The 57,671-nt window shown below is 56.5% G+C and carries 46 protein-coding genes (2 of these 46 only partly in view); 17 read left to right on the forward strand and 29 right to left on the reverse strand.

What is annotated here, in order from left to right; genetic code table 11:
• The 9 genes from ACOTYH_RS02865 to lrp all read right to left on the reverse strand — a co-directional run.
• Positions 1 to 835 carry the 5' portion of an MFS transporter gene (locus tag ACOTYH_RS02865; RefSeq protein WP_003858254.1) on the reverse strand. The gene continues 314 nt to the left of window position 1, outside the view, so the window shows 835 of its 1,149 coding nt (coding positions 1-835); it begins with the start codon at positions 833 to 835; the stop codon falls past the left edge of the window.
• Positions 836 to 1,110: 275 nt separating this feature from the next.
• Positions 1,111 to 1,974 (reverse strand): dimethyl sulfoxide reductase anchor subunit family protein, encoded by an 864-nt coding sequence (locus ACOTYH_RS02870; protein ID WP_017693703.1) that lies wholly within the window; start codon positions 1,972 to 1,974, stop codon positions 1,111 to 1,113.
• Position 1,975: 1 nt separating this feature from the next.
• Positions 1,976 to 2,593: a DMSO/selenate family reductase complex B subunit gene (locus tag ACOTYH_RS02875; RefSeq protein ID WP_421637545.1), complete on the reverse strand. Its 618-nt coding sequence runs from the start codon at positions 2,591 to 2,593 to the stop codon at positions 1,976 to 1,978.
• Between the two features lie 10 nt (positions 2,594 to 2,603).
• On the reverse strand, positions 2,604 to 5,048 hold the full coding sequence (gene dmsA, locus ACOTYH_RS02880) for a dimethylsulfoxide reductase subunit A (RefSeq protein WP_421637546.1): 2,445 nt from the start codon (positions 5,046 to 5,048) through the stop codon (positions 2,604 to 2,606).
• A 211-nt stretch (positions 5,049 to 5,259) separates the two neighbouring features.
• A complete protein-coding gene (gene serS, locus ACOTYH_RS02885; protein ID WP_003858266.1) occupies positions 5,260 to 6,552 on the reverse strand; it encodes a serine--tRNA ligase in 1,293 nt (430 codons plus the stop codon).
• Between the two features lie 92 nt (positions 6,553 to 6,644).
• Positions 6,645 to 7,988, reverse strand: coding sequence for a replication-associated recombination protein RarA (gene rarA, locus ACOTYH_RS02890; protein WP_069595734.1), 1,344 nt, complete (start codon positions 7,986 to 7,988; stop codon positions 6,645 to 6,647).
• A 9-nt stretch (positions 7,989 to 7,997) separates the two neighbouring features.
• Positions 7,998 to 8,612, reverse strand: a complete 615-nt coding sequence (gene lolA / locus ACOTYH_RS02895) for an outer membrane lipoprotein chaperone LolA (RefSeq protein ID WP_086625912.1) — start codon at positions 8,610 to 8,612, stop codon at positions 7,998 to 8,000.
• A 127-nt stretch (positions 8,613 to 8,739) separates the two neighbouring features.
• Positions 8,740 to 12,408 carry a DNA translocase FtsK 4TM domain-containing protein gene (locus ACOTYH_RS02900; protein ID WP_421637547.1) on the reverse strand — a complete coding sequence of 1,223 codons (3,669 nt, stop codon included), beginning with the start codon at positions 12,406 to 12,408 and terminating at the stop codon, positions 8,740 to 8,742.
• A gap of 135 nt (positions 12,409 to 12,543) precedes the next feature.
• Entirely contained in the window at positions 12,544 to 13,038 is a 495-nt protein-coding gene (gene lrp, locus ACOTYH_RS02905) for a leucine-responsive transcriptional regulator Lrp (protein WP_000228469.1), read from the reverse strand.
• Positions 13,039 to 13,581: 543 nt separating this feature from the next.
• On the opposite strand from lrp, the gene trxB reads away from it, so the two are divergent.
• From trxB to infA, 5 genes are all read left to right on the forward strand, one after another.
• The gene (gene trxB, locus ACOTYH_RS02910; protein ID WP_003858303.1) at positions 13,582 to 14,550 is read left to right on the forward strand and encodes a thioredoxin-disulfide reductase; all 969 of its coding nucleotides are present in this window, start codon (positions 13,582 to 13,584) and stop codon (positions 14,548 to 14,550) included.
• Between the two features lie 114 nt (positions 14,551 to 14,664).
• The gene (gene cydD / locus ACOTYH_RS02915) at positions 14,665 to 16,431 is read left to right on the forward strand and encodes a heme ABC transporter permease/ATP-binding protein CydD (RefSeq protein WP_015570980.1); all 1,767 of its coding nucleotides are present in this window, start codon (positions 14,665 to 14,667) and stop codon (positions 16,429 to 16,431) included.
• Entirely contained in the window at positions 16,431 to 18,152 is a 1,722-nt protein-coding gene (gene cydC / locus ACOTYH_RS02920; protein ID WP_003858307.1) for a heme ABC transporter ATP-binding protein/permease CydC, read from the forward strand. Before cydD ends, cydC begins: the two co-directional genes overlap by 1 nt.
• A 45-nt stretch (positions 18,153 to 18,197) precedes the next feature.
• Positions 18,198 to 18,902 (forward strand): leucyl/phenylalanyl-tRNA--protein transferase, encoded by a 705-nt coding sequence (gene aat, locus ACOTYH_RS02925; protein WP_023296218.1) that lies wholly within the window; start codon positions 18,198 to 18,200, stop codon positions 18,900 to 18,902.
• Positions 18,903 to 19,186: 284 nt separating this feature from the next.
• Entirely contained in the window at positions 19,187 to 19,405 is a 219-nt protein-coding gene (gene infA / locus ACOTYH_RS02930) for a translation initiation factor IF-1 (protein ID WP_002211347.1), read from the forward strand.
• 204 nt (positions 19,406 to 19,609) lie between these two features.
• Here the strand turns inward: infA and clpA are convergent, their stop codons facing one another.
• Complete coding sequence (gene clpA, locus ACOTYH_RS02935) at positions 19,610 to 21,889, reverse strand: ATP-dependent Clp protease ATP-binding subunit ClpA (protein ID WP_006809407.1); 2,280 nt, start codon at positions 21,887 to 21,889, stop codon at positions 19,610 to 19,612.
• A 27-nt stretch (positions 21,890 to 21,916) separates the two neighbouring features.
• A complete protein-coding gene (gene clpS / locus ACOTYH_RS02940; protein WP_006174393.1) occupies positions 21,917 to 22,237 on the reverse strand; it encodes an ATP-dependent Clp protease adapter ClpS in 321 nt (106 codons plus the stop codon).
• Positions 22,238 to 22,504: 267 nt separating this feature from the next.
• Between clpS and cspD the strand changes: the two genes are divergently transcribed.
• On the forward strand, positions 22,505 to 22,726 hold the full coding sequence (gene cspD / locus ACOTYH_RS02945; protein ID WP_006809408.1) for a cold shock-like protein CspD: 222 nt from the start codon (positions 22,505 to 22,507) through the stop codon (positions 22,724 to 22,726).
• A gap of 70 nt (positions 22,727 to 22,796) precedes the next feature.
• Here the strand turns inward: cspD and macB are convergent, their stop codons facing one another.
• Both macB and macA read right to left on the reverse strand, forming a co-directional pair.
• Positions 22,797 to 24,737 (reverse strand): macrolide ABC transporter ATP-binding protein/permease MacB, encoded by a 1,941-nt coding sequence (gene macB / locus ACOTYH_RS02950; protein WP_015570984.1) that lies wholly within the window; start codon positions 24,735 to 24,737, stop codon positions 22,797 to 22,799.
• On the reverse strand, positions 24,734 to 25,849 hold the full coding sequence (gene macA, locus ACOTYH_RS02955; RefSeq protein WP_017384842.1) for a macrolide transporter subunit MacA: 1,116 nt from the start codon (positions 25,847 to 25,849) through the stop codon (positions 24,734 to 24,736). The genes macB and macA overlap by 4 nt, the downstream gene beginning before the upstream one ends.
• Before the next feature lie 159 nt (positions 25,850 to 26,008).
• Here macA and ACOTYH_RS02960 point away from each other — a divergent pair, with 159 nt between their 5' ends.
• On the forward strand, positions 26,009 to 26,965 hold the full coding sequence (locus ACOTYH_RS02960) for a VirK/YbjX family protein (RefSeq protein WP_086625914.1): 957 nt from the start codon (positions 26,009 to 26,011) through the stop codon (positions 26,963 to 26,965).
• Here ACOTYH_RS02960 and ACOTYH_RS02965 read toward each other — a convergent pair.
• Complete coding sequence (locus ACOTYH_RS02965) at positions 26,962 to 28,620, reverse strand: ATP-dependent endonuclease (protein ID WP_017693708.1); 1,659 nt, start codon at positions 28,618 to 28,620, stop codon at positions 26,962 to 26,964. The genes ACOTYH_RS02960 and ACOTYH_RS02965 overlap by 4 nt on opposite strands.
• A gap of 291 nt (positions 28,621 to 28,911) precedes the next feature.
• On the opposite strand from ACOTYH_RS02965, the gene aqpZ reads away from it, so the two are divergent.
• From aqpZ to ACOTYH_RS03010, 9 genes are all read left to right on the forward strand, one after another.
• On the forward strand, positions 28,912 to 29,607 hold the full coding sequence (aqpZ, locus tag ACOTYH_RS02970) for an aquaporin Z (protein WP_047746895.1): 696 nt from the start codon (positions 28,912 to 28,914) through the stop codon (positions 29,605 to 29,607).
• A 180-nt stretch (positions 29,608 to 29,787) separates the two neighbouring features.
• The gene (locus ACOTYH_RS02975) at positions 29,788 to 30,687 is read left to right on the forward strand and encodes a lysine exporter LysO family protein (protein ID WP_015570988.1); all 900 of its coding nucleotides are present in this window, start codon (positions 29,788 to 29,790) and stop codon (positions 30,685 to 30,687) included.
• Positions 30,688 to 30,831: 144 nt separating this feature from the next.
• Complete coding sequence (gene hcp / locus ACOTYH_RS02980) at positions 30,832 to 32,484, forward strand: hydroxylamine reductase (RefSeq protein ID WP_017384847.1); 1,653 nt, start codon at positions 30,832 to 30,834, stop codon at positions 32,482 to 32,484.
• 10 nt (positions 32,485 to 32,494) lie between these two features.
• Positions 32,495 to 33,463 (forward strand): NADH oxidoreductase, encoded by a 969-nt coding sequence (hcr, locus tag ACOTYH_RS02985; RefSeq protein WP_017384848.1) that lies wholly within the window; start codon positions 32,495 to 32,497, stop codon positions 33,461 to 33,463.
• Positions 33,464 to 33,739: 276 nt separating this feature from the next.
• A complete protein-coding gene (locus ACOTYH_RS02990) occupies positions 33,740 to 33,877 on the forward strand; it encodes a hypothetical protein (protein WP_154232877.1) in 138 nt (45 codons plus the stop codon).
• A 451-nt stretch (positions 33,878 to 34,328) separates the two neighbouring features.
• On the forward strand, positions 34,329 to 36,047 hold the full coding sequence (gene poxB, locus ACOTYH_RS02995; protein ID WP_017693711.1) for a ubiquinone-dependent pyruvate dehydrogenase: 1,719 nt from the start codon (positions 34,329 to 34,331) through the stop codon (positions 36,045 to 36,047).
• A gap of 38 nt (positions 36,048 to 36,085) precedes the next feature.
• Positions 36,086 to 37,087 carry a low-specificity L-threonine aldolase gene (ltaE, locus tag ACOTYH_RS03000; protein ID WP_421637548.1) on the forward strand — a complete coding sequence of 334 codons (1,002 nt, stop codon included), beginning with the start codon at positions 36,086 to 36,088 and terminating at the stop codon, positions 37,085 to 37,087.
• Positions 37,088 to 37,097: 10 nt separating this feature from the next.
• Positions 37,098 to 38,534 (forward strand): SDR family oxidoreductase, encoded by a 1,437-nt coding sequence (locus tag ACOTYH_RS03005; RefSeq protein ID WP_023296207.1) that lies wholly within the window; start codon positions 37,098 to 37,100, stop codon positions 38,532 to 38,534.
• A gap of 92 nt (positions 38,535 to 38,626) precedes the next feature.
• Positions 38,627 to 39,640 (forward strand): NAD-dependent epimerase/dehydratase family protein, encoded by a 1,014-nt coding sequence (locus tag ACOTYH_RS03010; RefSeq protein ID WP_017384852.1) that lies wholly within the window; start codon positions 38,627 to 38,629, stop codon positions 39,638 to 39,640.
• A 146-nt stretch (positions 39,641 to 39,786) separates the two neighbouring features.
• On the opposite strand, the gene ACOTYH_RS03015 is transcribed toward ACOTYH_RS03010, so the two are convergent.
• The 15 genes from ACOTYH_RS03015 to gspC form a co-directional block, all read right to left on the reverse strand.
• The gene (locus ACOTYH_RS03015; protein WP_421637549.1) at positions 39,787 to 41,604 is read right to left on the reverse strand and encodes a glycoside hydrolase family 19 protein; all 1,818 of its coding nucleotides are present in this window, start codon (positions 41,602 to 41,604) and stop codon (positions 39,787 to 39,789) included.
• Positions 41,605 to 41,738: 134 nt separating this feature from the next.
• The gene (gene iagB, locus ACOTYH_RS03020) at positions 41,739 to 42,179 is read right to left on the reverse strand and encodes a type III secretion system invasion protein IagB (RefSeq protein ID WP_017384854.1); all 441 of its coding nucleotides are present in this window, start codon (positions 42,177 to 42,179) and stop codon (positions 41,739 to 41,741) included.
• 102 nt (positions 42,180 to 42,281) lie between these two features.
• Positions 42,282 to 44,984 carry a glycosyl hydrolase family 18 protein gene (locus ACOTYH_RS03025; RefSeq protein ID WP_048973285.1) on the reverse strand — a complete coding sequence of 901 codons (2,703 nt, stop codon included), beginning with the start codon at positions 44,982 to 44,984 and terminating at the stop codon, positions 42,282 to 42,284.
• 255 nt (positions 44,985 to 45,239) lie between these two features.
• Positions 45,240 to 46,037, reverse strand: a complete 798-nt coding sequence (locus tag ACOTYH_RS03030) for a prepilin peptidase (protein ID WP_047063423.1) — start codon at positions 46,035 to 46,037, stop codon at positions 45,240 to 45,242.
• Positions 46,034 to 46,519: a type II secretion system protein GspM gene (gspM, locus tag ACOTYH_RS03035; protein WP_045341351.1), complete on the reverse strand. Its 486-nt coding sequence runs from the start codon at positions 46,517 to 46,519 to the stop codon at positions 46,034 to 46,036. The genes ACOTYH_RS03030 and gspM overlap by 4 nt, the downstream gene beginning before the upstream one ends.
• Entirely contained in the window at positions 46,516 to 47,649 is a 1,134-nt protein-coding gene (gene gspL, locus ACOTYH_RS03040; protein ID WP_421637550.1) for a type II secretion system protein GspL, read from the reverse strand. The genes gspM and gspL overlap by 4 nt, the downstream gene beginning before the upstream one ends.
• Positions 47,650 to 47,664: 15 nt before the next feature.
• Complete coding sequence (gene gspK / locus ACOTYH_RS03045) at positions 47,665 to 48,675, reverse strand: type II secretion system minor pseudopilin GspK (RefSeq protein WP_421637551.1); 1,011 nt, start codon at positions 48,673 to 48,675, stop codon at positions 47,665 to 47,667.
• Positions 48,672 to 49,331 (reverse strand): type II secretion system minor pseudopilin GspJ, encoded by a 660-nt coding sequence (gspJ, locus tag ACOTYH_RS03050; protein ID WP_062938114.1) that lies wholly within the window; start codon positions 49,329 to 49,331, stop codon positions 48,672 to 48,674. Before gspJ ends, gspK begins: the two co-directional genes overlap by 4 nt.
• The gene (gene gspI, locus ACOTYH_RS03055; protein ID WP_062938115.1) at positions 49,328 to 49,708 is read right to left on the reverse strand and encodes a type II secretion system minor pseudopilin GspI; all 381 of its coding nucleotides are present in this window, start codon (positions 49,706 to 49,708) and stop codon (positions 49,328 to 49,330) included. Before gspI ends, gspJ begins: the two co-directional genes overlap by 4 nt.
• A complete protein-coding gene (gspH, locus tag ACOTYH_RS03060; RefSeq protein WP_023303377.1) occupies positions 49,701 to 50,186 on the reverse strand; it encodes a type II secretion system minor pseudopilin GspH in 486 nt (161 codons plus the stop codon). Before gspH ends, gspI begins: the two co-directional genes overlap by 8 nt.
• Entirely contained in the window at positions 50,186 to 50,635 is a 450-nt protein-coding gene (gene gspG / locus ACOTYH_RS03065; protein ID WP_421637552.1) for a type II secretion system major pseudopilin GspG, read from the reverse strand. Before gspG ends, gspH begins: the two co-directional genes overlap by 1 nt.
• 3 nt (positions 50,636 to 50,638) lie before the next feature.
• The gene (gene gspF, locus ACOTYH_RS03070; protein ID WP_033486326.1) at positions 50,639 to 51,847 is read right to left on the reverse strand and encodes a type II secretion system inner membrane protein GspF; all 1,209 of its coding nucleotides are present in this window, start codon (positions 51,845 to 51,847) and stop codon (positions 50,639 to 50,641) included.
• Complete coding sequence (gene gspE / locus ACOTYH_RS03075) at positions 51,847 to 53,325, reverse strand: type II secretion system ATPase GspE (protein WP_045906658.1); 1,479 nt, start codon at positions 53,323 to 53,325, stop codon at positions 51,847 to 51,849. Before gspE ends, gspF begins: the two co-directional genes overlap by 1 nt.
• Before the next feature lie 13 nt (positions 53,326 to 53,338).
• Positions 53,339 to 55,255 (reverse strand): type II secretion system secretin GspD, encoded by a 1,917-nt coding sequence (gene gspD / locus ACOTYH_RS03080; RefSeq protein ID WP_045341365.1) that lies wholly within the window; start codon positions 55,253 to 55,255, stop codon positions 53,339 to 53,341.
• A gap of 13 nt (positions 55,256 to 55,268) precedes the next feature.
• Positions 55,269 to 56,000, reverse strand: coding sequence for a type II secretion system protein GspC (gspC, locus tag ACOTYH_RS03085; RefSeq protein ID WP_414105583.1), 732 nt, complete (start codon positions 55,998 to 56,000; stop codon positions 55,269 to 55,271).
• 300 nt (positions 56,001 to 56,300) lie between these two features.
• Between gspC and ACOTYH_RS03090 the strand changes: the two genes are divergently transcribed.
• Positions 56,301 to 57,671, forward strand: partial view of an ExeA family protein gene (locus ACOTYH_RS03090; protein ID WP_045341369.1) — the 5' portion only. Its footprint extends 192 nt past the window's final position; only the first 1,371 of its 1,563 coding nucleotides appear in the window; it begins with the start codon at positions 56,301 to 56,303; its stop codon lies off the right edge, out of view.

Here is a 57,671-nt window from a genome sequence, read left to right on the forward strand (position 1 = left end):
AGCCCATGATGACCACGAAAACCTGGACGCGCAGCACCAGCAGACGACCAAAGCGGTCCGCCAGACGGCCAATCGGCCACTGCCCGACAATCCCCGCGCTGACCATCACCGCCATCCAGAAACCGATCCCGGAATCACTGACGCCCTGATGGTTAAGATAAAGCGGCATCAGACCATAGAGCGAGCCCAGCACAATCCCGGAAATAATGCAGCCGTTAACCCCCAGACGCGCCTGGCGCAGTCTCAGCATCGGCCAGACGTGGGTAGCTTCCTGATGCTCGCTGTTTTGATTCACAATGCGGGTAAAGAGCAGCGGTAGGATCGCCGCCAGAACCATGCCCGTCACCCACGGCAGCACGCTCATCAGGTCGGTTGGCAGTTTGCTGACCATCAGCTGTCCCAGAACGGTACCGACGTAGTAAACCATCATATAGGCCGCCAGCAGACGCCCGCGATTACGGGACGTTCCGCTGCACATTAGCGCACTTTCAACCACCACCCAGATCATGGCGCAGCCGACGCCCGCAATAAAGCGCCAGACCATCCAGCTCCAGAAGCCGACCATGAGGCCTAAACCGGCGCAGCCGACGGCAAAGATCAGCGACGCCAGATAATAACTGCGGTTAAAACCAAAGCGCTTAATAAGGCTGCCCGTTAATAAGGTGCCCAGCAGATTGCCCGTAAAAAAGGACGAGCTAACCATACCCACCTGCCAGGTCGGTAAGTTTTCATGGGCGAGCCATAGCGGGACGAGTGTGTTTAACACCGCGATCGCCAGGGTCAGCAAAAGCAGGCCACAGAGCAACAAAAGCACCGGGCGGGTATAGGTGGTCATGGATTAAAAACCGTGAGGAAGTTCAGATTTCGTGCGCATCATGCCACTGGCAAAAACAAAGTCAATCCACCGGTTCAGGCGTCACGCACGTTATGCGCCTTGTCGATTTAAAAAACTCATCCTGCTAATGCAAAGCCTGCTACTGATATTAATTATCTATTTGTTTTTATTTATTTCCGGGAATTTTTACAACGAAACATCAGTCGAAAAATTTCATGAATGAAAAAAGAAAAGCCGGGCGCTATGTCCCGGCTTTTTATAACAAAATCTAAAAATTAGCTGGCGATAGCCATACCGACCGTCATATGCAGACCGTAAAATACGCCGCGACCAATTAACTCCCCTGCCAGCACCAGCACAAAGGCCAGGGACAGTAACGGCAGCGCAGGCGAGTAACCTTTAAGCTGAGGGGCAATCCAGCACACCAGCGCCGCCGTCAGCAGCACCACACGCCAGGCCATCAGCGAACCGTAATCCGGCACCAACGCCGAAGCCTGCTGGATAGAGCTGTGAATGGTCGCCAGCTCCGCTCCCTGCATGAGCGCGACAACGGTACTGATTACCAGCGCCAGCAGCGAGACCGCGGGCAGCAGGCGCATCGCCCAACCATTAATGCCAGCCACACGCAGCAGCAGATAACCCAGCAGCGGCCCGCCAATAAACATGGTCAGGAAGAAGCTCATCGGCGTCCAGACGCTGTACCAGGTCGGAACGGTATCGATGGTGTTGTACACCCGGACCATCATCCAGACGAAGACAACGCCCAGTACCATGGTGACGATGAGCCACAACGCGCGTAACCCTGACGGCAGCTTTTTCACCGCTGCCAGTAACCACCCCAGCCCGCCAACGGCAAAGAAGATTGCCCCGCTGGCAATCTCGTTACTCAGCGAAGAGGCACCTACGCGGTTCAGGGAGTTGAACGCGCGCATCGGTGAGCCCAGGTGCAGCGTAGAGGCGATAAACCCAATGCCCATCAACACCCACAGGCCAAACATGCTTAACACCAAACGCTGCTGCTGTTCAGCATTGAGGTTCCCTTTTAACAGCGCCAGCGCAAGGACGATAAACCCGCCCGCCACGCACTGCCCAAAGACCGTGAAGATCATTAGCGGCCATTCATGCCATCCACTTCCCATCTCACACCTCCTTCGGGTTTGCCAGGTAGCCGGTGGTGTCACCCGTCGGACGGCTGTTGGCGTTAGGTTTAATCACAATACTCGGCTTCGTGAAGTGCGCAGACGGCAGCGGCGCGACGGCAGCAAGCTGACCGTGTTTTTTGCGCAGCTCTTCAATCGGGCCAAAGTCCAGCGCGCGCAGCGGGCAGGATTCGACGCAGATGGGCTTTTTGCCGTCCGCCACGCGGCTGTGGCAGCCGTCGCACTTGGTCATGTGGCCTTTGGCGGCATTGTACTGCGGCGCGCCGTACGGGCAGGCCATGTGGCAGTAGCGACAGCCGATGCAGACATCCTCGTCCACCACCACAAAACCGTCGTCGCTCTTGTGCATTGCCCCGCTCGGGCAGACCTTGGTGCAGGCCGGATCTTCGCAGTGGTTGCAGGCAATCGACAGGTAATAGGCGAAGACATTCTGATGCCAGACGCCGTTGTCCTCCTGCCAGTCGCCGCCCGCGTATTCATAGATACGCCGGAAGCTGACGTCCGGGGTCAGATCTTTGTAATCCTTACAGGCCAGCTCGCAGGTTTTGCACCCGGTGCAGCGGCTGGAATCAATAAAAAATCCATACTGGGTTGTCATCGGTTACTCCTTACGCCTTTTCAACCTGAACGAGGTTTGTGTGGGATGGGTTGCCCTTCGCCAGCGGCGACGGACGCTGCGTAGTGAGAACGTTGATGCAGCCCGCCTGATCGATATGGTTCGCATCCGGGTTATACCAGGCCCCTTCCCCCAGCGCGACAACGCCAGGCATCATACGCGGAGTCACTTTAGCTTCGATATGCACTTCGCCACGTCCGTTGAAGATACGTACGCGATCGCCATTACTGATGCCGCGCGCTTTCGCATCCATCGGGTTGATCCACATCTCCTGTCGGCAGGCCGCTTTCAGTACGTCAACGTTGCCGTAGGTGGAGTGAACACGCGCTTTGTAGTGGAAACCGGTCAACTGAAGCGGGAATTTCGCCGTCAGCGGATCGTTGTAGTTTTCGAAGCCTGGCGTATAAATCGGCAGCGGATCGATAACGTCCCCTTCCGGCAATTCCCACGTTGCGGCAATTTTTGCCAGCTCTTCGGAGTAGATCTCGATTTTGCCCGACGGCGTGGTCAGCGGATTGGCCTGCGGATCGTCGCGGAAGGCTTTATACGCCACGTGATGCCCTTCGGGATCGCGCTGCTTGTACATGCCCTGCTTGCGGAAGATATCGAAGTCCGGCAGGTCAGGAATGGCTTTGCGTGAGAGCTCATGCAGATGGCGCATCCACCCTTCCTGAGTACGTCCTTCAGTGAACTGCTGCTCAACGCCAAGACGTTTCGCCAGCTCGGAAGTCATCTCATAGATGGTTTTGCACTCGAAGCGCGGTTTGATGGCCTGGTCAGTGAAGATCACATAGGACATGTTGCCGCAGGAGGCGTCCAGCGCGAAATCCATCTGCTCAGACGCAGTGCAGTCTGGGAGCAGAATATCGGCATACTTCGCCGATGAGGTCATGTGGCAGTCGATCACCACAATCATTTCGCACTTCTTGTCGTCCTGCAAAATTTCATGGGTGCGGTTGATTTCAGAGTGCTGGTTGATCAGGCAGTTACCGGCGTAGTTCCAGATCATTTTGATCGGCACGTCCAGCTTATCTTTGCCTCGAACACCGTCACGCAGCGCGGTCATTTCCGGACCGCGCTCGATCGCGTCCGTCCACATAAACATGGAGATGCTGGTCTGAACCGGGTTATCCAGCGTTGGCATACGTTCAAACGGGACTTCATACGAGCCTTCACGCGCCCCGCTATTACCGCCGTGAATACCAACGTTGCCAGTCAGAATCGAGAGCATAGAAATAGCGCGGGTGGCAATTTCGCCGTTCGCGTGACGCTGTGGTCCCCATCCCTGGCTGATATAAGCCGGTTTTGCTGAACCAATTTCACGGGCCAGCTGAACAATACGCTCGACTGGAATGCCGGTAATGGTGGATGCCCACTCAGGGGTTTTCGCTACCCCGTCGCTGCCCTGACCAAGAATGTACGCTTTGTAATGCCCGTTAGCCGGTGCGCTGGCTGGCAGGGTCTTCTCGTCATAACCCACGCAGTATTTATCAAGGAACGGCTGATCGACGAGGTTTTCAGTGATCATCACATACGCCAGCGCATTGACCAGCGCCGCATCGGTACCAGGGCGAATAGGGATCCACTCGTCTTCACGTCCCGCGCCGGTATCGGTATAGCGCGGATCGACGATGATCATACGTGCGTTGGATTTGGCGCGCGCCTGCTCAAGATAATAGGTTACCCCACCGCCGCTCATCCGGGTTTCGCCTGGGTTGTTACCGAACAACACCACCAGTTTACTGTTTTCGATATCCGACGGGCTGTTACCGTCTGCCCAGCCGCCGTAGGTGTAGTTCAGCCCCGCAGCAATCTGTGCGGAAGAGTAGTCGCCGTAATGATTGAGATAGCCGCCGCAGCAGTTCATCAGGCGCGCCACCAGCGTTTTACCCGGCGGCCAGGAGCGGGTCATGGTACCGCCCAGCGTGCCGGTGCCGTAGTTGAGGTAGATGGATTCGTTGCCATACTCTTTGATCAGGCGCTGCATGTTAGTCGCGATAATATCGTAGGCTTCGTCCCAGCTAATACGCTCGAACTTCCCTTCCCCACGCTTACCGACGCGCTTCATTGGGTATTTCAGACGATCCGGGTTATAAACGCGACGGCGCATTGAACGGCCACGCAGACAGGCACGAACCTGATGTAACCCTTCGTAGTTATCATCGCCGGTATTGTCTGTTTCGACATATTTGATTTCACCGTCCACAACATGCATACGCAGAGGACAACGGCTACCACAGTTAACGGTACAGGCACTCCACACCACTTTTTCCGGGGCTGAAGCGGGAGACAGAGCCTCCGCCGCCGACGCCAGACGGGTAAAAGGGAGCGTAAAGGCGCTGCTGGCAACCGCCAGACCGCCTATTGCCGTGGTTTTCATCAACCCACGGCGAGTGACCTCGGCAGCCATTAACGCTTCAGGCGCTTTGATTTTCATAAAGACTCACTTTGGTTGCTCACAAAGAAATAAAGGGCGGCACACACCGCTATATAGTTTTATGTATAACGATATTTTTGGTTATCAGTGTTTTATGCTGACTTTCGTTCGGAGGAGTATTACTACTTTAGAGGGAGGGGTTATTGCTTCGTATCAAATCAGAGGCATAAAAAAAGCGCCCTGAGGCGCTTTTTTGTCTTAGAGCAAATAATTAGCCGATGAACTGCTGGCCTTTCATGTAAGGGCGCAGCACTTCAGGGATCTCAATGCGTCCGTCAGCCTGCTGGTAGTTTTCCAGCACAGCAACCAGCGTACGGCCTACTGCCAGACCGGAACCGTTCAGGGTATGAACCAGACGGGTTTTCTTGTCAGATTTGCTGCGGCAACGCGCCTGCATACGACGCGCCTGGAAATCCCAGACGTTGGAGCAGGAGGAGATTTCACGGTAGGTGTTCTGCGCAGGCACCCAGACTTCAAGGTCGAAGGTTTTGCAGGCACCGAAGCCCATGTCGCCGGTGCACAGCGCCATACGGCGGTACGGCAGGCCCAGCAGCTCCAGCACTTTCTCAGCATGACCGGTCATCTCTTCCAGCGCGTCCATAGACTCTTCCGGACGAACGATCTGCACCATCTCAACTTTATCGAACTGGTGCATACGGATCAGACCGCGCGTATCGCGACCGTAAGAACCGGCTTCAGAACGGAAACATGGAGAGTGCGCGGTCAGTTTGATTGGCAGATCGTCTTCGTCGATGATCTCATCACGCACGAGGTTGGTCAGCGGCACTTCCGCGGTTGGGATCAGCGCGTAGTTGCTGCTGTCTGCTTCCTCGTCCAGCGGACGGGTGTGGAACAGATCGCCGGCAAATTTCGGCAACTGGCCGGTACCGTACAGCGTATCGTGGTTAACCAGATACGGAACGTAGGTTTCGCTGTAGCCGTGCTGCTCGGTGTGCAGATCCAGCATGAACTGCGCCAGAGCGCGATGCAGATGGGCAATTTGACCTTTCATGACCACAAAGCGAGAACCCGTCAGCTTAACCGCAGCCGCAAAGTCCAGGCCCGCGTGCATTTCGCCCAGCGTGACGTGATCGCGCACCTCAAAGTCAAACTCGCGAGGCGTACCCCAGCGTTTCACTTCAACGTTGTCGTTTTCGTCTTTGCCGACAGGCACGCTGTCGTCAGGAATGTTCGGGATCGCCAGAGCGATATCACGAATTTCAGCCTGAAGAACATCCAGTTCAGCTTTCGCCTGATCCAGCTCTTCACCCAGTTTGTTCACTTCCAGGCGTAATGGCTCAATATCTTCCCCGCGCGCTTTCGCCTGGCCAATGGATTTCGATCGAGAATTACGCTCTGCTTGCAGATTTTCAGTTTGTACCTGCAAAACTTTACGACGCTCTTCAAGAGCGCGCAGCTTATCTACATCCAGCTTAAAGCCTCGGCGTGCCAGTTTTTCAGCGACTGCGTCTGGCTCATTACGCAGCAGATTGGGATCGAGCATGCTTATCCTGTGCTTATCGAATTAAAAAAGGAAAAAGTGACCACAGCCTGCGGCCACAGAGATATATTGCCAACATTACCGCAACGATTGAACTAACGGTAGCGTTTTATAGGGCTATTTTGATCCTGTCCGGCAAGCCAGGCGAGCTTTTCGCCAATCTTACCCTCAAGACCTCTGTTTGTGGGTTGATAATAGCGGGTTTGTGCCATCTCCTGCGGGAAATACTCCTCGCCGGCGGCGTAGGCATTGGGTTCATCATGGGCGTAGCGATACTCCTGCCCGTAACCCATCTCTTTCATCAATTTGGTTGGCGCATTGCGCAGATGAACCGGCACATCGTAGTCCGGACGTTCACGTGCATCTGACATCGCCGCTTTGAAGGCGGTATACACCGCGTTACTTTTCGGCGCGCAGGCCAGATAGACAATTGCCTGCGCAATGGCACGCTCACCTTCCGCGGGTCCGACGCGGGTAAAGCAGTCCCAGGCGGAAATAGCGACCTGCATGGCGCGTGGATCGGCATTACCGACATCTTCTGACGCGATGGCCAGGCAGCGACGCGCGACATATAACGGATCGCCACCGGCGGTAATGATACGCGCGTACCAGTAGAGCGCCGCATCCGGGGCGCTGCCGCGCACGGACTTATGTAATGCAGAGATCAGGTCGTAAAAACGATCGCCTTTATTATCGAAGCGTGCGCTGCGCTCACCGGCTATTTCGGTCAGCAGCTCCTGCTTTAGCACCCGCTTTCCGGCATCATCCACTTCGGCCATATCGGCCATCATTTCCAGTGTATTCAGCGCCCGACGCGCATCGCCGTTGACCAGTTCAGCGATCGCACGACGCGTGTCGTCCGGCAGAACGATATCCTGTCCGCCGTAACCCCGCGCTTTGTCCTCCATCGCCTGGGTCAGAACCTTTTCGATATCCTCTGTGGTCAGGGATTTAAGCAGGTAAACGCGGGCGCGGGAAAGGAGCGCAGAGTTCAGCTCAAACGACGGGTTTTCCGTGGTTGCGCCGATGAAGAAAATCGTGCCGTCTTCAATGTGCGGCAGAAACGCATCCTGTTGGCTCTTGTTGAAGCGGTGGACTTCATCAACAAAAAGAATGGTGCGGCGCCCGGCATTACGGTTTTGCCGCGCGCGCTCGATCGCCTCACGAATCTCCTTCACGCCGGAGGTAACCGCCGAGATGCGCTCAACGTCCGCGTTAGCATAGCGGGCGATCACTTCAGCGAGGGTTGTTTTGCCGGTGCCGGGTGGCCCCCAGAGGATCATGGAGTGCAGATGCCCCGCCTCAATAGCGCGCGGCAAGGGTTTCCCCGCAGCCAGCAGGTGTTGCTGGCCGATGTACTGCGCTAAATTTTCTGGCCGCATACGGGCGGCCAGAGGTTGAAACGCATTATCTGAAAAATCGAGCGACAGGTTGCTCACTCATGCCTCTTACTTATTACGTTGGTCGTCCACCGTTACGCCCTGCGGCGGGGTAAAGGTGAATTTCGAAGCATCTACAGCGCCGTTTTGCTGAGACTTAAGCTGATAGCTGCTGCGCTGATCGTCCTGCTCAACCGCACCGAACTGATTAATGGTACCGTTGCTGCTCACGTTAATGGTGAACTGCTTCAGGTTACCGTTGCTGCCTTTTGGCGTCAGGACGAACTCATCACCATTTTGTTTAATGTTGTACTGCTGCCAGTCGCTGGACTGGTTACGAGCAATGAGCATAAACGGCGTATTACTGGTCGCATCTTTCAGCCAGGTGGCGGTCGCCTGCTCAACAAACGGGTTGTAGAACCATAAGGTTTTCCCGTCAGACACCAGCACGCTTTCATCCGGCTGGGTCATGTGCCAGTTGAAGAGATTCGGGCGTTTCACCCACAAATTCCCCTGACCTTCCTGCACCGCGTTGCCACTGCCGTCAGTCACTTTTTGCGTGAAGCTGGCGTGGAAGCTGCTCACTTTATCCAGTCGGCTTTTAAGGTCGCTGGCTGCATCAGCCCAGACGCTGCTGGCAACAAAACTGGAGAGTAATGCACAGGCGATGGCGATTTTTTTCATTGTTATTCCTTAAAATACGTCTTCCCGATATGGGGGTTCCGTTTCTATTCTGGACCTGCCCGAAGGCAGGCGACAGAAGAATATGCTTAATTTTTGCTGATTTACCCTTCTTTGCAATCGCTGAAGGTTAATCAAACGGCGGTGGCGCCAGCACCTCACGGTTACCGTTATGCCCCTGTTCGCTCACGATGCCCTGGGCTTCCATCTGCTCGATGATACGTGCCGCGCGGTTGTAGCCAATACGGAACTGGCGCTGGACGCCGGAGATGGACGCCTTACGTTTTTCGGTGACGAAATTAACCGCCTGGTCAAATAACGGATCCAGCTCTTCGCCGCCGTCAAAACCACCGCCGCCACCTTCGCTTTCACTGTCGGAGGTGATGCCGTCAACGTATTGCGGCCGACCGCGCGCTTTCCAGTCCTGCACCACCGCATGCACTTCCTGGTCGCGAACAAATGCACCGTGGACACGCACCGGCGAGGTGGAGTTCGGGCCGGAATAGAGCATATCACCCATCCCCAGCAGCGACTCTGCACCGCCCTGGTCAAGGATAGTACGCGAGTCAATTTTACTCGACACGGTAAACGCGATACGGGTCGGGATGTTTGCCTTAATAAGACCGGTGATAACGTCTACGGACGGACGCTGCGTTGCCAGCACCAGGTGGATGCCCGCCGCACGCGCTTTCTGTGCCAGACGCGCAATCAGCTCTTCCACTTTCTTGCCAACGGTCATCATCAGGTCGGCGAACTCATCCACCAGCACCACGATGTAAGGCAGTTTTTCCAGCACCGGATGCTGGGCATCCATGCTGTCACCCGGCTTCCAGTATGGGTCCGGAATCGGACGGCCCATACGTGCCGCCTCAGCGATTTTCTCGTTATAACCGGCCAGGTTACGCACGCCCAGCGCAGACATCAGCTTGTAGCGACGCTCCATTTCATTGACGCTCCAGCGCAATGCGTTGGCGGCGTCCTTCATGTCGGTCACTACTTCCGTTAACAGGTGCGGAATGCCTTCGTAGACGGACAGTTCAAGCATTTTCGGGTCGATCATGATGAAACGCACATCTTCAGGCTGCGCTTTGTAGAGCATACTGAGGATCATGGCGTTCACCCCGACCGATTTACCGGAGCCGGTGGTACCCGCAACCAGCAGGTGCGGCATCTTCGCGAGATCGGCAACCACCGGATCGCCAGCGATATCTTTACCCAACACCACGGTCAGAGGGGACGGGTTGTCGCGGAATTTGGTGTTATCCAGAACTTCACGCAGATAAACGGTCTGGCGTTTCTTGTTTGGCAGCTCAAGGCCAACGTAAGGCTTACCAGGGATCACTTCCACCACGCGTACCGCCACGGTCGACAGAGAACGCGCCAGGTCACGGGACAGGTTAGAAATACGCGCCGCTTTTACGCCTGGCGCCAGGTTCAGTTCGAAACGGGTGATCACCGGGCCAGGGGAGTAGTTCACCACGTCCGCTTTAATACGGAAGTCAGCCAGACGCGCTTCCACCAGACGGGCCATCTGCTCAAGAGCAAAAGTATCCACCGGTTCGACTTCCGCTGGCGGCGGCGTTAACAGATCCAGCGACGGCAACGGCGTACTTGGTCGTTGCAGCGGACGGCTGTCTCCGTTACGCATCAGCAGCGGGTGAATCAGGCTTTCCTGCGGCTGTGGTGCTGGCTGCTGGAACTGCGGCTGCGGCGGTTGGGCCGGCGGTGTATGCGGCTGCGCATAAGCCTGCGGCGCTGGCTGTTGTGGCTGCGCATTAACCTGCGGCGCTGGCGCCTGACGCACCGGTTCCGCTTCTGGCATCACGCTCGGCGTGAACAGCGGTTCGCTCGGACCGTCATCCACCAGATCTTTCATCGGTGAAAATTCAAAATCCGAGAGCGAGAACGGGTTTGCCCCCGAAGGCTGCTCACCGGAATAACGTTGCTGTTGCGTGGCCGCAAACTGACGCGCTAATTCCGCTTCGGCAGCATCATCTTCATCCTGCTGAGAATGAACATCGTGTTGGTACTCATTCCCGTAGCGTTGAGTCTGCTGGGCGGCAAACTGACGCGCCAGCTCATCCTGATGCAGTTCGTCGGCATCATCTTCGTAGTCGGACTCACGGGCTTTTTCTTCCGCCATACGCTGGGAAGGCAGTTTAATGCCATAAGAGGCCAGCTCCCGGCGCGTCGGTACGCGCACGCGATTAGGGCGCGGCAATTGTGGACCAATGCCCTCTTTTACCTGAGGACGCGGCGCACCGTCGGTTGCCGGGCTGAATAGCGGAGCGGACGCGGCAGCGGCTGCCGTTGCCTGCTTCACGGTTTCCGCTCCTGACGCAACGGCTGGCGCTGGATCTACAGGTGCAACGCTCGCAGAAGGCGCTTTTACAACAGGCTCCTGCACCGGCTCAGGCACGGGCTGATACCAGGCGGCAAGCTGCTCGCGCTCTCGGGCACGGCGCTCTTCCACCTCTTCAAAATAGTACAATGGCGGACGGGATGGCTTCGCTTCCTCCACCACTTCGGGTTCAGACACCGGCGCAACGTATGGCTGTTCAGGTTCAGCAGGTTCGGGCGTATAAGCCTGATACGGCTGTTGCGGCTCGCTGGCAGGCTCAGGCGGCTGATACGGTTGCTGCCACTGTTCCTGCTGCACAGGAATATAGCTTTCAGGCACCGGCGCAATGGTCGGTTCAGGCGTATGGACGCCTGGCGCAGTCTGCCAGTCCACCTGCGGTTGCTGGATCGCGGACTCCGGTGCCGGAACAGGCGAGGACGGCATCACGGCTTCAACAGGCGCAACATGGGCCTGCGCAGCCGTCGTTGCGGCAGCAGCAGCGGCTACCGGTTCAGTCACGGAATGACCATGCAACAGCGGATCGTATTCATCATACTCACCCGGCGTAGCTCGATGACCAGAGAACAACACATCATCAGGATCGACGGCCGCGCCGCGATACTCAATCTGCTCCTCTTCATCCATACGTTTGCCGGAGAAAAGCGCGGCATCCGTTTTACGGCCTAACGGGTTAGCGAATTTTTCAGCAACGCGCTGGCGGCGCGCCAGAGCACCGCGCAGAATACGGGCACGGCGGGATTCACGACGCTGCACGGGTGCCTCGTCTTCCTCTTCGTACTCATCTTCATATTCGTCTTCATCGACCCACGTATCGTCACGACGGGTGCGATTGCTGGCAAACGTCAGCAGAGTCAGAATAAAGCTGCCGATTTTTTCGGCAATGCTCACCCAGGACCAGCCGGTAAACAGCGTCAGGCCCGCTGCCCAGATACAAAGCAGCGCCAGCGTGCCGCCGCTGCTGTGAAGCATCGGTTGCAGCGCGGAGCTCAACAGGCTGCCAATCACCCCGCCGGAGGCGAAGTACCAGATGTCATCGGCGTTGATCGCCGCCAGTCCGCAGGAGGTGAGGATCAGCGCCAGGGCGCCAATCAGGCGCAGCGAAACGGCAAAATAATCGATGTAGTCGTCGTTCTGTCGATGACGCCAGGCAAACCAGCATCCGCCAATAATGATGACGGGAAGGGTATAGGCCATCACACCGAAAATGAAGAAGAGCGTGTCCGCAAGCCAGGCACCGGGAACACCACCTAAATTATGGATAGGCTCATGCCATGCGGTTTGCGACCAGCTGGGGTCTGAGGGGTTGAAACTGAGTAAGGCAGCCATCAGCCAGACGGCAAAAAGGGCAATAACAATCAGTAACGCCTCAAGGAGACGACGTCCGCTGCTTAGCTTAGATAATGTGACTTCTTTGTCTTCAGTGTATTCCTGGCTCAAGAAAGGCTCTCCAGGTATCAGGCATGTCCTGCCTGTGTGCTAAAACGGACAACAGCGCCGGGACTTCCCGGCACTGTTGCTGTATGGATTAACAGGAGTGTAATCAAACTACACTGATTTTGCACCTGTTCCGTGTTAGCGCGTCTTAATAACCAGACGATTGCTCTGTTTGACCTCTTCCATCACCACATAAGTACGGGTGTCGTTCACGCCTGGCAGACGCAGCAGGGTTTCACCCAGCAGCTTACGGTAGGCGGACATATCAGGCACACGGGTTTTCAACAGGTAGTCAAAATCACCGGAAACCAGATGACACTCTTGAATTTCTTCAAGTTTTTGTACAGCGGCGTTAAATTGCTCAAACACATCTGGTGCACCACGATTCAGAGTAATCTCAACAAATACCAGAAGTGAGGCATCCAGATAATGCGGGTTCAGCAGAGCCGTATAGCCCTGAATAAAACCCTGTCTTTCCAGTCGACGCACACGCTCAAGGCACGGCGTCGGGGAAAGTCCCACACGTTTTGAAAGCTCGACGTTGGAAATACGCCCATCCTTTTGCAATTCATTAAGAATGTTACGATCGATACGGTCGAGATCTTTGCCAGGGCGCTTCTTGCTATCTACCATTATTATTGTCTCTCTGTATTCCTTCCCTACTCCTGCCTGGACCCTGTGCACATCACTGTTCAGAGCCTGGACCCGTTATTCATCACATCGCCTGGTTATGTATTAGACGCGATGTAGATTCGGGTTCTGCGGTAAGAAGACCGTTGCCCGAAAGCAGTCACAGACATCACGTATGGCGTCTGTCCACACCATGCGTAGATTTCACTGACCCGGTAAAAATGGCATTTCCGTGCATGTCTATGCGGCATGCAGTTCGTGCGTCTTTTTTTCTTCCTTGAATGTTTTCGCAAAAGCGCAGGGGATTGTCAAAGCAAAACATCGATTTTTAGTACAACATGCCGGATATTCATTACGGAGGGGTATTAATCCTCATTTTATTGCCTTATAAACGCGCGGTTTTCAGTAGCAGAAGTGATGTGACCGCCTCTGACCCATAGGGCGCGTCTATTGCATATATCGGAAGCAAAACTCTCCTGCTCTTTTTTTACGGCAACAAATTCCCTACAATCCAGCCCATTGCCTGCCAACAACAATGGGGATCTCATGGGCACGACCAAACACAGTAAGCTGCTAATCCTTGGTTCTGGACCTGCGGGATATACCGCAGCGGTCTATGCTGCACGCGCTAACCTGCAACCGGTACTGATCACCGGGATGGAAAAAGGCGGTCAGCTGACCACCACCACGGAAGTGGAAAACTGGCCTGGCGACCCGAACGACCTGACCGGGCCGCTGCTGATGGAGCGCATGCACGAGCATGCCGCCAAATTCGAAACCGAAATCCTGTTCGACCACATCAATAAAGTGGATTTGCAGAACCGTCCGTTCCGCCTGACGGGTGACAGCGGCGAATACACCTGCGATGCGCTGATCATCGCCACCGGCGCCTCTGCCCGCTATCTCGGCCTGCCGTCTGAAGAAGCGTTCAAAGGCCGCGGCGTGTCAGCCTGCGCGACCTGCGACGGTTTCTTCTATCGCAACCAGAAAGTTGCGGTTATCGGCGGCGGCAACACCGCTGTGGAAGAAGCGCTGTATCTGGCAAATATTGCCTCAGAAGTACACCTGATTCACCGTCGCGACACCTTCCGCGCGGAGAAGATCCTGATTAAACGCCTGATGGACAAAGTGGCGAGCGGCAACATTGTGCTGCATACCAACCGTACGCTGGAAGAAGTGACTGGCGATCAGATGGGCGTGGCGGGACTGCGTATCCGTGATACCCAGAACACCGATAACGTCGAAACGCTGGAAGTGGCAGGCCTGTTTGTGGCAATCGGTCACAGCCCGAACACGGCTATCTTTGAAGGCCAGCTGGAGCTGGAGAACGGCTACATCAAAGTGCAGTCTGGCATTCACGGCAATGCCACCCAGACCAGCGTTCCGGGTGTCTTCGCAGCTGGCGACGTGATGGACCATATTTATCGTCAGGCGATCACCTCTGCGGGCACCGGTTGTATGGCCGCGCTGGACGCAGAACGCTACCTGGACGGGCTGGCTGAACAAGGCAAATAATCTTTACAAGTCAGTAACAAACGTAAATAAAGGCGGCCACTGGTCGCCTTTATTTTTGCTCGCGTGTAACATGCAGAGGTCTAATTTCTTATAACGTCACCTGCAAAGTACGCAATGGAAAAAACCCGTCAACAAGAGTTAACCCGCTGGCTGAAACAGCAAAGCGTTCTGTCCCGCCGCTGGCTTATGATTTCCCGCGTTCTGGGATTCATCAGCGGTCTGTTGATTGTTGCCCAGGCATGGCTGCTGGCCCGCATTCTCAACCATATGATCATGGAGAACATCCCGCGCGAAGCGCTGCTGTTGCCGTTTATCGTTCTGGTGCTGGTTTTCGTTCTGCGTGCGTGGGTGGTCTGGCTGCGCGAGCGGGTTGGGTTCCACGCCGGGCAGCACATCCGCTATGAGATTCGCCGCAAGGTGCTCGATCGGCTTTCGGAAGCCGGGCCTGCGTGGATCCAGGGTAAGCCAGCCGGCAGCTGGGCGACGCTGATCCTTGAGCAAATCGACGATATGCACGATTACTACGCGCGTTATCTTCCCCAGATGGCGCTGGCGGTGTTTGTGCCCCTGATGATTGTTATCGCCATCTTCCCTGTTAACTGGGTGGCGGCGTTGATCCTGCTAGGCACCGCCCCGCTCATCCCGCTGTTTATGGCGATGGTCGGCATGGGCGCGGCAGATGCTAACCGTCGTAACTTCCTGGCGTTGGGTCGGTTGAGCGGTCATTTCCTGGACCGTCTGCGCGGAATGGAAACCCTGCGGATCTTCGGTCGTGGTGAAGCGGAAACCGAAAACATTCGCCTGGCGTCGCAGGATTTCCGTCAGCGCACCATGGAAGTGTTGCGCATGGCCTTTCTCTCTTCTGGCGTGCTCGAATTTTTCACCTCCCTGTCGATTGCGCTGGTGGCGGTTTACTTTGGCTTCTCCTACCTCGGCGCGCTGGACTTTGGCCACTACGGTACGGCGGTCACGCTTTCCGCCGGGTTCCTGGCGCTGATCCTGGCCCCGGAATTTTTCCAGCCGCTTCGCGATCTCGGCACCTTTTACCATGCCAAAGCGCAGGCGGTGGGTGCTGCCGACAGCCTGAAAACCTTCATGGAAACGCCGCTGGCGAATCCAGAGCGTGGTGAGGTAACGCTGAATACGAACGATCCGGTGACCATTGAAGCACAGGATTTTTCTGTTCTGTCGCCTGAAGGCAAAGTGCTGGCCGGTCCGCTGAACTTTACCCTGCCTGCCGGGCAACGTGTGGTGCTGGTGGGTACCAGCGGCTCAGGTAAAAGCTCATTGTTGAATGCGCTGTCAGGTTTTATGGCGTACACCGGATCGCTGCGTATCAATAAAACGGAGCTGCGCGAGCTCGATCCTGATGCCTGGCGTAAACAGCTGAGTTGGGTGGGGCAAAACCCTCAGCTGCCAGCTCCGACGCTGCGCGAGAATGTGCTGCTGGCACGCCCGGATGCGCGTGAAGATGAGCTGCAATCGGTCCTCGACCGCGCCTGGGTCAGCGAGTTTCTGCCGCTGCTTGCGCAGGGTGTCGATACCGTCATTGGCGATCAGTCTGCCGGGCTGTCAGTTGGCCAGGCACAGCGCGTCGCGGTCGCCCGTGCGCTGCTGAATCCCTCTTCGCTAATGCTGCTGGACGAACCTGCGGCCAGCCTGGACGCTCACAGCGAGCAGCGCGTGATGGATGCGCTTAACGCAGCCTCACGCCAGCAAACCACCCTGATGGTTACTCACCAGCTGGAAGGTATTGCCGACTGGGATCAGATCTGGGTGATGGAAAACGGACACATTGTTGAACAAGGCGATTACGCCGCGCTTGTTGCCGCGCAGGGGCCGTTTGCGACCCTGCTGGCGAACCGTCAGGAGGATATCTGATGCGCGCCCTGCTTCCGTATCTTGCACTGTATAAACGCCACAAATGGATGCTGACGCTCGGGATCGTGCTGGCGATCGTCACTCTGCTGGCCAGCATCGGTCTGCTTACGCTTTCCGGCTGGTTCCTCTCCGCATCTGCGGCCGCAGGCTTTGCCGGGCTGTACAGCTTTAACTACATGCTGCCTGCCGCCGGGGTGCGCGGCACGGCAATTACGCGAACTGCCGGACGCTACTTCGAACGTCTGGTCAGCCACGACGCGACCTTCCGCGTGCTGCAACACCTGCGTATTTACACCTTCAGCAAACTGCTGCCCCTCTCCCCTGCCGGGCTGGCACGTTTTCGACAGGGCGAATTACTCAACCGCGTGGTCGCAGATGTGGATACGCTGGATCACCTCTACCTGCGCGTCATTTCACCTATGGTGGGCGCGTTTGTAGTGATTGTCGTGGTCACGCTGGGGTTGAGTTTCCTGGATGTTCCCATCGCACTGACGCTCGGCGGCATCATGCTGATGACGCTGATTATTCTGCCGCCCCTGTTTTATCGTGCAGGTAAAACCACCGGGGAAAACCTGACGCGCCTGCGAGGGGAATATCGCCAGCAGCTCACCGCCTGGTTGCAGGGACAGGCCGAGCTCACCCTTTTTGGTGCCAGCAAACGGTACCGCGCCCGCATGGAAAATACGGAGCTGAACTGGCATGAAGCCCAGCGGCGCCAGTCTGAACTGACCGCGTTCTCCCAGGCGCTGATGATGTTAATTGGTGGGATTGCCGTCATCGCCATGCTCTGGATGGCCTCCGGTGGCGTGGGCGGTAACGCGCAGCCTGGCCCGCTGATTGCGCTGTTTGTTTTCTGTGCCCTGGCAGCCTTTGAAGCCTTAGCCCCGGTCACGGGCGCCTTTCAGCATCTCGGCCAGGTGATTGCCTCTGCGCTGCGCATTACGGATATTGCCGAGCAGGAGCCGGAAGTGAAGTTCAGCGCGGGTCAAACCGCTGTGCCAGAGCAGGTCGCGCTGACGCTCAGCAATGTCACTTTCGCCTACGACAAGCAGGCGCAAAACGCGCTGGAAGACATCACCCTTTCTGTTGATGCCGGGCAGCGCATTGCGATCCTTGGCCGTACGGGATGTGGGAAATCGACACTTCTGCAACTTCTCACGCGCGCGTGGGACCCACAGCAGGGCGAGATTCGGTTTAACGACGTTCCGCTGTCTGGTTTTAGCGAAGCGGCCTTGCGTAAAACGGTCAGCGTCGTGCCCCAGCGGGTGCATCTGTTCAGCGCTACGCTGCGCGATAATCTTCTTCTGGCGGCACCAGACGCCTCCGACGATACGCTGCGGGCAATGCTGGAGCAGGTTGGGCTGCACAAGCTGCTTGAAGACGACGGGTTGAACAGCTGGCTGGGTGAAGGGGGTCGACAGCTTTCCGGCGGCGAACTGCGTCGTCTGGCCATTGCGCGTGCGCTGCTGCACGATGCGCCGCTGATGCTGCTGGATGAACCGACAGAAGGACTGGATGCCACGACAGAGAGCCAAATCCTTGATTTACTGGCGAATGTGATGAAAGGTAAAACCGTGCTGATGGTCACGCACCGTCTGCGAGGGCTGGTGAATTTCGATCAGATAATTGTGATGGACAACGGACACATAATTGAGCAAGGTAGTCACGCAGAGCTGCTGGCAAAACAAGGTCGCTACTACCAGTTTAAACAGCGCCTGTAGACTATATTTGTAGCGTCCTCTCTCGCGTACTGGAGTTCTGTTGTCATGCGCCTGGTGCAGCTTTCTCGCCATAATATTGCGTTCCCTTCTCCGGAGGGGGCGCTGCGTGAACCTAACGGCTTGCTGGCTCTGGGCGGCGATCTCAGCCCGGCACGGCTCTTAATGGCTTACCAGCGCGGCATCTTTCCGTGGTTTTCTCCTGGCGACCCGATCTTATGGTGGTCTCCCGACCCGCGAGCCGTGCTGTGGCCTGGGCAGTTTCACCTGAGCCGCAGCATGAAGCGTTTTCATGCAAAATCACCCTTTCGCGTCACCCTTAATCACGCCTTCGGCCAGGTTATCGAAGGCTGCGCTGAAGATCGTCACGAAGGCACCTGGATAACCCGCGATATCATTATCGCCTATCACCAGCTTCATGAGCTGGGGTACGCGCATTCGATCGAAGTGTGGAGCGGGGACGACCTCGTCGGGGGCATGTACGGCGTGGCGCAGGGTACGCTGTTCTGCGGCGAGTCGATGTTCTCCCGCTCCACGAATGCGTCGAAAACCGCGCTGCTGGTTTTTAGCCAGGAATTTGCCCGACGTGGAGGACAGTTAATGGATTGTCAGGTGCTGAATGAGCATACCGCCTCGCTCGGCGCCGTTGAAATCTCCCGCCGACACTATATCGAACACCTGGAACAGTGCCGAAAGGAGACCCTACCACGCGATTTTTGGGTTCCCAGAACGCTCTTTATACCCAATGCCTAAATGTTTTCCGCATATTTTTTATGAGGGTGTTATAATTACGCCGCAGAGTAGCTTCTGCCTGTTGCCCCGCCGCCGTTTGGGACCCTCGCTTCAGATAACGTCCTTACGTTTATCCTGTCGTCTCCCCTTTACGAATGCGCTTTCCGTTCGGTTGTACCGTGACGCTTGGGCAATACGCTGAGACTGTTTTGCTGCGTTTTAAACGCGCAATTCTTTACTTAATTGAGGAATTTCGGCATTATCTTGCCGGTTCAAAACTTGGTAGTGATACCCCAGAGGATTAGATGGCCAAAGAAGACAATATTGAAATGCAGGGTACCGTACTTGATACGTTGCCTAATACCATGTTTCGCGTAGAACTGGAAAACGGTCACGTGGTAACTGCGCACATCTCCGGTAAAATGCGCAAAAACTATATCCGCATTTTGACGGGCGACAAAGTGACTGTTGAGCTGACCCCGTACGACCTGAGCAAAGGCCGCATTGTCTTCCGTAGTCGCTAATTGTTTTCGCCTGTAATGGCAGATGAATATTTAAAAGGTCGGGACAATCCCGGCCTTTTTTATTTATGGCTTTAGTGTGGCTGTTCAGGAAGAGGTATTTTAGTGCGTTCTGATGCCTTCACCCTGACCCTCTCCCACAGGGAGAGGGAGAAAAGCGGACACAAAAAAGCCGGGTTAAAAACCCGGCTTTTACACTAAAGAAAATCAGTGAGCCGCTTCCGGCTTGTGCTTCGCCGCACTCTGGAAATCGTACGTCAGTTCGTTCTTCGCCTGATCCAGCCCCACCGTTACCTGGCCGCCGTCCACCAGCGAGCCAAACAGCAGCTCGTTCGCCAGCGGTTTCTTCAGGTTGTCCTGAATCACGCGCGCCATCGGACGGGCGCCCATCGCACGGTCGTAGCCTTTCTCAGCCAGCCAGTTGCGGGCCTCCTGGCTCACTTCCAGCGACACGCCTTTCTGATCCAGCTGAACCTGCAACTCGACGATGAACTTGTCCACCACCTGATGAATCACCTCGGTAGACAGATGATCGAACCAGATAATGTTGTCCAGACGGTTACGGAACTCCGGCGTGAAGATCTTCTTGATCTCTTCCATCGCATCGGTGCTGTTATCCTGGTGGATCAGGCCGATGGATTTACGCTCGGTTTCCCGCACGCCCGCGTTGGTGGTCATCACCAGCACCACGTTGCGGAAATCGGCCTTGCGCCCGTTGTTATCGGTCAGCGTCCCGTTGTCCATCACCTGCAACAGGATGTTGAACACGTCCGGGTGCGCTTTCTCGATTTCATCGAGCAGCAGTACTGCGTGCGGATGCTTGATAACCGCGTCCGTAAGCAGGCCGCCCTGGTCAAAGCCCACGTATCCCGGAGGCGCACCAATCAAACGGCTGACGGTATGACGCTCCATATACTCGGACATATCAAAGCGCAGCAGCTCAATGCCCAGCGCTTTGGAGAGCTGAACCGTCACCTCGGTTTTTCCCACCCCGGTCGGGCCGGCGAACAGGAAGGAACCAACCGGCTTGTGGTCATGCCCCAGGCCAGCACGGGCCATCTTGATCGCTTCGGTTAAAGCCTCAATGGCTTTATCCTGACCAAAGACCAGCATTTTCAGGCGATTGCCGAGGGTGCGCAGCGTATCACGGTCGCTCTGAGAGACGCTCTTCTCAGGAATACGCGCAATGCGGGCCACCACGGACTCGATATCCGCCACGTTCACGGTTTTCTTACGCTTGCTGGCTGGCATCAGGCGCGCACGCGCACCCGCCTCATCAATCACGTCGATCGCTTTATCCGGCAGATGACGATCGTTGATGTATTTCACCGCCAGTTCCACCGCCGCACGTACCGCTTTCGCGGTGTAACGCACGTCGTGGTGTGCTTCGTACTTGGTTTTCAGGCCATTGATGATCTGCACCGTTTCGTCAACCGACGGCTCGGTCACGTCGATTTTCTGGAAACGACGCGCCAGCGCACGATCCTTCTCAAAGATGTTGCTGAACTCCTGGTACGTCGTGGAGCCCATCACGCGGATCTTGCCGCTGGAGAGCAGCGGTTTGATCAGGTTAGCGGCATCCACCTGGCCACCGGAGGCCGCACCTGCGCCGATGATGGTGTGGATTTCATCGATAAACAGAATGCTGTTGGTGTCCTGCTCCAGCTGTTTTAACAGCGCTTTGAAACGTTTTTCGAAATCACCGCGGTATTTGGTGCCCGCCAGCAGCGAGCCAATATCCAGCGAGTAGATAGTGCAGTCGGCAATCACTTCCGGCACGTCGCCCTGCACAATGCGCCAGGCCAGCCCTTCGGCAATCGCGGTTTTACCCACGCCAGATTCCCCCACCAGCAGCGGGTTGTTCTTGCGGCGGCGGCACAGCACCTGGATGGCACGCTCCAGCTCTTTGTCGCGGCCAATCAGCGGGTCGATACCGCCAACGCGAGCAAGCTGGTTAAGGTTGGTGGTGAAGTTTTCCATACGATCCTCCCCGCCTGCTTGCTCTTCATTGCTGTTGATCTGTCCGCTGGGATCCGATGCCTGGTTAGGCTCGTCTTTTCGCGTTCCGTGAGAGATGAAGTTGACCACGTCGAGCCGGCTGACTTCGTGTTTACGCAGCAGGTAGGCCGCCTGGGACTCCTGCTCGCTGAAGATGGCGACCAGGACATTGGCGCCAGTCACTTCGCTACGTCCGGAAGACTGGACGTGGAAAACCGCGCGCTGCAACACGCGCTGGAAGCTGAGCGTCGGCTGCGTGTCGCGCTCTTCTTCACTGGCTGGCAGCACCGGTGTAGTTTGTTCGATGAAGGCTTCGAGTTCCTGACGTAGCGCCACCAAGTCCACGGAGCAGGCTTCCAGCGCTTCGCGGGCAGATGGGTTGCTAAGCAATGCGAGCAGCAAATGCTCGACGGTCATAAACTCATGTCGGTGCTCACGCGCTCTGGCGAAAGCCATGTTTAAACTGAGTTCCAGTTCTTGATTGAGCATAGGCACCTCCCCCAATTTTATGCCTTATCAGGCCTTTTCCAGCGTACACAGCAACGGATGCTCGTTCTCCCTTGCATAGTCGTTCACCATCGCTACTTTGGTTTCCGCAACCTCGGCAGTAAAGATGCCGCAGATCGCTTTGCCACGATAATGAACGGTAAGCATCAGTTGCGTTGCACGTTCAACATCATAAGAAAAGAACTTTTGTAGCACGTCAATAACAAATTCCATCGGCGTGTAATCATCGTTCATTAACATAACTTTATACATAGATGGCGGTTTTAGCGCGTCGCGCACTTTATCTTCCGCCAGCTGGTCAAAATCCAGCCAATCGTTGGTCTTACCCATTATGCATAACCACTTTGAATCTACCTCAGATGTTAGATAACAATCATCTATTACTGTCATCCGCGATGTCTGTCACAAACTGTTGCAATAGCGTTAACTGCCTCAAATTTTGGTTGATTATTGTCCCAACTCCAGCGCCAAACGCTTGACGGCTTCTTCCGTTTCTCTAAATTGTACAAGCGTGAGTTGGCGAGGTTTTGAACAGCCCCCACTCCACCACCGGTTCATTCCATCTTAATTTATAAGATTTACGAAGGATGTCGAAGCATGGAAATGGGTACTGTTAAGTGGTTCAACAACGCCAAGGGGTTTGGCTTCATTTGCCCCGAAGGCGGCGGCGAGGATATCTTCGCTCACTATTCCACCATTCAGATGGATGGTTACAGGACGCTCAAAGCCGGGCAGTCCGTCCGGTTCGATGTACACCAGGGGCCAAAAGGCAATCACGCCAGTCTTATCGTGCCCGTTGAAGCAGAAACGGTTGCATAGCTCTCTGATTCATTGTGTACACCCCGCAGGCAAAATGCCAGCCCGATCGGCTGGCATTTTTATTTTCGGGTTATTCCCGCGCCAGCGCATCCACCGGATCCAGCCGCGCCGCGTTTCGTGCCGGCAGCCAGCCAAACAAAATGCCGGTAAAGGTGGAGCACAAAAACGCGGTGAGGATCGCCATCGGTGAGAAGCCAATCTCCCACCCCGGTAAAAAGAGCTGGAGCGCGAAGGCGATCATCATCGAGAGCGCAATCCCCATCGCGCCTCCCACCAGACACACCAGCACCGCTTCAATCAAAAATTGCTGGAGCACATCGCTGGCTCTGGCCCCGACCGCCATGCGAATGCCGATCTCCCGCGTACGTTCGGTCACCGACACCAGCATAATGTTCATCACCCCTATCCCGCCGACGACCAGCGAAATCACCGCCACCAGCGTCAGGAACAGCTGAAGAGTACGTGTGGTCTTTTCGGCCGTTTTCAAGAGGCCGTCCATGTTCCAGGTGAAGAAATCCTTTTTCCCGTGGCGCAACGTTAACAGCCGCTCGAGCTGCTGTTCCGCCAGCGCGCTGTCGTAGCCCTCTTTCACTCGCACGGTAATGGAGTTGAGCCAGGACTGTCCCATAATGCGCCCGGAAATGGTGCTGTACGGCAGCCAGACGCGCAGGATCTTGCTGCTGCCAAACATGGACTGTTTCTCTTCCGCCACACCAATCACCGTGGCGGGCATGTTACCCACCAGGATCACTTCCCCCACCACACGGGTTTTATTGGGGAAAAGCTGTCTGCGCGAGTTAGCGTCTAACACCACCACCTGCGCCCTGCCCGCCAGCTGTTCCGCGTTGAAGGTCGCCCCTTCGCTAAAGGTCATGCCGTAAACGTTGAAGTAATCTCCGCTGACGCCGTTAGCGCTGGCCGCCACGTCGATGTTGCCGTAGCGCAGACGCAGGTTTTGCGACACGGCAGGCGTGGCGGAGTTCACCCACGGCTGCTTCTGAATAGCCGCCAGATCGTCGTATTTCAGCGCCTGCTGATACTGCGGCTCGTCGTCGCCAAAATCTTTGCCGGGGTAAACGTCGATGGTGTTAGTCCCGATGGCGCGAATATCCGCCAGCACCAGCTGTTTCGCCGCATCGCCCACCACCACAATCGACACCACCGAGGCAATACCGATAATGATGCCGAGCATGGTCAGCAGGGTGCGCATTTTGTTGGCCGCCATCGCCAGCCAGGCCATGGTCAGCGCTTCACGAAAGCCGCTGGAGAACTGTCCCCAGCCGGTGGACGCAGGTAAGGCTTCTTTCGGCGCCGCCGCTCTGGACTGACGTGGCGGCGGGTTGCTGACCAGCTCGCCGTCGTGGATCTCAATGATGCGTTCCGCCTGCGCTGCCACCTGCGGATCGTGGGTGACAATAATCACCGTATGCCCCTGATCGCGCAGCTGATGCAGGATCGCCATCACCTCTTCACCGGAATGGCTGTCGAGCGCACCGGTTGGCTCATCGGCGAGGATCACCTGTCCGCCGTTCATCAGCGCACGGGCAATACTCACGCGCTGCTGCTGACCGCCGGAAAGCTGCGAAGGCTGATAATCAACACGCTCCGCCAGCCCAAGACGCGTTAACAGCGCCTTCGCGCGTTCAAGGCGTTTTTTGCGCTCGACGCCCGCATACACCGCCGGCACCTCCACATTCTGCGCCGCGCTCAGGTGTGAAAGCAGATGGTAACGCTGAAAAATAAAGCCAAAATGCTCGCGACGCAGCTTCGCCAGCGCGTCGCCGTCCAGGGTGGAAACATCCGTCCCGGCCACGCGATAGGTGCCGCTGGTGGGCTTATCCAGACAGCCAAGAATGTTCATCAGCGTTGATTTACCCGAGCCCGACGCCCCGACAATCGCCACCATTTCACCGGCTTCAACGCGCAGGGAGATGCCCTTCAGCACCTCCACCGGCCCGTCGCCGGACGGATAGCTGCGACGAATGTCATTCAGCTCAAGCAGCGCCGTCATTGCGCGGCTCCGGGCAGGGTTTCGCTGGTGACCACTTCCTCACCCTCTTCCAGCCCTTTTACCACCACCACATCGGTGTCGTTACGTGCGCCAATCACCACTTCCCGCTCGCGGGTTTCGCCGTTGCGCAGCACTTTCACCTTGTAGCGATTGTCCCCGGCGGATTCACCCAGCGCGGAGAGCGGAACCGTCAGCACGTTTTTCACGCCGGTCAGCTGGATATGCACCTGGGCGGTCATGTCCAGACGCAGCACGCCCTGCGGGTTTGGCACCTCAAAACGCGCATAGTAGAAGATGGCGTCGTTGACCTTCTCCGGCGTCGGCAGGATATCTTTCAGCACCCCTTCATAGCGGGTTTGCGGATCGCCCAGCACCGTAAACCAGGCTTTCTGCCCCGGCTTAAGGTGAATGACGTCCGCTTCGGATACCTGGGCTTTCACCAGCATGGTGCTCATATCCGCCAGGGTCAGGATGTTCGGCGCCTGCTGCGCGGCGATGACCGTCTGGCCTTGCAGGGTGGTTATCTGCGTCACTTCCCCGGCCATTGGCGCAACGATTTGCGTGTAATCGAGGTTGGTTTTCGCCGTATCCAGCGAGGCCTGATTCCGTTTGATTTGCGCATCGATGGTGCCAATCTGCGCCTGCTTCACCGCCAGCTCCGTGGCGGCTGTGTCCAGATCCTGTTTCGAGATAGCCTGCGTTTTCGCCAGCGCCTGCTGGCGCGTCAGGGTGACCTGAGCGAGATTACGCTCCGCCTGAGCCTGCGCGCGCTGCGCGCGCAGCTCCATCAGCGTCGCTTCCACTTCGCGGATTTGGTTTTGCGCCTGCTCAGGATCGATCACGCCCAGCAGCTGGCCTTTTTTAACCTTATCGCCAATCTCAACTGACAGGGTTTTAAGCTGACCGCTGACCTGCGCGCCCACGTCAACCTTACGCAGGGCATCCAGTTTCCCCGTCGCCAGCACGTTTTGTTGCAGCTCGCCCGGACGAACAATCAGCGTTTGATACTGTGGTACCGGCGCGTTCAGTACCTTCCATAACCAGAATCCGCCCGCTAACACCACTACCGCCAGCAGCAGAAACAGCTTTCTGCGTTTTCCCTTCAGGTTCATAAATATTCCAAATAATTTTTCTGGCTATCATCACCGTTGATTTTATCTAAACCACTCCTCAACGAAACCCCCGATCCCCGTAATCGTCGGGAATTGTTTACCCGATGTTGATAAAGCGCCTGCTGAAATAGCGATATTCCACAAGAAGCAGGATCTAACATGTCTTCCATCGTCGATACACCTTATTCAACGCTGCCCCAGCCTAAATCGGGCTGGCAACTGTTTAAAAGCCTGGCATCGGGTGCCCTCACGCCGGGGCTGGCGTGGCAAAATCCGGCCTATCGACGTAAGTTTATGTTGCGCTCGCTGGCAACGCCGTTCACCACTGCGCGCCTGCTCGGAAATCTTGCAAAACAGCCCCGTCTGATGCAGATCCTGCGCGTGCAGCCCGGCCTGCCGTGCCGCCTGCACCGGCCGTGGCTGACCGTCAATATGGGCCGTCAGACTACGCTGGACGCATTGAACGATCACTATGAGATGATGAGCCGCCATCTTCCGGCGTCGCTGCTGAACGGTTACCTCTCCAGCCAGGGCATTATGCTGGTGACGTTAACGGGCAAAGAGGAGCAGCAGTTTAGCGTTCGCCTGAGCGCGGATGCGTTTCTGGACAAAGAAGGGGAAGCGACCCTCACTTTTTGCGACCACCAGAACACGGTGCTGGCCGAGCTGACCTTTACGCTGTGCACATACCAGGGCAAGCCAACGCTCTTCATCGGCGGAATGCAGGGGGCGAAAGCGCATGTCCCGCACGAGCACATTCAGCTGGCGACCAAAGCCTGTCACGGACTGTTCCCAAAACGTCTGCTGGTTGAAGCGGTCATGACGCTGGCAGGCGCCTTCCCGGTCGAGCAGATCCTCGCGGTGAGTAACGCCACCCACATCTACCGCAGCTGGCGCTATCGCAAGAAAAAAGAGGGAAAATTGCTGGCTGACTATGACAGCTTCTGGCGCTCCCTTGGCGGACAGCAGCAGGATAACGGCAACTTTGCCCTGCCGCTGACCATGCCACGCAAACCGATGGAAGAGATTGCGAGTAAAAAACGGTCCGAATACCGCCGCCGCTATGCCCTGCTTGATAGCCTGATCCAACAGGTTTCGCAGGCGACTGCCCGTTAATCGGCCCTCCCGCGAGCCAGCCAGAGGACGCGGGAGAACATTTTACGCAGCAGCGTGGGCACCGACTCCACGCCTCGCCTGCCCGCTTCCGTCGCAACTTCAATGGCCAAATCCGGTTTTGACGACCGATGGATAGCTTTGGCAATCACCCGGCGCATATTCATGGGCACATCTACCGGGATCATCGCCACGCGGTGAAAGACGTCGTCAAATCCCTGGCGGTACATAAAGTGCTCCATGTCCATCGCAGGCAGCGCGGTCAGATGTTCCCGCTCCTCTTCACGATCGTTATTGAGCAGGCTGCGCACGGTCGCCGCATATTTTTTACCCGCCTCATCGCCATCCACCAGTACGTGCCACTCTATCCCCATCCGGCGCGCAAATTTGATCAGCGGTTTTAAGCCAGACTGAGCAAATTCGATCACTTTGATCCCTTCGGCGTCAAAGTGGTGTCCGCACTGGCGAGCCAGCTCGTTTATCACCCAGGTTTCCGTTTCCCCTTCCACCAGCAACCAGCAGCGGGCAAACAGGGAAGAGGCACGGTTAAAACGGATATGAAACGCAATTCGTCGGCCATCTTCGGCATTTAACCCGCCGGGCCCGAGCCGGTAAGCGGTGACCCGCGACGATTCACGCACCAGGCGGCAGACATACTCCACCGGCGTCAGAGAGAGCAGCTCTCCGGAATTCGTGGTGGTGACTCGCTGCAACGGTAGCAAATTAAGAAGATGCCACGCCACGGAAAGCATAATCGGGTGCAGCCGCGTTTCCGGATCTTCCACCAGCAGCAGCGGGCGCGCGTCCCGATCCAGGCGCACCGTCCCTTTCGCCTGTAAAAGCGTGGAGAATAATCCCAGCAGGATCACCCGATGCGTGCGCCCGCCGGGGCGGTCGATCATGCGGTTGATAATATCGAGATAGCGCCAGCTTCGTTGTTCATCGTGCGAGCGGCGACGCATCAGACGGTGGCGCGCCTGCCCCGTTCCCTGCTCGGAGAAATAGTGCTCCAGCAGTTGCACCATGGCAGACAGTCCCTGACGGATCTGGCCGTCGGTGAGGTTCTGCGGCCGTGAGACCAGTTCACGGGCGAGGAAATCCAGTTCGCGGGCGGTCACTTCCACCTCGGGCATATTCGGCACGGTGCCGTTACGGATCCGCCGCATAAAGCGCGCGTCTCGTAAGCGCAGCACGGGGGAGAGGCGGATAAGATGGCGGGCAAGCTCGTCAATATTATCGAGCGGGATCGGATTTCCCTTCTCATCAAGAAATTCACGCAGGGTTAACACCCCGTCGTTTTGCGCCATTTCGCCCTCAAGGCGATAGAAAATACGCTGGAAACCATCTTCACAGGGCACCCAGCAGGGCGACATAGGGCGAAAACGACGCACGCGATGGCGGCCGGGCTCGGATTCGCGGAAGGTCAGAATGATATGCAGGTGTTTCTCGCGTCCGTTGACATCCCCTGGCGGAAACCAGAAGTCATCATGAACGAAGTGGTACAAGTTCTCTTCGGGCGAAAGTAGCAGCGTCAGGGCATCCAGCAGGCTGGATTTACCCCAGGCATTTTCGCCTATCAGGACGTTGTTCTGTTCCAGTTGCAGCGACAGGCGGTTAATCCCGCGAAACCCGACAATCTCCACACGTTCGAGTAGCATACATCCCCCGCAATTCGGCCACTTTTTCCTTCAAGTTATCAGCAGTATAGCGGCAGGCTGTGGGTCACGACAGCAGAATATACGCCCCCTTAATTATTGGGCTATGCTCTTATTACCTCCTATCTGAACAAGGATTGACATCACATTGCCTTAAATCAAATTTAGTGAATTTATTTGAGTGGCGAAGGGATGTTGATGGTTTCAAAATACTGGCTCTTTGAGTCGTCATCCCTTTATGGCGATATAACCCGCGCGCAGGAATGGGCGCGGACGTTTATTATTGAGGTGGTTATGTTCAGAAAATTAGCGGCAGAATGCTTTGGTACATTCTGGCTGGTGTTTGGTGGCTGCGGTAGCGCAGTACTGGCAGCCGCATTTCCGGAATTAGGTATTGGCTTTGTCGGCGTCGCGCTGGCATTCGGTTTAACTGTATTAACCATGGCATTCGCCGTGGGGCATATTTCCGGCGGTCATTTCAACCCGGCCGTCACATTAGGATTATGGGCGGGCGGACGTTTCCCGGCGAAAGATATTGTTGGCTATATTATTGCCCAGGTTATTGGCGGTATTATTGCCGCGGCGGTGCTGTACGTAATTGCCAGCGGTAAAGCCGGGTTTGACGCCGCGGCCAGCGGATTTGCGTCGAACGGCTTCGGCGAACACTCTCCAGGCGGCTACTCGATGCTGTCTGCCATCGTGATTGAAATTGTGCTCACCGCAGGCTTCCTGTTGGTGATCCACGGCGCAACGGACAAATACGCGCCTGCGGGCTTTGCCCCCATCGCTATTGGTCTGGCGTTGACGCTGATCCACCTCATCTCCATTCCGGTGACCAACACCTCCGTTAACCCGGCGCGCAGCACCGCGGTGGCTATTTTCCAGGGCGGCTGGGCGCTTGAACAGCTGTGGCTGTTCTGGGTGATGCCTATTATCGGCGGTATTCTGGGCGGCGTGCTGTATCGCACCCTGCTGGAAAAACACGATTAATGGTTTTCCCCCTCTCCCTGTGGGAGAGGGCCGGGGTGAGGGCATCAGGCCGCACCACCCCAAATAGACAAGCCGGGTAAGGCGCAGCCGCCACCCGGCTTTCTTTTGCCGCTTTACTGTACAGCCTTTATTGGGTAGTGTCTCTGGCGCTTAACGAAAACTCAAAAGGACCGGCTGTTCATGTTCTCAGGACTCCTCATCATTCTTCTGCCCCTGATTGTGGGCTACCTTATTCCGCTGCGTCATGAATCGGCCTTAAAGCTTATTAATCGTTTTCTCAGCTGGATTGTTTACGTCATTCTGTTCTTTATGGGGATCAGCCTGGCCTTCCTGGATAATCTGGCGACGAACTTGCTTTCCATCCTGCATTATTCTGCGGTTACGGTAGTGGTTATTCTGCTGTGCAATATTGCTGCGCTGTTCTGGCTGGAACGCACTATTCCCTGGAAAAATCACCACCATCAGGAAAAGCTTCCCTCCCGTATTGCGATGGCGCTGGAATCATTAAAACTATGCGGCGTGGTGGTACTCGGTTTTTTACTGGGTCTGACCGGCTGGGCATTTTTACAGCACGCAACGGAGGCCAGCGAATATACGCTTATTTTCCTGCTCTTCCTGATTGGTATTCAGCTGCGAAATAATGGCATGACGCTGAAACAGATTGTCCTTAACCGCCGGGGCATGATGGTTGCCGTTATCGTTGTGGCCAGCTCACTGGCGGGGGGAGTGATTAACGCCTTTATTCTCGATCTGCCGCTGAAAACCAGCCTGGCGATGGCGTCCGGTTTCGGCTGGTATTCGCTCTCCGGTATTCTGCTGACCGAATCGTTTGGTCCGGTGATCGGCAGCGCCGCCTTCTTTAACGATCTGGCGCGCGAGCTGATAGCCATCATGCTGATCCCCGGCCTGGTACGCCGCAGCCGCTCTACCGCGCTGGGCCTGTGCGGGGCCACCTCAATGGACTTTACCCTGCCGGTGTTACAGCGCTCGGGAGGGCTGGAGATGGTTCCTGCCGCCATCGTACACGGCTTTATTCTGAGCCTGCTGGTCCCCATTCTGATGGCGTTCTTCTCAGCCTGATACTGCTTTGGCGGTAGTGAACCTGCCGCCAAAATTGCGCTAAATCAATAACCCTCCACTTAGTATAAGAAAGCACTTTTCTCTGCTGTGGCACAGGCATAACCTTAAACATGTATCTCAAATATAACTTTAACAGGTGTGATTATGTTTTGTGTGCAATGTGAACAAACCATCCGTACCCCAGCAGGCAACGGCTGCTCTTACGCGCAGGGTATGTGCGGCAAAACCGCTGAAACATCCGATCTCCAGGATCTGCTGATTGCGGCGCTGCAAGGCTTGTCCGCCTGGGCCTTCAAAGCCCGTGAATATGGCATTGTTGATCACTATGTCGACAGCTTTGCGCCGCGCGCATTTTTCTCCACGCTGACCAACGTTAACTTCGATTCTCCACGCATTGTGGGCTATGCCCGCGAAGCGATTGCCCTGCGTGAAGCCCTGAAAGCGCAGTGCCTGAATGCCGACGCCAGCGCCCGCGTGGACAACCCGATGGCGGAGCTACAGCTGGTGAGCGACGACCTGGGCGAGCTACAGCGTCAGGCCGCAGAATTTACTCCCAATAAAGACAAAGCGGCGATTGGCGAAAACATCCTCGGCCTGCGCCTGCTGTGCCTGTACGGTCTGAAAGGTGCCGCGGCCTATATGGAACACGCGCACGTACTCGGCCAGTACGACAACGCTATTTACGCCCAGTACCACAAAATCATGGCCTGGCTGGGCACCTGGCCTTCCGATATGAACGCCCTGCTGGAATGCTCGATGGAAATCGGCCAGATGAACTTCAAAGTGATGAGCATTCTGGATGCCGGTGAAACCAGCACCTACGGCCACCCAACGCCAACGCAGGTCAACGTCAAAGCGACCGAAGGCAAATGCATCCTGATCTCCGGTCATGACCTGAAAGATCTCTACAACCTGCTGAAGCAGACCGAAGGCACCGGCGTTAACGTTTATACCCACGGCGAAATGCTGCCCGCGCACGGTTACCCGGAGCTGCGTAAATTTAAGCATCTGATCGGTAACTACGGCAGCGGCTGGCAGAACCAGCAGGTGGAGTTCGCCCGCTTCCCTGGCCCAATCGTCATGACCTCTAACTGCATCATCGACCCGACCGTCGGCGCGTATGACGACCGTATCTGGACCCGCAGCATCGTCGGCTGGCCGGGCGTGAGCCACCTTGAAGGCGACGATTTCGGTCCGGTTATCGCTCAGGCGCAGCAGATGGCAGGCTTCCCGTACAGCGAAATTCCGCACCTCATCACCGTCGGTTTTGGTCGTGAAACCCTGCTGGGTGCGGCGGATTCCCTGATTGACCTCGTCAGCCGTGAAAAACTGCGTCACATCTTCCTGATCGGCGGCTGTGACGGCGCGCGCGGGGAACGTAACTACTTCACCGATTTCGCCACCCGCGTACCGGAAGACTGTCTGATCCTGACCCTGGCCTGCGGTAAGTACCGTTTCAACAAGCTGGACTTCGGCAACATCGAAGGTCTGCCGCGCCTGGTGGATGCGGGTCAGTGTAACGATGCATATTCAGCCATCATTCTGGCGGTCACGCTGGCAGAGAAACTGGGCTGCGGCGTGAACGATCTGCCGCTGTCGCTGGTGCTCTCCTGGTTCGAGCAGAAAGCGATCGTTATCCTGTTGACCCTGCTCTCTCTCGGCGTGACCAACATCGTCACCGGGCCGACCGCGCCAGGCTTCCTGACGCCGGATCTGCTGGCCATCCTGAACGAGAAATTTGGTCTGCGTTCTGTGACCAACGTTGAAGATGATATGAAGCAACTGCTGAGCGCGTAAGGAGTAACTCATGACCATGCCAACCTCACAATGTCCGTGGCGGATGCAGGTTCATCACATCCATCAGGAGACGCCGGATGTGTGGACGCTGTCGCTGCTGTGCCATGACTATTATCCGTACCGCGCGGGCCAGTATGCGCTGGTGAGCGTGCGTAATTCGGCGGATACTCTGCGCGCCTACACGATCTCCTCCACGCCGGGCGTGAGCGAGTACATTACGCTCACCGTTCGTCGTATTGATGACGGCGCAGGATCCGAGTGGCTGACCCGGGACGTGAAGCGCGGGGATTACATCTGGCTGTCTGACGCGCAGGGCGAGTTTACCTGTGACGACAAGACGGAAGATAAATTCCTGCTGCTGGCGGCGGGTTGTGGCGTGACGCCGATTATGTCGATGCGTCGCTGGCTGGCGAAATACCGACCTCAGGCCGACGTGCAGGTGATTTTCAGCGTTCGTTCCCCGGAAGATGTGATTTTTGCCGAAGAATGGCGCAACTATCCGGTGACGCTGGTGGCCGAGCACAACGCGACGCACGGTTTTGTCGCGGGGCGCCTGAGCCGCGAGCTGCTGCAAAGCGTGCCGGATATTGCGAACCGCATCGTGATGACCTGCGGCCCGGCGCCGTACATGGAGATCGTGGAGAAAGAAGTGAAAGCGCTCGGCGTGACCCGCTTCTTCAAAGAGCAGTTCTTCACGCCTGTAGCTGAAGCGGCGACCAGCGGGATGAAGTTCACGAAGCTGCAACCGGCGCAGACCTTCTTTGGCCGCGTGGGCACCACGCTGCTTGAAGCGCTGGAAAGCAACAACGTACCGGTGGCAGCGGCCTGTCGCGCCGGGGTGTGCGGTTGCTGTAAGACCAAAGTGGTTTCCGGTGAGTACACGGTCACCAGCACCATGACGCTGACCGACGCGGAAATCGCGGAGGGCTATGTGCTGGCATGTTCGTGCCATCCGCAGGGCGATCTTGTCCTCGCATAATCTGTCGTGGTTCACCTGTAGGCCCGGTAAGCGTCAGCGCCACCGGGCTTTTTTGTCCGTGCAGGCCAGCTCATTTGCCTTTGAAACTCCTGTAGGCCCGGTAAGCGTCAGCGCCACCGGGCTTTTTGCCCATGCAGGCCAGCGCATATGCCTTTGTAACCCCTGTAGGCCCGGTAAGCGTCAGCGCCACCGGGCTTTTTGCCCGTGCAGGCCAGCGCTTTTGCCTTTGGAACCCTGTAGGCCCGGTAAGCGTCAGCGCCACCGGGCTTTTTGCCCATGCAGGCCAGCGCATTTGCCTTTGGAACCTCTGTAGGCCCGGTAAGCGTCAGCGCCACCGGGCTTTTTGCCGGGTGGCACTACGTTTACCCGGCCTACATTGTGCCTACGGCCTGTACGGCAGTGAACCGTGACTAAAGGCATGAGCAAATCAGGCAAGATTTCTAAGCTGCCTGCCCGGCAGTGAACAAAACACGCTGGCGCGTGTCGGTGTCGCCGTATTTCTAAGCTGCCTGCCCGGCAGTGAACGTCAGTGTTTCAGCTCCGCAAATCGGGCTTAACTTTCTAAGCTGCCTGCCCGGCAGTGAACTGAAGCAATCTACATCTATCCCTTTGTCTGATAAACCAATACCTCAAAAACTCCCTCCAACCCCTTTTTTATTCCCCTTCAGCCTAACCATATAAAATCAACAACTTATGCACCATCAGGAAAAAAGGGTCTGCAAACCCGCTTCCTCCCGCCCCAACCTCAGCCCGCTGGCGGCGCGTCGCGCAGAAAAACCACCTGTACATAAAGAATACTGAGCAGGCAATACAGCGACTTTCTTCTAAGCTTGTAAGCGATATCACAAAAAGGAGACGGACAACCATGAAACAAACTGTGGCTGCATACATAGCGAAAACCCTTGAGCAGGCTGGCGTAAAGCGTATCTGGGGCGTCACTGGCGATTCTCTGAACGGACTCAGCGATAGCCTTAACAAGATGAAAACTATTGAGTGGATGCCCACCCGCCATGAAGAAGTCGCCGCCTTTGCCGCCGGTGCCGAAGCGCAGCTTACGGGTGAACTCGCCGTCTGTGCAGGTTCCTGCGGACCGGGAAACCTGCACCTCATCAACGGTCTGTTCGACTGTCACCGCAACCATGTTCCGGTGCTGGCGATTGCGGCTCACATTCCGTCATCTGAAATCGGTAGCGGCTATTTTCAGGAGACGCATCCGCAGGAGCTGTTCCGTGAATGCAGCCACTATTGCGAGCTGGTCTCATCGCCGGAGCAGATCCCACAGGTGCTGGCGATAGCCATGCGTAAGGCGATCCTGAATCGCGGGGTTTCGGTGGTTGTGCTGCCGGGGGACGTGGCGCTGAAGGCCGCACCTGAAACCGCCACCACCCACTGGTACTCTGCGCCCCAGCCAACCATTACCCCTGCCGAAGAAGAGCTGAAAAAGCTGGCACAGCTGCTGCGATACTCCAGCAATATCGCCCTGATGTGCGGCAGCGGCTGCGCCGGCGCGCATAAAGAGCTGGTGGAATTTGCCGGTAAGCTGAAGGCGCCAGTTGTGCACGCCCTGCGCGGGAAAGAGCACGTTGAATACGATAACCCGTACGATGTCGGCATGACCGGGCTGATCGGTTTTTCCAGCGGCTTCCACACCATGATGAACGCCGACACGCTGATCCTGCTCGGCACCCAGTTCCCGTACCGCGCGTTCTACCCGACGGATGCCAAAATTATCCAGATCGACATTAATCCCGGCAGCATCGGCGCGCACAGCAAGGTGGATATGGCGCTTATCGGCGATATCAAATCCACCCTCGCCGCCCTGCTGCCGCTGCTGGAAGAAAAAACGGACCGCAAATTCCTCGATAAAGCCCTGAGCGATTATCGCGATGCGCGCAAGGGGCTGGACGATCTCGCCAAACCGAGCGAAAAAGCGATCCACCCGCAGTATCTGGCGCAGCAGATCAGCCACTTCGCCGACGACGATGCCATCTTCACCTGCGACGTAGGAACGCCCACCGTCTGGGCCGCGCGCTATCTGAAAATGAACGGCAAACGTCGCCTGCTTGGGTCGTTCAACCATGGCTCAATGGCCAACGCCATGCCGCAGGCGCTGGGTGCAAAGGCGACGGCACCGGAACGTCAGGTGGTGGCGATGTGCGGCGACGGCGGGTTCAGTATGCTGATGGGGGATTTCCTGTCGGTGGCGCAGATGAAGCTTCCGCTCAAAATCGTGGTCTTTAACAACAGCGTTCTGGGCTTCGTGGCGATGGAGATGAAGGCCGGAGGCTACCTCACGGACGGCACCGAACTGCACGACACCAACTTCGCCCGCATCGCCGAAGCCTGCGGTATCACCGGTATTAGGGTGGAGAAAGCCTCAGAGGTGGACGACGCCCTGCAACGCGCCTTCGCCATCGACGGCCCGGTGCTGGTGGATGTGGTGGTCGCCAAAGAAGAGCTGGCGATCCCGCCTCAAATCAAGCTGGAACAGGCCAAAGGTTTTAGCCTCTACATGCTGCGCGCCATCATCAGCGGGCGCGGTGACGAAGTGATCGAACTAGCAAAAACCAACTGGCTCAGGTAAAACATTTCACAAGACCTCTTAAATTAAAGGGATGTGAAATGATTGATTTACGTAGTGATACCGTTACCCGTCCGGGCCGCGCCATGCTCGAAGAGATGATGGCCGCCCCGGTCGGGGACGACGTCTACGGCGATGACCCGACGGTCAACGAACTCCAGCGCTATGCGGCAGAGCTGAGCGGTAAAGAGGCTGCCCTGTTCCTGCCCACCGGCACGCAGGCTAACCTGGTGGCGCTGCTCAGCCACTGCGAGCGCGGCGAGGAGTATATCGTCGGCCAGGGGGCGCATAACTACCTGTACGAAGCCGGCGGTGCGGCGGTGCTTGGCAGCATCCAGCCGCAGCCGATCGATGCCGCACCGGACGGTACGCTGCCGCTGGACAAAGTCGCGGCGAAAATCAAAGCCGACGATATTCACTTCGCCCGCACTAAACTGCTGAGCCTCGAAAACACCCATAACGGTAAAGTCCTGCCGCGCGAATACCTGAAAGCGGCACGGGACTTTACCCGCGAGCGTAAGCTCGGCCTGCACGTTGACGGCGCACGTATCTTCAACGCCGTGGTGGAGTACGGCTGCGAGCTGAAAGCGATCACCCAATATTGCGACTCGTTCACCATTTGCCTCTCTAAAGGGCTGGGTACGCCGGTAGGTTCTCTGCTGGTTGGCAGCGCGGACTACATCAGGCGCGCCAACCGCTGGCGCAAAATGACCGGCGGCGGGATGCGTCAGGCGGGTATTCTGGCGGCTGCCGGACTGTACGCCCTGAAAAATAACGTGTCACGCCTGAAAGACGATCACGACAATGCGGCGTGGATGGCAGCGCAGCTGCGTGAAATCGGCGCTGATGTCATGCGTCACGACACCAACATGCTGTTTATCCGCGTCGGCGATGAGCATGCTGCCGCGCTGGGCGACTTTATGAAAGCCCGAGGCGTGCTGATTAACGCCTCCCCTGTCGTGCGTCTGGTGATGCATCTTGACGTTAACCGCGAGCAGTTGACCGAGGTGGTGGAACACTGGCAGGCATTTTTACAGCGTTAAGGAGCATACCGTGCCGCAACGTATTCTGGTGCTCGGCGCCAGCGGGTATATCGGTCAGCATCTGACCACTGCGTTAAGCCAGCAGGGGCACCAGGTGCTGGCAGCGGCACGCAACACGGAACGCCTGCAAAAGCTACATTTGCCTGGCGTGACGTGTCACAACGTTGACCTTAGCTGGCCGAAAGCGCTTCCTGCGCTGCTGGAAGGGGTCGATACGCTTTACTACCTTGTCCACAGCATGGGCGAAGGCGGCGATTTTATCGCCCACGAGCGTCAGGTGGCGATGAACGTTCGTGATGCGCTGCTGCAAACGCCGGTGAAGCAGGTGATTTTTTTAAGCTCGCTCCAGGCGCCTGAGCACGAGCAGTCAGACCATCTGCGCGCCCGACAGCTGACGGCAGAAACGCTGCGGAGCGCCCGTATCCCCGTTACCGAACTGCGGGCAGGGATCATCGTCGGCGCGGGGTCCGCCGCATTCGAAGTGATGCGCGATATGGTCTACAACCTGCCTGTGCTGACGCCGCCGCGCTGGGTACGCTCGCGCACCACGCCCATTGCGCTGGAGAATTTACTCCATTATCTGGTGGCATTGCTGGATCACCCGGCGGAGCAGCATCGCGTGCTGGAGGCGGCAGGTCCGGAAGTGCTGAGCTATCAGGCGCAGTTCGAACATTTTATGCGGGTGAGTGGCCGCCACCGCTGGCTGATCCCCATCCCCTTCCCGACCCGCTGGATATCGGTGTGGTTTTTGAATGTGATCACCTCCGTGCCGCCGACGACCGCCAAAGCGCTTATCCAGGGGTTGAAGCACGATCTGCTGGCGGACGATCGCGCGCTGCGCGCCTTAATTCCCCAGGAACTCATCCGCTTTGACGACGCGGTGCGCAACACGCTGAAAGAGGAAGAGAAGCTGGTGAACTCCAGCGACTGGGGTTATGACGCGCAGGCGTTTGCCCGCTGGCGGCCCGAGTACGGCTATTATCCGAAACAGGCGGGCTGTACGGTAAAAACCACGGCCAGCCTGGCAGCGCTGTGGGAAGTTGTGAACCAGATCGGCGGCAAAGAGCGCTATTTCTTCGGCAATATTCTGTGGCAAACGCGCGGCGCGCTGGATCTGCTGGTCGGTCACCGGCTGGCAAAAGGCCGCCCTGCCCATCCCTGGCTGAAGGTGGGCGATACCGTCGACAGCTGGAAAGTGATTATTGTTGAGCCGGAAAAACAGCTGGCGCTGCTGTTTGGCATGAAGGCGCCGGGGCTGGGGCGGCTCTGCTTCACCCTCAAGGACAACGGCGACCATCGTGAACTGGACGTTCGGGCATGGTGGCATCCGCACGGAATGCCGGGTCTGTTTTACTGGTTGCTGATGATCCCGGCACACCTGTTTATCTTCCGCGGAATGGCGAAACGGATTGCGCAACTGGCAGAAGAAAAGCGGGAAAATAACTAAATAAAACTCTTAATCTTTCACCTTTCCCATTGCAACACATCGTAATTCACGAAAGAATGCGCACGAAATTCTTTTCAACACAGTGGATTGTTATGAAGGTACTGGTTACCGGGGCGACCAGCGGCTTAGGCCGAAATGCGGTCGAGTTTCTGCGCAACAAAGGCATCAGCGTGAGGGCCACCGGTCGCAATGAGGCGATGGGTAAGCTCCTGCAAAAAATGGGCGCTGAATTTGTCCATGCCGATCTGACGGAGCTGGTCTCCTCTCAGGCCAAGGTGATGCTCGCCGGTATCGATACGCTGTGGCACTGCTCCAGTTTTACCTCTCCGTGGGGTACCCAGGAAGCCTTTGATCTCGCCAACGTGCGGGCCACGCGTCGTCTGGGCGAATGGGCCGTCGCCTGGGGCGTGCGTAACTTTATTCATATCTCCTCCCCGTCGCTCTATTTCGACTATCACCACCATCGTGATATTCAGGAAGATTTCCGCCCGGCGCGCTTCGCCTGTGAGTTTGCCCGCAGTAAAGCGGCGGGCGAAGAGGTGATCGACCTGCTGGCCCAGTCAAACCCGCACACCCGCTTTACCGTGCTGCGTCCGCAGAGCCTGTTTGGGCCGCACGACAAAGTCTTTATCCCGCGACTGGCCCAGATGATGCACCACTACGGCAGCGTGCTGTTACCGCGCGGCGGCGATGCGCTGGTGGACATGACCTATTACGAAAATGCCGTTCACGCCATGTGGCTGGCGAGCCAGCCGGAATGCGATAAGCTGGTGTCGGGCCGCGCGTACAACATCACCAACGGCGAACCCTGTACCCTGCGCAGCATTGTGCAAAGGCTGATTGACGAGTTAAAAATCGACTGCCGGATCCGTTCCGTTCCTTACCCGATGCTGGACATGATTGCCCGCAGCATGGAGCGCTTTGGCAGTAAATCGGCGAAAGAGCCTGCGCTGACGCATTACGGTGTGTCGAAGCTCAACTTTGATTTTACGCTGGATATTTCGCGGGCGGAGAACGAGCTGGGGTATAAACCGATTGTCTCGCTGGATGAAGGGATAGTGCGTACGGCGGCGTGGTTACGGGATCACGGGAAGTTGCACCGGTAAGCGTTCCAGCCTCATGTAGGCCGGATAAGCGCAGCGCCACCCGGCAAAAAACAGAGAGTGCGGACTGATGCCCTCACCCCGGCCCTCTCCCACCGGGAGAGGGTGCAGACACTAAAACGGCAACCCTGGGGGTTGCCGTTTGCTGTTTATAACGCCGTCCAGGCTTCAGCCCATGCCAGACCTGCGCCTGGTTCATAGTACGTTGGAGAGTTGTTACACCAGCCGCTGTACGGGAACGGTTTGCACTGGAACAGTTTACCGTGGTTGTTCACGATATCACCGGCGTTGTACTTGCTGTTCGCGCTCCATGCCGGGTAAGACGTATCTTCTCCGGATGGCGTTGCCGCTTTCGCTTTCACGTTCAGCAGGTAAGACGTGGTGCTGCTCAGCTCGCCATCGCTGACGGTCAGGCTCACTTCATACTGCTGCGCCGTCGCAGACTCTGGCGCGGTGAAGGTCACAACCGCTTTGTCCTGACCGGTAACAGTCTGACCATCCTGGGAACGCCAGGTATACGTCAGCGTGTTGCCATCTGGATCGGTAGAGCCTTCCGCGCTCAGAGAAACCTGCGCACCCGCTTCAACTGCGCCGATCGGACCGGCAATCTGCGCAACCGGCGCGTGGTTCACCACAACCGGCGTTTCATCCGGCGTTGGTGTTGGTGTCGGCGCTGGCGTTTCATCACCAGATGGCGTCGGTGTTGGCGTGACCGGCGTTTCGTCCGGGGTCTCGGAAGAACCCTCGTCGTTAACAATTTTCACGTTAAAGAAGTGCTGCACGCACTTGCTGTAGTCACCGTCTTTAAATGCGCTGAACGGGGTCTGGTAACCCACCAGCTGGCAAGAGTAGGTTTTGCCGTCCGGAGTATCCGCGCTCCATCCCCAGTCCTGTTCCCAGTAAATCTTCAGGGCGCCTGCGCCACCTTCGTCGAACTGCTTCATGTTGGCGCAACCCAACACTTCGTTCGCCGGAACAGGCACTTTCAGGTAATTCGCGAACTCTTTGTAGTACTTGATACGGTTTTGAGACTGCGCAATTTCAGTCGGGCCGCCGCACTCAACGCCGCCGTTGATGATCTGGGTGGTCACACCAAAGCCCGGAACCAGACCGTTGGCTTTATCGTGGTCGTTCGGCTGCCATGTACCGTCGATCACCTGCAACATGCTTGGTTTTGGCGGCTGCGGATAGGCGAAGAAGAAGATCGCACTCGCCAGGTTCAGCCAGGTGTCCGCCACCAGCTCAGGTTTGTCGAGCAGCGTACGCACGTCGCCGTACATCGCTTCAGAGAATGGACCGTAGTTGTAATTGTAGGACAACTGTTTCGCACCACGACCGAAGTAGCTCAGGAAATCGCCGTCTTTATCTTTACCGCAAGGCCAGGTCTGCCCCTGCCAGACGTCCGGGTTACATTCGCCGTTATAACCGCCCTTCTGCCCTTCGCTCCAGCCCATTTCACGTACGTGGACCAGCGCCTGACGCCATTCGGCTTCCGGACGCCAGCTTTCGTGGCCGCCGGTCTCCTGGGCAAAGTGGGCAAACATGGTGGCCAGCTCTTTGCGGCAGATGGCGTCGCTGTCACGACCGTCATTGTAGGTCTTACACAGCGCCGGGAATTTACCCACGGCTTTCAGGAAGTTGCTGTAGGTATAGGCCTGCGCGCGCAGCGGGAAGAGATATTCCCAGTCGCTGGCTTTCACAATCCCTTCAACGCGTTTAACGTTGTCCGGGTTCGCCGCCCGGCCTGGCTCAATCAGTTCGACCTGCGCGTTATCCAGCGTCTGGATGGTCTCTTTAACCGAAGCCATCAGCGGGAAGTCCGTCAGTTCCTTCTCTTTCTTCGCCAGATCGCTGGCTTTGATGGTGTACGGCTCACTGCTGGTCTCCTTCAGGTTAGCAGCCTGAGCCATGAGTGGCGCCACGCAGGCTCCCGCAATGAGTACACTCAGTAACGTCCTTTTGTTCATTTCAGTTTTCCTGTTCGTTTAAAATTAAATGTTAAAATCCCGGCTTAGGTATTACTCCGTTAATACATAAACCACATTCAGCTGTTTTCACTTTTCGAAGAACACCTTCAGGAATTCTTCAAAAATAAAAAACGTTAATAACGTGCTGCTAATTTGAGTTGCTGATATTTGGCCCAGACCTTATGGGCATATTTCATCCTCTGCGGATAATTTTCTTTTTTCAGTCCGGCGTTATACGCGCCAACGGCTTCCCAGTTATAGCCATACACCCTGATCATCCCGGCAAGGATAGAAGCCCCGACCATGATCGAGGTACACGGCTCCGTGATTAACCGGTATTCGTCGATTCCTCTGCTTTCCAGCGCGGTAAAATGCGAACTGTTGATTTGCATCAGCCCGACATCCCGCGTGCCATCGCGGTTTTGCCCAACCGCATACGGGTTCATTCCGGATTCCACATTCGCTATCGCGTACAGTAAATAAGGGTCGACATGATAATAATGCGCCGCTTTATTCCAACAGTTTGCCAGAGCGCTTTGGCTTATTATCAATAACAACAAAATCAACTTTTTCATTTTTACCTGCTGACAGTTTCGGTTATTTCTCCTTACCAACATCCTGTAAAATGAATTTTGAATCACTCCCCCTCTAAAAGGGGGAGTCATTAATGGGTTAGATTATTTGCAGTCTGTTGATGCGCCTTCTTTTACCCATACGTCGCTGTTGGCTGGATTATCACCACGGGTCCACCATTTCGCACGGTAAACGTTTCCTTCATAGGTGGTGGTGTCGCCGCCGTTGTAGACCAGGTCAGAACGCCAGTTCATCTTCACGTTGCTTACCAGCTCCCATGCATCCACACCGAAGCCAGGCTGATTGCCCTGAGTCCAGTACTTCGCTTTCCACACCAGATGGTCGAAGCTTACGGTATCGCCACCGTTGTAGATTTTGCTGGATTCCCACGCCGCATATTTGCTGGCGTTAGCATCCACAGGTGCATCGCAGCTCCCTTTGTCAGACGGTGGAGTCACATCATCAGCCGGAGGGGTAACGTCATCCGCCGGGTTAGTGTCTTCGTCATCTGGCACAGGTGCAGGCGCCGCTTTCGGATTCACGGTGACCTGGACGTTAGACTGCACGCTGGTCTTACCGTCGCTCACCACCACGCTCAGGGTGTAGGTAGACGTCGAGCTCACTTCCGGCGCAGTGATGTTCACGTTCGCGGAGTCAGTCCCGGTAGCGTGCATATCTGCTGGTACACTCCAGGCGTAGGTCAACGCATCTCCGTCTGGATCCGCGGCCTGGGCATGCAGCGCATAGGTTTCACCTGATTCAAGCGTGATCGCTTCCATTGGGTTTAAAACCGGTGCCTGGTTAGCTTTCGGCGCCTTGTTCACCACCTGGACATCAATCGCGTTGCTCAGGCCTTTTGCATCGGTCACCGTCAGGCGGAACACCATGGTCTGGTCGGACGTCGCGGCGGCAACGTTAAAGGTCGCTTTCGCTTTGGTGCTGTTGGTGATGGTGACCGACGGACCAGATACCTGAGTCCATTTGTAGGTAATCGCATCGCCATCAGGATCGCTTGAAGCAGAGCCATCGAGCGTGACGGTTACCGGGCCAGACACGTTCTGATCGGCAGAGGACGCGATTGGCGCGTGGTTGGTGACCACCGGATCAACCGGCGTAGCGTCGCCGCCCAGCAGACTTTCGTTCATCGCGTTCAGGATGTCACCGGTGTCAGAGTCGATAGACCATGCGAACAGGCCACCCAGTTTATTCGCCAGAACATACTTACCTTTCGCCGTGGTTGAACGCGCATCTTCATACGTGATCAGGTCGCCGGTAGTTTTGTTGAAGACGTAAGGGGCTTCCGCATCAGCGTCGTAGCCGTATTCCCAGCCTGGTTTGCCTTTGTATTCGTTAACGATCTGACGATAGTCAACCACGCCGGGTTCCCAGGTCCCTTTCACCATACCTGTAGCGGTGCCGGTGAATGGATTGTTACCGGTGTAGCCATGCACGCCGGTCCAGCCGCGGCCATACATTCCCGCACCCACCACGATCTTGCCTGGTTGTACGCCCTGGGAAAGCAGCGCGTTAACGCCATTTTCAGTGGTGTAGTCAGTGTCCGGACGCCATGCTGGCGCGCGCAGCGCCGCCTGGTGGCCGAGAACGGTGTTGCTCCAGCCGCCGTAGAAGTCATAGCTCATCAGGAAGATGTGGTCGAGGTACTGCTGAGCGGCAGTGTAATCCACGTCTTCGATCTTATCGCGGCCTGCACCGATGGCGCTGGTCAGTTCATAGGTACGGCCCGTCTGTGCAGACAGCTCGTTCAGCATGGTGCGCAGGTCGTGCATCAGCGCGGTATAGGTCGCTTTATCCTGCTGCGGATTGCCCAGGTTTTCGCTCACACCGCCGCCGCCAGGGAATTCCCAGTCGATATCCACGCCGTCAAAGAATTTCCAGGTCTGGAGGAACTCTTTCACAGAAGAGACAAAGCGTGCGCGGATAGCCGGGTCCCCCATGTGGAAGAAGGGATCGGAGAGCGTCCAGCCGCCGATAGATGGCAGCACTTTCAGGTCCGGATGCGCTTTTTTCAGCGCCATCAGCTGGCCAAAGTTACCTTTATACGGGTCGTCCCAGCCGGAGACGCCAGCCTGTGGTTTTTGCAGCGCAGCCCATGGGTCGTGGATCGCCACGGTATAGTCAGGTCGGCCCTTACAGTCGTTCTGGAGCACGCGGAAGCTGTTGCCGCCTTCAATGGTTTTCAGGCCGTCGTTGATGCCGTCACCGCCACAGATTGGAATGAAGCCGTACAGAATGTGGTTGAGGTTTGCCGCAGGGATCTTATCAACCGGGAAGTTACGGTCATAAACGCCCCACTCCGGGAAGTAGGCCGCAACCACTTTATCGGTATGCTTCGCAAACGCTTTGTTATTCTCTTTGAGAGACGTATTCAGCGGCAGCAGGTGGCTACCGTCGGTGTCTGCCACAATAATCAGCTTGCTGGCGCTTTTCGCACAGCCGCTGGCGTTACAGACTTCGACCTGTTCCTGATAACGCCCGCCTTTTTTCACTTTAAACGTTGCAGAGCCCGTCGCGCCGGCTGCGCCGGTCCATACGGTTTGTCCGTCCAGCAGAACTTTCGCTGAAGTTGGCGCATCACCACTCCAGACGTTCCACTCAACTTTTACATCCACGCCATCGTTATGCACTTTGACAAGATTGTTATAATCCTGGGCAGCCTGATCCACTTCCACCAGGGCAAATTTGTCATTGCCATAGCCGATCGTCGGTGCACCTGGCGCTGCTGCAAATGCGGAGCTGGTTGCCGCCGCAATAAAGAGCGCCAGATATTTTGGCTTCATAAATTTCATTTTTATTTCCTGATAAATTTATTCGTAACGTAATAACCCATGTCTTCCGTGAGATCATGGATGCGTTTCGCGTAATGCGTATTTAACCAACGTGAGTGTCGTGAACAAAAAAATTGTTGCTGCGTTGTATTCCTCCATTAAAAGATACAAGCCCAAATTCCGTGTAGCTTATATCCTTTACGATACGCTGAGCATAAAGAGACGTCCTTCTCTTCTACCATCGAAAAAACTCATAAAAAATCTTGACCTGTATATTTAAAATGTGAAAGCAAATTGCTGACTCATAAACACCCCTATTCCAGCAAAGGCGAGATAAGGACCAAAAGAAATAGTGAGGTTATTTTTATTTGAATTATTTACGGCGAAATAACCGACAATACCGCTTAACGCTGCCGCCAGTTCAATGGAGGGCAACGCCTGCCAGCCGCACCAGGCGCCCAGCGCCGCCAGTAGCTTAAAATCCCCGTAACCCAGACCTTCTCGTCCCGTGATCAGACGAAAAGCCCAGTAGAGCAGCCAGAGCGACAGATAGCCCGCCACTGCGCCGAACAGCGCATCGCGTAGCGGCAACGTGTGGTCAAACGCATGGAGCACTAACCCCGCCCACAGCAGCGGCTGGGTCAGGCAGTCCGGAAGCAGCTGGTGCTGCCAGTCGATCATGGCCAGCGGCAGTAAAAAAGCCGCCAGTAACCACAAAGAGAACAGCGCCTGAACGTCCGGCATGCACCAGGCCGTGATGCCAAAAAACAAGGCGGAGATCAGTTCGACCAGAAAGAGTCGCAGCGGGATCGCGCTGCCGCACTGGTGGCAGCGCCCCCGTAATAACAGCCAGCTGAGCAGCGGGATGTTTTCCCACGCGGCAAGCGCGTGCTGGCACACCGGACAGTGCGAGGCCGGAAAGAGCAGATTGCCACTCCCCTCCTCATCCATCACCATCCCCGGTACGCGCTCGGCGACAACGCCAAGAAAACTGCCCACAATGCCGCCCAGGATCGCACTCATTATCGGGAACCCTACCGGGCAGGCGTCCCGCATCAGCGAAAAGGTATTCATGCGTTTCTTGACCAGGTGAGCTGCACCTGCGCTTTCACGTCGCTGAGGTGGTCCACCGGCGTGAGGTTTATTTTTTGCAGTCTCACGCCGGTGGTCTGATTAATTTCGCGCAGCCAGCTTTTTAATTCATAAACATTCACCCGATTCACCACGAACGATAAAGTTTGCCCCTCCTGGCGCATATCCGTCAGTGAAAGGTTAATTTCATGGGCGCTATTCTCGACCACCGTACGCGGATTATTCGTTTTGACTATCTGGACCTGAAGATGATTTTTATCAATTTCACTGCGCATCCAGTTAAGGGTCTCTTTTTGTCTTTTAAGCGTCGATTTACTATTTTGAATCATATTATCCAGGGGGATCACTCCTGTGTAATACACCGCTGCCCCCACAATAGCAACGGCACATATTTTTAAAATAATTTTTTCCCGGGTGCTGTAATTCTGATAGCGTGACTTCAGCTGCGCGATTCGCTCTTTCATTTATGTTTCCCTGCGATCATGGCGGTATACGGTTCGGTTGTTGAAACAGGCTGTAAGGTAAAATCAAAATTCTCACTGGTCTGGTTAACAAACGCCTGCAACGCGGGCTGGTTTTGCGCGCTGACGCTCAGCGTCAGGGTGTTTTGCTGCGCATCGTACTCCAGCAGATCGATCTCCATCGCAGGAACTGACTGCCGGGCGTTCTCCAGCTCATCAAGCTGAAGAAAGAATCCCTTGCTCTGTTTTTTCAGGCTTTGGCCAAAGTGATATTTGATATTGGTCTGCTGGCGCATGCTGGGGAAATGGTGCTGATAAACCTGGACGATCTCCTCCTGCACCCGATTTTCCTGCTGCACAAGCATCCAGGCCATTGCAATGCGTGGCCCCAGCAGCAGAGCAACAGACAGCACGCCTGCCGCCACCATCGCGGCTTTCATACTTTTCGCCGCCCGCCCATTACCGGCCTTAAGGCTGAATTCACCGTGAAGCAGGTTAACGCGGCAGGTTTGCCACTGCGGCTGAATCAGTGCCAGCGGATGCTGCCAGGCATGCTGCACGTCAACGTGCACCTTCGCAGGCGCATCGCCGTAACACCATACTTCCCCGACCCCGGCTTTCTGCATTAACAGCGGCAACAGGGTTGCCTCCATTTCACCCGCCACATGGGGCGATAAACGCAGCCAGTAGCTATCATCCTGTGCGACCAGCGTGCTGCCCCCTGTCGTCACGGGCAGCAGCCAAGCATCAGGCAGGGCCTGAATCACGTTTAATCCGGCCTCCTGACAGCGGGTTAATGCCGCGCGCAGGCGGTCGGCGTCAATGGCCACGGCGTCGACGTCGGCGCCTTTTTTGTGGAGTACCGTCCAGTGGAGGTTGTCCACGTCGCCAATCAGCGTCTCTTCCGCCATCCACGAGAAGGCCATCGCCTGAGAAGCCACCTTTTTCGGCAGCGTAAAATGGCGGAAAATCATGTCGCTGGCGGGCAACAGGAGACAAACGCGCGTAGCCAGGGGGTGTTCGGCCAGCATCTCCAGGCTGTCGGCCACCTCGACGCGCTCGCTGCCGGACTCACACCACATTATTTTCCCGCCCTCGCGGCTGTCGGGACGAACAAAAAGTACCTGTTTCATAACGTTCTACTTTTCTTATTCAATCATTCGGTAACGACGCTGCCACGTCACGATCTCACCGGCTTCGTTATTCACCTGAAGCTGGCTGACCACGCGAAGCGTTAATTCATCGGTATTGCCGGTGTAATTCACGCGGAAGTACCGGCTGTTTATAGAAAATTGATCCGTCACCTGCGGGAGATCGTCTTTTAACTGCGGGAAGGCCTGCTCCAGCGCTTTGCTGAACGCTTCCATATTTTCCCAGCCCGATTCCGGACGCGCATCCAACAGGCGAACGGCGTCATCCCGCGTCAGTTTTCCGGGGAACATGGCAGCCAGCACGGCGGCCTGTTCCGGTTGCAGGGTGTTGACATCGACCTTGCTGGCAGCGTCCGGCAGCGCGCATAACAGCTTGCTCACCTTCGGATACGCCGTAACAGGGAACGCCGGCAGCAGTTTGATTTCCGCGATGCTGCGCATCATCTGATTTGCCGGTTGCCGCGCGGGCACGACGCCAGCCCACGCATCGCTTTCGGCCCCCTCCTTCGCCGTGGTGCTGTCACCATCGAGATAATCCACCAGCTGGAAATAGACCGCCTCCGCCGTGCCCGGGCTGAGGCCGCTTTCCGTCAGAAGTTGTTCAACAATCCGCGCCTTACGCGGTGTTTCCGCCACCGCGGGAGCGCTTTGCCCCTGGGGTGCGATGTCGGCGGTCAACAGGTTATTGACGTTAAAGCAGTCCTGCGCATCTTCCACCTGGCTCACGACCGTATAGTCCTCACCCTGCGTCTCCAGCGGCTGATGCCAGTCGCCGTCCAGGGCCAGCGGCTTGCTCTCGCCGCTGGCGTCGGTCTGTAACCGGTCCTTCACCACTTTTTCCTGGGTCTGCATCGCCCAGCGCAGCTGCTGCTGGCTTACCTGATAATGCGTTTTCTGCAAATTACGGCAGAACTGCTGGCTGATTTTGGCGGCCAGCGCCGACATCATCACCAGCAAAATCAGCACCACCAGCAGGGCGACGCCCTGTTGTTGACGGATCCGTTTCATGGTCTGGTCTCCGGCGAAGGCGCTGGCGCAGGGGCTGCGTCCGGGGTCGGCGCAGGCGCGTCGGCGGCTTTCTCTGGCGCTGCGGCAGCGGCCACCTCCGGCATATCACCCGGTGTAGTGAACACCCAGCGCCAGTTATCCCCGTTTTCCATCGTCAACGTAATCTCCACGCCGTCCGGCAGATGGGCGGCGTCGTGCCAGGCTGTCAGCCAGCCCTGACGATAAAACCGCCACTGCAATGATTTTACGCCGCTGACAATCGGCACCTCGTCAGGCTTAACGTCCGCCGGAACGTCAATGACCGGCCAGACATCGCGATGCAAACGCCCCTCTTCCAGCCGCCAGCGCACGCGCTCCAGCTGGACCGTTCCGCTCACGCCATTCAGGGTGGTCAGTTCAAGAGCATCGCCCTCCTGACGAAACAGCTCCGGCTCATTACGCGGGGCGCGCGCCTGAAGCTGGAAAAAATCACGCTCCATCAGACTCCAGGCGCGCTGAAGCTGGTTGAGCTTTGCGGCGCTGGCATCGGTGGCCGAGCTGGTACGCATCGCGCCGTCCAGAATTTGCCAGGCCAGGGTGCTGATCACCGCGAAGATAGTCAGCGCAATCATGATCTCCAGCAGGGTAAATCCGCGCTGGCGTCGCGTTTTCTTCACTTGCTCTCTCCCGGCGGAATGATGCGCAGGGAGATAACCGGCTGGCTCTCATCGCTTTCCGCATATACGCGTAGGGTATTCGCCCAGACGTTGTCGGCGGTTTTCACCCGCTGCTTACGCCAGTTCCAGCTGCGCCCGCCCATGATTTCCGTCCCCTGCTGTTCAGCATCCGGGAAGTCGGTTCGGGTGAGCTGTGCTTCCGCCAGCTGATTTTCCGCCACCCAACTGGCCTGCAAGGTATTGGCCAGGCCATGGGTAAAACGCACGTTCAGGGAGACCGAGTTCATCAGTGCCAGCGCGGCGGTGGAGAAAATCACCAGAGCGACCATCACCTCCAGCAGCGTCATCCCCTTTTGCTTTTTGTTGCCGTTAGCCATCGTTTTCTACCGATACCGGCGCCGCACCGTGCGACACCACGCGGAAATGGTGCTGTTTGTCGTAACTTTGCAGCGTCAGCGTAAAGCGGCTGATTTCACCGTCCGGTAAAAAGATCACCTGCGGCTCGGACGTCACCGTCGCGGCCAGACGCTGCGGCGAAAGCGACACATGCATCTCTTCCGGAAAATCACCTTTGGTGTTAATGCGTCCGGCAGATAATGGCATCCAGTGACGCTCGCCTTTTTTATCGGCGATCGTCACCAGCTGATATTTATCGGTGGCGATCACCAGCCCGACAATATTTCCGTCCATCACCGCACGGTCTGAACCATAATCAACGAGCGCTTTTAATTGCTGGCCAAATATATCCGCGCCGCTGCGCGAAGGAATGGTGGACACCACCATCATGGCGCAGCTGGCAAATATCACCAGCGCCAGAATAATTTCCAGCAACGTAAAGCCGCGTTGATTTTTCATTATTTCTCTTTCTTATCCAGAGACCAGTTGGTAATGTCATCGGCGGTATTGGCTTCGCCGTCCGGACCGGCTGAGAAGACGTCCACCGCGCTGTGTTCACCCGGGCTCACCAGAAGATAATCATTGCCCCAGGGGTCCTGCGGCAGGCGACGGATATAGCCGTCCGTGCGGTAGCCGTTCGGGATTGGCGCGATTTCAGGTTTGGTCACCAGCGCCTGCAAACCCTGCTCTGTGGTCGGGTAGCGGTGGTTATCCAGCTTGTACATATCCAGCGAGCCTTCGAGCGCGACAATATCGCTGGTTGCTTTTTGCGTATCGGCTTTTTCCTTATTGCCCATTAAATTTGGCACCACCATACTCGCCAGTACGCCGAGAATAACAATGACCACCATTAATTCGAGCAATGTAAAGCCCGCCTGGCGAGCCAGGTTTTTACGTTTTAAAGCCATGATTTAACCTACCATATTATTAAGTTGCAGAAGCGGTTGTAATATTGACAGCACGATGAATAAAACAATCGTCGCCATGGATACCACCAGCGCCGGTTCAAAGACCGACAGCGTTAATGTAATTCGATGTTGTAAGGCCGATTCCTGATTTTCCGCCGCGCGATCCATTAAATTACCTAATTCCCCGCTCTCTTCACCGGAGGCAATCATATACAGCATGGTGGGCGGGAATAATTTCGCCTGTTCCAGCGCCGCATACAGCGACGCCCCCTGGCGCACGGTGTCGGCGGCCTGCTCCAGCACCTGCCGGGCATAGCGGTTTTCAATACCGTCCATCGCGATATACATTCCCTCCAGCAGCGGCACGCTACTGGCCTGCAAAATGCTCAGGGTACGGATATAGCGGGCGCTGTTGATGACGCAGACCAGCTTTTTAATCGGCGAGCCGTTCACCAGCCAGCTGTGCCAGCGAAAACGGTTTTTGGCATTCCTCAGCCAGGTTTTGAAGCCGATAAAGCCGCCCCCCAGAATGCCCACAATATAAATGCCCCAGGCTTGCAGGAAATCACTGACCGCAATCAGCGTCCGGGTGGTGATCGGCAGCTGCTGCTTCATGTGGGTAAACTGCTCGATCACCTGCGGCACCACCGCCACCAGCAGGATGCTGATGACCGCGATGGCGACCACGGTGAGGGTTATCGGGTAGACCATTGCCTGCGTCAGCTTGCTTTTCATCTTCTGGCGCTGCTCGTTGTACTCCGCCAGCTTTTCCAGCACGTCGCCCAGGTGACCGGTTTTCTCCCCGGCCATCACCAGCGTGCAGTAAAGCTTGTCGAAGGTGCGCGGAAACTGGCTGAAGGCATCGAACAGGGTGTGGCCTTCCACCACCTTCTCGCGGATCTCCACCACCATCGCCGCCAGCTTTTTGTCTTCCGTCTGCTTCGAGATCGCTTTCAGCGCGCTCTCCAGCGGCAGCGCGGCGTTGACCAGCGTCGAAAGCTGACGGGTAAACATCGACAGCACCGGAGTAGAGAGCTTCACCCCGGTTTTCGCTTTCCCGCCAGCCGCCGTTTCGCGGGTTTCGGTGATGCTGACGGGCATCAGCTTTTGCTCGCGAAGCCACTGGCGAACCTGCTTCTGCCCCTCGGCCTGTAACGTCCCGCGCTGGGTTTTCCCCGCGGCATCCGTCGCCGTCCAGGCGTAGAAAGCCATTACGCATCCCCCCCACGTTCGGCGGTGACGCGCATGACCTCTTCCAGAGACGTCACGCCGCCGATCACCTTCAGCAGCCCGTTTTCACGCAGGCTGTAGGCCTGCTTAAAGAGCTGCGTTTCGAGGGACATTTCGTCCTTATCTTCATGGATGGCGCGGCGCATGGCGCTGTCCACCACCAGGAATTCATGGATACCGGCGCGGCCCTGATAGCCGCTCTGACGGCAGTGTTCGCACCCCACCGCGCGGTAAATCGCGTCTGGCGGCGCGGCCATAAAGCTGAACAGCGCTTTTTCATTGGCGTCCAGCGGACTGGTGGTCCGGCAGTGCGTACACAGCCGACGCACCAGACGCTGGGCAATGACACCGAGCAGCGATGAACCGATTAAGAAGGACTCCAGCCCCATATCCCGCAGACGGGTTATCGCCCCTGCGGCACTGTTGGTGTGCAGCGTCGACATCACCAGGTGACCGGTCAGCGACGCCTGCACCGCAATCTGGGCGGTCTCACCGTCGCGAATTTCCCCGATCATCACCACGTCCGGGTCCTGACGCAGAATGGCGCGCAGCCCGCGGGCAAAGGTCATGTCCACGCGCGGGTTAACCTGCGTCTGCCCCACCCCTTCCAGCTCGTACTCAATCGGGTCTTCCACGGTCAGAATGTTGCGTTCGTGGCCGTTCAGCGCCGAAAGAATGGCGTACAGCGTGGTACTTTTACCGGAACCCGTCGGGCCGGTAACGAGGATGATCCCGTGCGGGCGGTCGATCAGCCCTTTCAGCTTCTCCAGCTCTTCATCAATCAGCCCCAGCTTGTTGATGTCGGGCTTGAGATTGCTTTTATCGAGCAGGCGCATCACCACGCGCTCGCCGTACTGGGACGGAATGGTCGAGACGCGCACGTCGATGGCCTTGCGACCGATGCGCAGGGAGATACGGCCATCCTGCGGGAGGCGTTTCTCGGCGATGTCGAGTTTCGACATCACCTTGATACGCGACACCAGCAGCGGGGCGAGCTTACGCGCCGGTTGCAGCACCGGGCGCAGCATGCCGTCAACGCGAAAGCGTATGCTCAGGGTGCGCTCGAAGGTTTCGATATGAATATCCGACGCGCCGTCCTTCACCGCCTCGCCGAGAATGGCGTTGATCAGGCGGATCACCGGCGAGTTTTCGTCGTTATCGAGCAGATCTTCGTTATCCGGGATCTCCTCGGTTAACGCCATCAGATCGATATCCGCGTCCATATCGTCCACCAGCTGCTGCGACACGCCGCTGCTCTGCTGCCAGATTTTGGCCAGCATCTCGTCAAACGCTTCCGGCGCCAGGGTAACCGGGACAAACGCGCATCCCAGCACCCGGCGCACCTCCAGCAGCGCTAACGCCGGGGTGTCCTCACGGATATAGACGTCATTGTTGTAAAGCAGAACGCCGTTTTCTTTTGCGTAGTTGCTGCTACACAGGGTTTTAGTCAGTTCGTCCACGTTTCCCCCCGCCTTACTCTTTAAACGGATTGCGTGCCGCGTGGGTTTTCACGGGTGCAGTGCTGGCGGCAGGAAACGCTGGCAGTACGGCGTTGTCGCTCGGCTCAACGATACCGAGCTTTTTCTCTTCCACGCGCTGCATCTGGCGCACCCGGATCTGATCATATTTCTCTTTCGAGGCTGCGCTGTAGTTGTCGTCGTCACGCAGGACGGTGGTATGAATAAACACCATCAGGTTGCGTTTGGAAGTATCCTGCGAGGTGTAGCGGAACAGCTGCCCGACCAGCGGGATATCGCCGAGCAGCGGCACTTTGGAGACCGACTGTTTGGTCACATTTTCCATCAGGCCGCCGAGCACCACCGTCTGGCCACTGTGGACCATCACTTCGTTATTGATCGTGCGCGTGTTGAAGGTTGGGCCGAGGCTGGAATCTTCCGTTGCGCTGTTGTCGACGCTGGATACTTCCTGCTCAATCTTCAGGTGGATCATGTCGCCATCGTTGATTTGCGGCACAATCTTCAGCTTGGTCCCCACGGTTTTACGCTCAACCGAGTTAAAGACGTTGTCGCCGCTGGTGGTTTGCGAACCGGAAAGCACCGGCACATCCTGACCGACGTTGAACGACGCTTCTTTATTATCCAGCGTGACCACGCTTGGCGTGGAGAGGATGTCGTTTTTACCGTCGGTGGAGAGCGCGGTCACCAGCGCACCGAAATCACCGTTAAAGAAGCCGGTCGCAAGGCCCGTGAAGCTCGCCCCTTTCATGGTGCCATTTTTAATCTGGCTGATTGGCAGGCCGGTAGCGCCAAACTGCACGCCGCCGTGCTTGCTGGTCCACTGCACGCCAAGATCCAGGCCGTTGCCGTCCTGCACTTCGGCAATGATCGCTTCCACCAGCACCTGCGGACGGCGAATATCCAGCTTGTCGATCACCTTCTCCAGGGAGTTCATCACGTTAGGCTGCGCGGTGATCACCAGGGAGTTGGTCGACTCGTCGGCGGTAATGTTCAGGTCGGTTGAGGCGCTCGCGGTTTTCGCTTTGGCCGCGCCCGGCTTGTCTTTCAGCTGCTCGCCAATCCCCGTCAGCACCGGTACCACTTTGGTGGCGCTGGCATATTTGAGGTAGAAGACGCGGGTGTTCCCCTCGTTATTCTGCTCGCGATCCAGCTGATGGATAAGGGAACGGGTACGCGCGCGCGCATCTTCCGAGCCGCTGATCACCAGGCTATTGGTTTCGTCATCGGCCACCACCTTGGCCGCCAGCTGCGGCGCGTTCTGCCCTTTCTGCTCTTCGTTGTTGAGGTTGTTCAACATATCCGAAAGCTCTTTGGCAGAGGCAAAGCGCAGCGGGATGATTTCGCGGCGCTGAATACCGTCTTTATCGACGCGCTGAACCAGATCCACCAGGCGGTTCACCACCGAGGCTTTACCGGTTAACAGCAGGACGTTGGACGGCTCAAAGTGGACCACATTCCCGATGCCGGTGGCATCGTTGAGCTGACGCAGCAGCGGGGCCAGCTCGCGAACGGGTACGTTTTCCATGCGCACCACGCGGGTGATAATCTCGTCACCTTTGCCCGGGTTTTTGCTGTCTGCCAGCGGCGCACCGGCGGTACGCGCTACGCTTGAGCGCACCACTTTGACCATTCCGTTGTCCATCGGGATCACCGACAGGCCGTAGAGATCCAGCACGCTCAGGAAGAACTGGTAATACTCATCCTCCGTCAGCACGTTGTAGGTTCTGACCGAGACGGTTCCCTGGACGGACGGATCGACCAGAATAGTTTTGTTGAGATTGCGACCTACCGTATCGATAAACTCGCGAATATCAGTATTTTTAAAACTTGCGCTAAAGTTAGCTGCAAGCAGCGAACTGGAATATAACGACAATGCGGTCAGCGCCACGCACGCCCAGGGAAATTTTTTCATGTCTGCACACTTATTAATTGTTTAGAACATTAACCCGAATATTTTCAAGGTGAGCGTGACGTCGTACGATGACCTCCGCTTCTTTCATTTTCGACCAGTTGGCAATAATGCTTTTCGCTTTTGCTTCATCGGTCATATCGACAGAGTTAACCTGAATCGCCACATCGCCTTTTTCCAGACCTGACTGACTGTAAAAGGCGGAGGCTTTCCTTGGGTTTATCCAGTAGCCTTCCAGCCGGCCTTTTTCAATGATGGGTTTTAACACCAGATAATCATCAAGATGCACACTCTCTGCGCCAGCATCTTTCGTCGTTTTTGTAACCGGGCCGCTCTCCACGCCCCCCTTAAAATAGTCCGGTTTATTTAACGCCAGTACCTGCGTAGCACCTTCATAATTAACCACCACATTATCTTTGTTTATTTCCTGAATAAATGCGTCGTTAAACCCGGCGAGCGGTTCACCCTCGCGGTAGCTTCGCTGGCCGCCCGGGGTTTTGATGACAGCGAAGGAGAGCCAGGCGTCATCACTGCGCACAATGCCTTCAATCTCCGCCGCCAGCGGGGATTTTGCCGCAGCCGATAAGTTCTCCTGACGGACGGCAGCCGTAAAAAGCGTGAAGGGTTTGTCTTCGCGCGGTTTTTTCAGCGGCTGTAGGTCAGAATTAGCAAACTTATTCGTAACTTTTTTATAATCTTTAAAGGTGAGATAGCCTTGCTGGCCGCAAAAAATGAGCAGCAAAAACATAATACAAGGCGTTATCCACCGTGACAGAAATGAGAACCTCATTTTTTATCCGGCCTATAGCAAAGCAAAAATAAGCAGCGTCATACTGCGCCAATATGGAGAAAAATAGTAATAAACTGCTGCAAACGCGACCACTGACTTCGCCACCAACTTTCATAAAGAAAAATATTGACCGTATAAATTCCAGATGTTAGGCGCAGCCGGCTGGATATTTTTACTCTGTCTGCAAATTGATCGCTCAGGGGCATTACCTTACTTTCTGCTGCTGTTGCTATTCCTAATCAGAGACGGTAAGTCGTTATGTATCAGAGCCACTTTAATTTTAACAATCCGCCATTCAGGACAATCACTCGTTTATCCGGTGATTTTCTGGTGCCTTATCATCAGGACGTGTTCAACCTGCTGAAAGAGAAAACCCAGCTGGCGGGAATTATCGGGCTTTTTTGCGACGACGCTCCGCTTCTGGGTCAGTTCATCGACGCGCTTAAAGCCAGCAACAATACCGTTCTTGCCATCAACGCGTTTCCCAAACTGAGTGCCAGTAGCCTGCTGTACAAACTCAACCCGGGAACGAAAGCGATTAAAGATCGCATGCAGGCGGTGGATGCCGTCCTGCGCCAGTGGCAGGAGGGGAAAGCGAAATCCAGAGTAGTGACGATCGCCCATTCCGAAGCCATGAAGGAGAGCTGCCGTGAGGTCCTGGGAACGCTGCTTACGCGCGCCCAGGAGCTGAACTTCCGGCTCGCCGTGGTACTGACGGGCACTGCGGATCAGGAGATCCTGCTAAAGCAACCTGAACTGCGCGAATATACGCATACGCATCATGCCCTGCGCCCCCTGACCTGCCGCGAATACCTGAGCTATGTTCAGGCCCAGTGCGAAGAACACGGCTGCGAAAACTCGCCGTTGCCGCCTGCCCGCGTGCGCAAAATGCACACGCTGACCAAAGGCAACATCAGCAAACTGAATGCGCTGGCGCACCTGTCAATGCTCGCCGCCTGGACGGAACGCGCGGCCCAGGTCAGCCCACGTCATTTACGTCTGGCGGCGGGAGAGATCCTGCCCGCCCAAAAACACGGTAAGCGCCTGGCGACCGTGGGGCTGTTTGCGTCCGTGCTGTTTGCCGCCTGCGGCTGGTATTTGACCTCATCGATCGGCGCACGCCTGCCGATCCAGCTGCCGGTGCCCGTCAGCTGGAAACAGCAATCGCTAAAAGTCGAAGCGCCCGTAGTGCCGGTTATCGACAACGAAATAGTTAATCAGCCGGATGCGATGCATCAGCTGTATCTCATGTGGGGGTATGACGCCTCGGCCGAAGATGCGCTGTGCCAGAACGCCGCCAAAGTGAACCTGATGTGTAAACAGGGGAACGCGTCGCCGGAGACGCTGGCGCAGGAAGGGTATCCGTGGGTCAGTGAACTGAAAACCAGCGGCCATCTTAACTATGCGGTGGTCGCCAGGGTCGGGGACACGTCCATTGACCTGTTAATGAATAACCGGACCTGGCAGGTGAGCCGCAGCTGGTTTAACCGGCACGCGACCGGCAACTTTACCCAGCTGCACCGCCTGACACCGGAAGGTAAAGACGCGATCGGTGCGGCCAGCGACAGCAAAGATATGGCCTGGCTGGATCAGCAATTAAGCCTGGCGCTGAGCCAGCCCGAAACGCAT

Origin of the sequence: Enterobacter cloacae complex sp. SHL001, assembly GCF_049236825.1 — a bacterium.
In the GTDB taxonomy this organism is placed as follows: domain Bacteria; phylum Pseudomonadota; class Gammaproteobacteria; order Enterobacterales; family Enterobacteriaceae; genus Enterobacter; species Enterobacter hormaechei_C.

Coding starts and splice junctions, on each gene's coding strand:
- gspD (WP_045341365.1), bottom strand. CDS start 55,255: ATGAAAAAATTTCCCTGGGCGTGCGTGGCGCTGACCGCATTGTCGTTA.
- gspC (WP_414105583.1), bottom strand. CDS start 56,000: ATGTTTTTGCTGCTCATTTTTTGCGGCCAGCAAGGCTATCTCACCTTT.
- macA (WP_017384842.1), bottom strand. CDS start 25,849: ATGAACCTGAAGGGAAAACGCAGAAAGCTGTTTCTGCTGCTGGCGGTA.
- cydD (WP_015570980.1), top strand. CDS start 14,665: ATGGAAAAAACCCGTCAACAAGAGTTAACCCGCTGGCTGAAACAGCAA.
- hcp (WP_017384847.1), top strand. CDS start 30,832: ATGTTTTGTGTGCAATGTGAACAAACCATCCGTACCCCAGCAGGCAAC.
- macB (WP_015570984.1), bottom strand. CDS start 24,737: ATGACGGCGCTGCTTGAGCTGAATGACATTCGTCGCAGCTATCCGTCC.
- lrp (WP_000228469.1), bottom strand. CDS start 13,038: ATGGTAGATAGCAAGAAGCGCCCTGGCAAAGATCTCGACCGTATCGAT.
- aqpZ (WP_047746895.1), top strand. CDS start 28,912: ATGTTCAGAAAATTAGCGGCAGAATGCTTTGGTACATTCTGGCTGGTG.
- poxB (WP_017693711.1), top strand. CDS start 34,329: ATGAAACAAACTGTGGCTGCATACATAGCGAAAACCCTTGAGCAGGCT.
- ACOTYH_RS02870 (WP_017693703.1), bottom strand. CDS start 1,974: ATGGGAAGTGGATGGCATGAATGGCCGCTAATGATCTTCACGGTCTTT.
- cydC (WP_003858307.1), top strand. CDS start 16,431: ATGCGCGCCCTGCTTCCGTATCTTGCACTGTATAAACGCCACAAATGG.
- aat (WP_023296218.1), top strand. CDS start 18,198: ATGCGCCTGGTGCAGCTTTCTCGCCATAATATTGCGTTCCCTTCTCCG.
- gspI (WP_062938115.1), bottom strand. CDS start 49,708: ATGGCTAACGGCAACAAAAAGCAAAAGGGGATGACGCTGCTGGAGGTG.
- ACOTYH_RS02965 (WP_017693708.1), bottom strand. CDS start 28,620: ATGCTACTCGAACGTGTGGAGATTGTCGGGTTTCGCGGGATTAACCGC.
- gspF (WP_033486326.1), bottom strand. CDS start 51,847: ATGGCTTTCTACGCCTGGACGGCGACGGATGCCGCGGGGAAAACCCAG.
- iagB (WP_017384854.1), bottom strand. CDS start 42,179: ATGAAAAAGTTGATTTTGTTGTTATTGATAATAAGCCAAAGCGCTCTG.
- gspG (WP_421637552.1), bottom strand. CDS start 50,635: ATGGCTTTAAAACGTAAAAACCTGGCTCGCCAGGCGGGCTTTACATTG.
- gspL (WP_421637550.1), bottom strand. CDS start 47,649: ATGAAACAGGTACTTTTTGTTCGTCCCGACAGCCGCGAGGGCGGGAAA.
- ltaE (WP_421637548.1), top strand. CDS start 36,086: ATGATTGATTTACGTAGTGATACCGTTACCCGTCCGGGCCGCGCCATG.
- ACOTYH_RS02990 (WP_154232877.1), top strand. CDS start 33,740: ATGCAGGCCAGCGCATTTGCCTTTGGAACCTCTGTAGGCCCGGTAAGC.
- clpS (WP_006174393.1), bottom strand. CDS start 22,237: ATGGGTAAGACCAACGATTGGCTGGATTTTGACCAGCTGGCGGAAGAT.
- ACOTYH_RS02960 (WP_086625914.1), top strand. CDS start 26,009: ATGTCTTCCATCGTCGATACACCTTATTCAACGCTGCCCCAGCCTAAA.
- ACOTYH_RS02875 (WP_421637545.1), bottom strand. CDS start 2,593: ATGACAACCCAGTATGGATTTTTTATTGATTCCAGCCGCTGCACCGGG.
- hcr (WP_017384848.1), top strand. CDS start 32,495: ATGACCATGCCAACCTCACAATGTCCGTGGCGGATGCAGGTTCATCAC.
- infA (WP_002211347.1), top strand. CDS start 19,187: ATGGCCAAAGAAGACAATATTGAAATGCAGGGTACCGTACTTGATACG.
- gspK (WP_421637551.1), bottom strand. CDS start 48,675: ATGAAACGGATCCGTCAACAACAGGGCGTCGCCCTGCTGGTGGTGCTG.
- ACOTYH_RS02975 (WP_015570988.1), top strand. CDS start 29,788: ATGTTCTCAGGACTCCTCATCATTCTTCTGCCCCTGATTGTGGGCTAC.
- cspD (WP_006809408.1), top strand. CDS start 22,505: ATGGAAATGGGTACTGTTAAGTGGTTCAACAACGCCAAGGGGTTTGGC.
- trxB (WP_003858303.1), top strand. CDS start 13,582: ATGGGCACGACCAAACACAGTAAGCTGCTAATCCTTGGTTCTGGACCT.
- gspH (WP_023303377.1), bottom strand. CDS start 50,186: ATGAAAAATCAACGCGGCTTTACGTTGCTGGAAATTATTCTGGCGCTG.
- ACOTYH_RS03025 (WP_048973285.1), bottom strand. CDS start 44,984: ATGAAATTTATGAAGCCAAAATATCTGGCGCTCTTTATTGCGGCGGCA.
- ACOTYH_RS03015 (WP_421637549.1), bottom strand. CDS start 41,604: ATGAACAAAAGGACGTTACTGAGTGTACTCATTGCGGGAGCCTGCGTG.
- gspM (WP_045341351.1), bottom strand. CDS start 46,519: ATGAAAGAGCGAATCGCGCAGCTGAAGTCACGCTATCAGAATTACAGC.
- ACOTYH_RS03010 (WP_017384852.1), top strand. CDS start 38,627: ATGAAGGTACTGGTTACCGGGGCGACCAGCGGCTTAGGCCGAAATGCG.
- lolA (WP_086625912.1), bottom strand. CDS start 8,612: ATGAAAAAAATCGCCATCGCCTGTGCATTACTCTCCAGTTTTGTTGCC.
- clpA (WP_006809407.1), bottom strand. CDS start 21,889: ATGCTCAATCAAGAACTGGAACTCAGTTTAAACATGGCTTTCGCCAGA.
- serS (WP_003858266.1), bottom strand. CDS start 6,552: ATGCTCGATCCCAATCTGCTGCGTAATGAGCCAGACGCAGTCGCTGAA.
- ACOTYH_RS03030 (WP_047063423.1), bottom strand. CDS start 46,037: ATGAATACCTTTTCGCTGATGCGGGACGCCTGCCCGGTAGGGTTCCCG.
- dmsA (WP_421637546.1), bottom strand. CDS start 5,048: ATGAAAATCAAAGCGCCTGAAGCGTTAATGGCTGCCGAGGTCACTCGC.